This window comes from Pseudolactococcus laudensis (assembly GCF_013449735.1).
Classification (GTDB): Bacteria; Bacillota; Bacilli; order Lactobacillales; family Streptococcaceae; genus Pseudolactococcus; species Pseudolactococcus laudensis.
Window position 1 is genome coordinate 57,672 of sequence record NZ_JACBNY010000007.1, and the last position, 40,544, is coordinate 98,215.

At 38.0% G+C, this 40,544-nt stretch carries 38 protein-coding genes and 7 pseudogenes (1 of these 45 only partly in view); 14 read left to right on the top strand and 31 right to left on the bottom strand.

What is annotated here, in order from left to right; all coding sequences use genetic code 11:
- Nucleotides 1-57, bottom strand: partial view of an ATP-dependent Clp protease ATP-binding subunit ClpX gene (gene clpX, locus HZR21_RS05610; RefSeq protein ID WP_180746814.1) — the beginning only. Its footprint begins 1,161 nt before the window's first position; only the first 57 of its 1,218 coding nucleotides appear in the window; the start codon lies at nucleotides 55-57; its stop codon lies beyond the left edge, outside the window.
- A gap of 221 nt (nucleotides 58-278) precedes the next feature.
- Complete coding sequence (locus tag HZR21_RS05615) at nucleotides 279-791, bottom strand: dihydrofolate reductase (RefSeq protein ID WP_180746815.1); 513 nt, start codon at nucleotides 789-791, stop codon at nucleotides 279-281.
- Between the two features lie 217 nt (nucleotides 792-1,008).
- Between HZR21_RS05615 and HZR21_RS05620 the strand changes: the two are divergent.
- Nucleotides 1,009-1,289, top strand: a pseudogene (locus HZR21_RS05620) (glycosyltransferase); the annotation flags it as partial.
- 45 nt (nucleotides 1,290-1,334) lie between these two features.
- The gene (locus HZR21_RS05625) at nucleotides 1,335-1,766 is read left to right on the top strand and encodes a glycosyltransferase (RefSeq protein ID WP_483605851.1); all 432 of its coding nucleotides are present in this window, start codon (nucleotides 1,335-1,337) and stop codon (nucleotides 1,764-1,766) included.
- A 551-nt stretch (nucleotides 1,767-2,317) separates the two neighbouring features.
- Here HZR21_RS05625 and HZR21_RS05630 read toward each other — a convergent pair.
- The 6 genes from HZR21_RS05630 to HZR21_RS05655 all read right to left on the bottom strand — a co-directional run bounded on the left by HZR21_RS05630 (nucleotide 2,318) and on the right by HZR21_RS05655 (nucleotide 8,952).
- Complete coding sequence (locus HZR21_RS05630; protein WP_246307813.1) at nucleotides 2,318-3,046, bottom strand: carbonic anhydrase; 729 nt, start codon at nucleotides 3,044-3,046, stop codon at nucleotides 2,318-2,320.
- A 140-nt stretch (nucleotides 3,047-3,186) separates the two neighbouring features.
- Entirely contained in the window at nucleotides 3,187-4,689 is a 1,503-nt protein-coding gene (pyk, locus tag HZR21_RS05635; RefSeq protein ID WP_180746819.1) for a pyruvate kinase, read from the bottom strand.
- Between the two features lie 126 nt (nucleotides 4,690-4,815).
- Entirely contained in the window at nucleotides 4,816-5,823 is a 1,008-nt protein-coding gene (gene pfkA, locus HZR21_RS05640) for a 6-phosphofructokinase (protein ID WP_003137284.1), read from the bottom strand.
- Nucleotides 5,824-6,028: 205 nt separating this feature from the next.
- Nucleotides 6,029-7,186: an N-acetylglucosamine-6-phosphate deacetylase gene (gene nagA / locus HZR21_RS05645; RefSeq protein WP_180746820.1), complete on the bottom strand. Its 1,158-nt coding sequence runs from the start codon at nucleotides 7,184-7,186 to the stop codon at nucleotides 6,029-6,031.
- 112 nt (nucleotides 7,187-7,298) lie between these two features.
- A complete protein-coding gene (locus HZR21_RS05650) occupies nucleotides 7,299-8,447 on the bottom strand; it encodes a toxic anion resistance protein (RefSeq protein ID WP_003137281.1) in 1,149 nt (382 codons plus the stop codon).
- Entirely contained in the window at nucleotides 8,440-8,952 is a 513-nt protein-coding gene (locus HZR21_RS05655) for a 5-bromo-4-chloroindolyl phosphate hydrolysis family protein (RefSeq protein WP_180746821.1), read from the bottom strand. Before HZR21_RS05655 ends, HZR21_RS05650 begins: the two co-directional genes overlap by 8 nt.
- A 99-nt stretch (nucleotides 8,953-9,051) precedes the next feature.
- Between HZR21_RS05655 and HZR21_RS05660 the strand changes: the two genes are divergently transcribed.
- The 11 genes from HZR21_RS05660 to dltD all read left to right on the top strand — a co-directional run bounded on the left by HZR21_RS05660 (nucleotide 9,052) and on the right by dltD (nucleotide 18,602).
- On the top strand, nucleotides 9,052-10,089 hold the full coding sequence (locus HZR21_RS05660; RefSeq protein ID WP_180746822.1) for an NAD(P)H-dependent glycerol-3-phosphate dehydrogenase: 1,038 nt from the start codon (nucleotides 9,052-9,054) through the stop codon (nucleotides 10,087-10,089).
- A 1-nt stretch (nucleotide 10,090) separates the two neighbouring features.
- Entirely contained in the window at nucleotides 10,091-11,026 is a 936-nt protein-coding gene (gene galU, locus HZR21_RS05665) for a UTP--glucose-1-phosphate uridylyltransferase GalU (RefSeq protein ID WP_180746823.1), read from the top strand.
- Nucleotides 11,027-11,152: 126 nt separating this feature from the next.
- Nucleotides 11,153-11,584: a NusG domain II-containing protein gene (locus tag HZR21_RS05670; protein WP_003137273.1), complete on the top strand. Its 432-nt coding sequence runs from the start codon at nucleotides 11,153-11,155 to the stop codon at nucleotides 11,582-11,584.
- A complete protein-coding gene (locus tag HZR21_RS05675) occupies nucleotides 11,584-12,132 on the top strand; it encodes a Gx transporter family protein (RefSeq protein WP_180746824.1) in 549 nt (182 codons plus the stop codon). The genes HZR21_RS05670 and HZR21_RS05675 overlap by 1 nt, the downstream gene beginning before the upstream one ends.
- A complete protein-coding gene (locus HZR21_RS05680; protein ID WP_180746825.1) occupies nucleotides 12,129-13,073 on the top strand; it encodes a polyprenyl synthetase family protein in 945 nt (314 codons plus the stop codon). Before HZR21_RS05675 ends, HZR21_RS05680 begins: the two co-directional genes overlap by 4 nt.
- On the top strand, nucleotides 13,070-13,789 hold the full coding sequence (gene rsmG, locus HZR21_RS05685) for a 16S rRNA (guanine(527)-N(7))-methyltransferase RsmG (protein WP_180746826.1): 720 nt from the start codon (nucleotides 13,070-13,072) through the stop codon (nucleotides 13,787-13,789). Before HZR21_RS05680 ends, rsmG begins: the two co-directional genes overlap by 4 nt.
- 263 nt (nucleotides 13,790-14,052) lie before the next feature.
- Nucleotides 14,053-14,190, top strand: a complete 138-nt coding sequence (locus HZR21_RS12150) for a teichoic acid D-Ala incorporation-associated protein DltX (protein ID WP_040525429.1) — start codon at nucleotides 14,053-14,055, stop codon at nucleotides 14,188-14,190.
- 22 nt (nucleotides 14,191-14,212) lie between these two features.
- Nucleotides 14,213-15,751, top strand: a complete 1,539-nt coding sequence (gene dltA / locus HZR21_RS05695) for a D-alanine--poly(phosphoribitol) ligase subunit DltA (protein ID WP_180746827.1) — start codon at nucleotides 14,213-14,215, stop codon at nucleotides 15,749-15,751.
- Nucleotides 15,751-17,004: a D-alanyl-lipoteichoic acid biosynthesis protein DltB gene (dltB, locus tag HZR21_RS05700; RefSeq protein WP_180746828.1), complete on the top strand. Its 1,254-nt coding sequence runs from the start codon at nucleotides 15,751-15,753 to the stop codon at nucleotides 17,002-17,004. Before dltA ends, dltB begins: the two co-directional genes overlap by 1 nt.
- A 124-nt stretch (nucleotides 17,005-17,128) precedes the next feature.
- Nucleotides 17,129-17,368: a D-alanine--poly(phosphoribitol) ligase subunit DltC gene (dltC, locus tag HZR21_RS05705; protein ID WP_031365606.1), complete on the top strand. Its 240-nt coding sequence runs from the start codon at nucleotides 17,129-17,131 to the stop codon at nucleotides 17,366-17,368.
- Complete coding sequence (dltD, locus tag HZR21_RS05710; RefSeq protein WP_180746829.1) at nucleotides 17,361-18,602, top strand: D-alanyl-lipoteichoic acid biosynthesis protein DltD; 1,242 nt, start codon at nucleotides 17,361-17,363, stop codon at nucleotides 18,600-18,602. The genes dltC and dltD overlap by 8 nt, the downstream gene beginning before the upstream one ends.
- Before the next feature lie 85 nt (nucleotides 18,603-18,687).
- On the opposite strand, the gene HZR21_RS05715 is transcribed toward dltD, so the two are convergent.
- The 19 genes and pseudogenes from HZR21_RS05715 to HZR21_RS05800 all read right to left on the bottom strand — a co-directional run bounded on the left by HZR21_RS05715 (nucleotide 18,688) and on the right by HZR21_RS05800 (nucleotide 37,547).
- Complete coding sequence (locus tag HZR21_RS05715; protein WP_180746830.1) at nucleotides 18,688-19,203, bottom strand: MarR family winged helix-turn-helix transcriptional regulator; 516 nt, start codon at nucleotides 19,201-19,203, stop codon at nucleotides 18,688-18,690.
- A 37-nt stretch (nucleotides 19,204-19,240) separates the two neighbouring features.
- Nucleotides 19,241-20,029, bottom strand: a pseudogene (locus tag HZR21_RS11765) (ABC transporter permease).
- Between the two features lie 3 nt (nucleotides 20,030-20,032).
- A complete protein-coding gene (locus HZR21_RS05725; RefSeq protein WP_180746831.1) occupies nucleotides 20,033-20,977 on the bottom strand; it encodes an ATP-binding cassette domain-containing protein in 945 nt (314 codons plus the stop codon).
- 196 nt (nucleotides 20,978-21,173) lie between these two features.
- Entirely contained in the window at nucleotides 21,174-22,163 is a 990-nt protein-coding gene (gene galE, locus HZR21_RS05730) for a UDP-glucose 4-epimerase GalE (RefSeq protein WP_180746832.1), read from the bottom strand.
- An 85-nt stretch (nucleotides 22,164-22,248) separates the two neighbouring features.
- Nucleotides 22,249-23,694: a sucrose phosphorylase gene (gtfA, locus tag HZR21_RS05735; protein ID WP_180746833.1), complete on the bottom strand. Its 1,446-nt coding sequence runs from the start codon at nucleotides 23,692-23,694 to the stop codon at nucleotides 22,249-22,251.
- A gap of 170 nt (nucleotides 23,695-23,864) precedes the next feature.
- Nucleotides 23,865-25,409: a bifunctional phosphoribosylaminoimidazolecarboxamide formyltransferase/IMP cyclohydrolase gene (gene purH / locus HZR21_RS05740; RefSeq protein WP_180746834.1), complete on the bottom strand. Its 1,545-nt coding sequence runs from the start codon at nucleotides 25,407-25,409 to the stop codon at nucleotides 23,865-23,867.
- A 132-nt stretch (nucleotides 25,410-25,541) separates the two neighbouring features.
- Nucleotides 25,542-26,510: a transketolase family protein gene (locus HZR21_RS05745; RefSeq protein ID WP_180746835.1), complete on the bottom strand. Its 969-nt coding sequence runs from the start codon at nucleotides 26,508-26,510 to the stop codon at nucleotides 25,542-25,544.
- Entirely contained in the window at nucleotides 26,503-27,375 is an 873-nt protein-coding gene (locus HZR21_RS05750; protein WP_180746836.1) for a transketolase, read from the bottom strand. The genes HZR21_RS05745 and HZR21_RS05750 overlap by 8 nt, the downstream gene beginning before the upstream one ends.
- A gap of 25 nt (nucleotides 27,376-27,400) precedes the next feature.
- Nucleotides 27,401-28,768: pseudogene (gene ulaA, locus HZR21_RS05755) on the bottom strand (PTS ascorbate transporter subunit IIC).
- A gap of 36 nt (nucleotides 28,769-28,804) precedes the next feature.
- Nucleotides 28,805-29,089: a PTS sugar transporter subunit IIB gene (locus HZR21_RS05760; RefSeq protein WP_180746837.1), complete on the bottom strand. Its 285-nt coding sequence runs from the start codon at nucleotides 29,087-29,089 to the stop codon at nucleotides 28,805-28,807.
- Nucleotides 29,090-29,159: 70 nt separating this feature from the next.
- On the bottom strand, nucleotides 29,160-30,983 hold the full coding sequence (locus HZR21_RS05765; RefSeq protein ID WP_180746838.1) for a BglG family transcription antiterminator: 1,824 nt from the start codon (nucleotides 30,981-30,983) through the stop codon (nucleotides 29,160-29,162).
- 197 nt (nucleotides 30,984-31,180) lie between these two features.
- Nucleotides 31,181-31,681: pseudogene (locus HZR21_RS12155) on the bottom strand (fructose-bisphosphatase class III); the annotation flags it as partial.
- Between the two features lie 27 nt (nucleotides 31,682-31,708).
- Nucleotides 31,709-32,317, bottom strand: a pseudogene (locus HZR21_RS12160) (substrate-binding domain-containing protein); the annotation flags it as partial.
- Between the two features lie 80 nt (nucleotides 32,318-32,397).
- Nucleotides 32,398-32,831 (bottom strand): annotated as a pseudogene (locus HZR21_RS05775) (ABC transporter permease subunit).
- A 49-nt stretch (nucleotides 32,832-32,880) separates the two neighbouring features.
- A pseudogene (locus HZR21_RS05780) lies at nucleotides 32,881-33,981 on the bottom strand (sugar ABC transporter ATP-binding protein); the annotation flags it as partial.
- 16 nt (nucleotides 33,982-33,997) lie between these two features.
- A complete protein-coding gene (rbsD, locus tag HZR21_RS05785) occupies nucleotides 33,998-34,396 on the bottom strand; it encodes a D-ribose pyranase (protein ID WP_180746841.1) in 399 nt (132 codons plus the stop codon).
- Nucleotides 34,371-35,276: a ribokinase gene (rbsK, locus tag HZR21_RS05790; protein WP_180746842.1), complete on the bottom strand. Its 906-nt coding sequence runs from the start codon at nucleotides 35,274-35,276 to the stop codon at nucleotides 34,371-34,373. Before rbsK ends, rbsD begins: the two co-directional genes overlap by 26 nt.
- The gene (locus HZR21_RS05795) at nucleotides 35,277-36,254 is read right to left on the bottom strand and encodes a LacI family DNA-binding transcriptional regulator (RefSeq protein ID WP_180746843.1); all 978 of its coding nucleotides are present in this window, start codon (nucleotides 36,252-36,254) and stop codon (nucleotides 35,277-35,279) included.
- 261 nt (nucleotides 36,255-36,515) lie between these two features.
- A complete protein-coding gene (locus HZR21_RS05800) occupies nucleotides 36,516-37,547 on the bottom strand; it encodes an aldose epimerase family protein (protein ID WP_180746844.1) in 1,032 nt (343 codons plus the stop codon).
- Between the two features lie 255 nt (nucleotides 37,548-37,802).
- Here HZR21_RS05800 and HZR21_RS05805 point away from each other — a divergent pair, with 255 nt between their 5' ends.
- Entirely contained in the window at nucleotides 37,803-38,573 is a 771-nt protein-coding gene (locus HZR21_RS05805; protein ID WP_246307816.1) for a GNAT family N-acetyltransferase, read from the top strand.
- A gap of 93 nt (nucleotides 38,574-38,666) precedes the next feature.
- Here the strand turns inward: HZR21_RS05805 and HZR21_RS05810 are convergent, their stop codons facing one another.
- Genes HZR21_RS05810 through HZR21_RS05825 form a run of 4 tightly spaced genes read right to left on the bottom strand, consistent with a single transcriptional unit; the run spans nucleotide 38,667 to nucleotide 40,114 of the window.
- Nucleotides 38,667-38,975 (bottom strand): carboxymuconolactone decarboxylase family protein, encoded by a 309-nt coding sequence (locus HZR21_RS05810; RefSeq protein ID WP_246307817.1) that lies wholly within the window; start codon nucleotides 38,973-38,975, stop codon nucleotides 38,667-38,669.
- A 15-nt stretch (nucleotides 38,976-38,990) separates the two neighbouring features.
- Nucleotides 38,991-39,245, bottom strand: coding sequence for a TfoX/Sxy family protein (locus tag HZR21_RS05815; protein ID WP_180746851.1), 255 nt, complete (start codon nucleotides 39,243-39,245; stop codon nucleotides 38,991-38,993).
- Nucleotides 39,246-39,257: 12 nt separating this feature from the next.
- Nucleotides 39,258-39,503 carry a zinc ribbon domain-containing protein gene (locus HZR21_RS05820; RefSeq protein ID WP_180746845.1) on the bottom strand — a complete coding sequence of 82 codons (246 nt, stop codon included), beginning with the start codon at nucleotides 39,501-39,503 and terminating at the stop codon, nucleotides 39,258-39,260.
- 17 nt (nucleotides 39,504-39,520) lie between these two features.
- A complete protein-coding gene (locus HZR21_RS05825) occupies nucleotides 39,521-40,114 on the bottom strand; it encodes a TetR/AcrR family transcriptional regulator (protein WP_180746846.1) in 594 nt (197 codons plus the stop codon).
- Between the last annotated feature and the right edge of the window lie 430 nt (nucleotides 40,115-40,544).

Below are 40,544 nucleotides of genomic sequence, written 5' to 3' on the forward strand. Positions count from 1 at the left end.
AACTTCATCTTGTGATTTACCACAAAATGAACAAAAAATTTCATTATTCATTATCATTTTTTAGATTTTCCCTCTTCTAAACGTCAATAACTTGGCTAACTTGAGCCCTTAAAATAGCGTCTGATAAACAGCATGAATTGAATTCACAAGGTTAGTAAAGGCACACAGCAAAAAGAGAATGGCTAGACCAAACTTCTTTTTACGAAAACACTGTACTGTACAAATTAAACAAATCCAAGCTAAAACAGCCGTAAACACGCCAAATATTGTTTTTTCCATTATCTCTTAATCTCATATCGTTTGACTGTGAATGCATAGTCATTTTTTTCATCGGCAGGGTGGGTAACACTTGATACTTCTTTAAAATTAGTCATTTCTAATGCTTTTGGAAAATAAGTATCCCCTTCAAATTCGCCTGCAATAATCGTTCGGTAGAGTTGTTCAAATGAATCTTTGAAAGCAATAAACATTTCCGCACCACCAGTGATATACAAATCTTTTGCAGATTCTGGTTCTTGTCCTTGATACCAATTTAGGACAGCTTCAGGGTTATGAAATACAAGGACAGCTTCATCTGCAACTTTGTAAGTTTCATCTCGTGTCATAACAATCGTTGTCCGTCCAGGTAAAACACGTTTATGCATCCCTTCAAACGTCTTGCGTCCCATCAAAATGACTTGCCCCATAGTTGTTTGTTTAAAATGTTGAAGTTCACTCGGCAAAAACCATGGTAAAATACCATTTGAGCCAATTAAACCTTGCGCATCTTCTGCCCAAATTCCTGCAATCATACATCACCTCATCTTTTTTAACTCGCTTATACAATTATACCGTAAAATGCCTTATTTTACCATCATGCAACACAAGACATCTTAATACATGATATAGCTTTAAGCAAGCAAACATCTCCTTAATACAAACTCGATTGCCCATTTTAGAAACCTCAGATAGAATAAAAAATGTTAGAATAAAGACATGAATTATATGACCCATACAATTGAACCTTGGATGCCAGTCGGTGCTACCAAACCCAAAGATGACATTGCAAAAATTGCAAAAAAGCAAGGCTGGATGACTTTAGAAATTGACCGTGCAACGCAAAAAACAACTGCCAACAACCTAACAGCCCATCTGATATCGTCGTTCACCAATTCCCTAGTTATCTCCCTCTTGAATTCGAAGAAAACTTCCAAAATGCAGTCCAACAAACTGGCGCAAAATTCATCATCTTAATCCATGATTTTGAACCTCTACGCTTATCAGAACGTCAAAACAGCGAACGTGAATATGACCTATTAAAACGTGCTGACGGCCTAGTCGTCCACACTTCGGAAATGGCCGATGCCCTAGCCATACCCATACCGACTTTTATTTTAGTACTTTTTGACTACCCCACCGACTCCAAAATCCCAGATAGGAAACTCACCCAAGATCTCATTTTCGCTGGAACCTTAACTAAAGCCATCTGTCTAAAAAACTTTTCGTTGCCCATTAAAGTCTTCGGTAACCTTCCCAGAAAATGGTCATCTGATGAATTGGCACCCACCTTAAAACTTGAAGACGTTTTACCACAAGACACTGCACCTTATGAGTTACCTGACGGTATCGGACTAGTCTGGGATACAGATAGTTCTGAAAACACCCACTACTTTACCTATCAACAGCTCAATAGTCCACATAAATTGAGTCTCTATCTAGCTGCAGAACTTCCAGTTATCTTACCATCATTCTCACCATTTGCACATTTATCACGTCGCATCATTTAGGTACTACTTTAGACGACCTAACACAACTACCACTCACTTTTGATTACGACCGCATTCAAGGAAAAAAAGTAGGCCAATCTTTGAGAAGGGGTGAACACACAACCACCTTACTTCAAAAAATAGAAACATTTTATTCCTAAAATACCAAAAAGAGGATTGGACAAAAAGTCCTCAAAAAATTAGGCTATGAGCAATCTTCAATATTAATTGAAATTGCCGATAGACTATTTTTGTATAGCTTTTTATACATTGTCAAGCAACATAATCATGTTGTAATAAACAGTACGAAATTGGTGAAAAAATTGCTGATTATTTACCAAATCAGTATTCTTTTGCCAAAACAATGCGAAATCGGTAAATTATTTGCTAATTCTATATCAAATTGGTATTCCTTCTGCAAAACCATAAGAAAAAGAGAAAAGCAAACTGACAATTTTGACATCATTGCCTAGTTTGCTTTTCTCTTATAGTGACTGAGGATTTTTGTCCCAGCCTCCTTTTTTACTGTAAGGTAAAACCTCTAAAATATTGCACTCATAGTAAGAACATTCTCAATCATCGTGTGACAAAATCGTACGATGATTAGTCTCTTGAATCTTTCGATTATTATCATCATAATAATGACGAAAAGCTTTCAGCTGTTCAGAGCTTAATGTCACTGGATGTTTCATAACATACCACTCAACATTTTCGCTTAACGGTGGTGTTGTCAAAGACCCATTATAATGGTAATAATCTTGGTCAATCGGTAGCAAATCTGTTAAAGCCACTGCCCCTGATGTATCGGAATCAATATGGTCTAAAATAGATTGAAAAGTTGCATTTGCTTCACCCTCCTGAAACATAGCAGCAATCACTGCTAATCTACCATCTTGAGCTTGATTGACAAAATGTACTTCTAACGGAAAATGTTTACCATCAATTTCATGATCACTAGGCGCATGAAAGTGAAATTGTTTAAGCTTGTATTTTCGCCCGTTAATCTCCGCACTACCTTTGATTTCAGCCTCAATTGAATGACCATTGTCAACCACTTTTTCAAAATCAGTAGCATAATTCAAGGCGATAGTGCCATTATCGGTCATATTTTCAACCTTTGTCGTGTCAATGTTGATTGGTGATTGACTATCCCCACTCTCAAATTTCCAATCTTTTTGGTCATCATAATCCAGATTATGTTTTTTTCCAGACTTTGAATCGTTCGATTGACTCGTGACTGATTTTTTAGCAGTACGACTTGCACATGCTGTTAAACTCACAACAAGTGTGATAAAAGTCAAGCACAATACTACTTTTTTAAAATATCTCGTTTATTCCCATTCCCTTCATGGTGTCAGTAAGTTATGTGTTACTAGATATTTGTCACAAAAAAACACGTTAGCAAAAACGTGCTTTTTCTTGAATTTAAAATTAAATTCAATTATTTAACTGTACGGATACGCATTGTATTTGTACGGCCAGAACCAACTGGTACACCAGCAACGATAATGATGTTGTCACCAGATGATACAAGACCTGAATCAATTGCAGCTTTTTCAGCAACTTCAAACATGTCATCAGTTGATGCAGGTTTTTCAGTCAATGTTGGGATAACACCCCAGTTAATCATGAGTGATTTTTCGATTTTTTCGTCGAATGTTACTGCCAAAATGTCAGCATCAGGACGGTATTTAGAAATCAAACGTGCAGTTGAACCAGACTCAGTCAAAGCAACAATCAATTTGATGTCCATAGAGTTTGTCGCATCTTTAACTGCAGATGCAACAACTTCTGTAACGTTAGAACGGTCAAATTTGTCAGAAGACAAACGGCCATATTCTTTCAAAAGTGCTTGTGCATTTTTGTCAACAGTTGCCATTGTGCGAACTGATTCTACTGGATATTTACCGTTAGCAGATTCGCCTGAAAGCATTGTTGCATCAGTACCATCGATAACCGCGTTGAAAACGTCAGAGATTTCTGAACGTGTTGCACGTGGTTTGTCAGTCATTGTTTCAAGCATGTTAGTCGCTGTGATAACAGCTTTACCAGCAGCATTAACTTTTTGAATGATTTGTTTTTGGTAAACTGGTACCATTTCAAATGGTACTTCAATACCCATATCACCACGGGCAATCATGATACCTTCAGAGGCAGCAATAATTTCATCAATATTGTCGATACCTTGTTGGTTTTCGATTTTAGGGAAGAGTTGAACGTGTGTGTTACCAGTTTCTTCAAGAATCGCACGCACTTCGTTAACGTCTTTAGCTGAACGTACAAATGAAATCGCGATGAAGTTCAAACCTTGTTCCAAACCAAAACGGATGTCCGCGTTGTCGCGTTCAGCAAGCGCTGGGAAAGGAATTTTAGTGTTAGGGATGTTAACACCTTTTTGTTTAGCAATAACGCCATCATTTTGAACTTCAACTTCAAATTCGCGAGTTGCAGCGTCTTTACCAGCAAGTGTCAAACCAAGTTTACCATCATCGATAAGGATTGTTTGACCAATTTCAACGTTATCAAAGATGTCAAGACCACCAGCAACGTTCAAAGCAATCACATCTTTAGTAGATTTCAAGCCTTGTTTTGTCGCAACACGTAATTTATCACCTGTTTTATATTCGTATTCTTTAGCATCATCTTCGAACAATTCAGTACGGATTTCTGGACCTTTTGTATCGAGCAAAAAACCAACTTTTTGGTTAACGATTTCTTCTGCACGACGAACAACTTTCATACGATCGCCTTGCTCTTCATGGTCACCGTGTGAGAAATTAAAACGGAAAACATTTGCGCCTTCTTTGATGAGTTGAGCGATTTTTTGTGCTGACGCTTCAACATCAAGTTTTTCACCCCAGTAACCATCGTCACCGAATTTTTTACCACCACGGATTTCAATAGCTGGTCCAAGTGTTGCAACAATTTTTACGCGTTTGTTCATTATGATAGAACTCCTTCTATAATTAAGTGGTTTTCACCAATATTTATGAACATCTCAAACGAGAGATGTTCTGATACTGCTTACGCAGTGAAGTTAACAAGTGAAATAAAGAAAATCTGTCAATGATTAAGACGAAATCTCTTTGTTAAGTTTGTATAAATCAAGGTTCGCTTTATGAGGATTGTTGACAATGATTTTACCATTATCAAGACTGAATAACGCACCTTCTTCTGCTGTACCTAAAATTGGACTTTCGACCAACTTTTCGTTGTGAATACCAACAGCAAGGCCACCATGACCTTCTTTAAGTAATTCTACAGCGCGAGCACCCATCCATGATGCAAGAACACGGTCACGAGCAGTTGGTGTACCACCACGTTGAATATGTCCCAAAGTGCTGACACGTAAGTCACTATCATCACCAGCAGCTTTGATTTTCTCTGCCAGTTCTGCACCAGTCATTACACCCTCTGCAAGAACGATGATGTTATGGTTTTTACCATTTTTGTAGCCATTCTTGATTGATGCAACCAATTCGTTAACATCAAAATCTTGTTCAGGAATAAGAATTTCATCAGCACCTGCACCAATACCAGCCCAGAGTGCGATGTCACCAGCATGACGACCCATTACTTCAACGATAAACGTACGTTTATGAGAAGATGACGTGTCACGGATTTTGTCAATCGCTTCTAAAGCAGTTGTTACAGCTGTGTCAAAACCGATTGTATAATCAGTACCAACAATATCATTATCAATTGTGCCTGGTAAACCAATTGCTGGGAAACCATGCTCAGTTAAGCGCATTGCACCGTGGTATGAACCATCACCACCGATAACTACAACACCTTCGATACCATGTTTTTTAAGTTGTTCAATACCAGCAAGCTGACCTTCAAGCTCAGCAAATTCAGGAAAACGAGCAGAGTACAAGAAAGTGCCACCCTGTGAAATTTTTCCGCCAACACCTCTACTTGTTAAAGGGAATATGTCGCCAGCAACCATACCAGCATAACCATAGTTAATGCCGAATACTTCCATACCTTCGTAAATGGCTTTACGAACAACGGCACGAATAGCGGCATTCATACCAGGGGCGTCACCACCACTGGTTAAAACGGCAATACGTTTCATTTGAGTATTAATCCTCCAAAGTTTTTTATCTTAATCATTATACCACGTTTGTGTTTAATTTGTCAGTGCTAAATATAAGAAAACGTTTTCCTTGACAATAACTAAAAAAAGCGCCTTAACGCTTTCTCTAGTTAATATCTTTGCTCTGCTGCTGATAATAGGTCAACAACACAAACAATAACGTTTAATTTTTGTCTCTTGAAACTTATGCTGAATAAACCAATTTGCCATTCAAATAAGTGGCTGATAAGTCAAGATTATCTTCAAGAACGATGAAATCAGCTGCAAAACCTGGCTTAATTCGACCACATTTGTCATCAATACCAACTGATTTAGCAGGAATCAAAGATGCCATCATAACGGCTTCTTCTGGTGATGCAATTCCCCATTCAACGACGTTTTTAAGACCGTCTTTAAGTTTTAAAATAGACCCTGCTAAATTACCACCATCTTTCAAACGTGCCGTACCATTTTCCACAATAACTGGATACTCACCTAACATGTAATCACCATCTGGTTCACCACCAGCACGCATACAGTCAGTGATTAAAGCGACATGGTCATGTCCTTTTTGTTTCATTAAGATATCACAGGCTTTTGGATGAACATGATGACCATCACAGATTAACTCAGCATAAGTATGTGGAATTTCATAGATAGCACCAACCATACCAAGTTCACGGTGAGTTAAGCCACGCATACCATTGTAAGCATGAACCCAAATGCTAGCACCAGCTTCTGCACCACGAACAGCTTGCTCGTATGTCGCGTCAGAATGACCAAGTGCAACTCTTGTGCCGGTAGCTGTTACTTTTGAGATAAAATCTTCGACGCCATCTCGTTCAGGTGCAACAGCAATTTTAAGTAACATTCCTTTAGCAGCTGATTGCCATCCTTCGAATTCTTCGAAACTTGGATTACGCATGTAGTCTGCGTTTTGTGCCCCTTTATATTTTTCAGTAAAATAAGGTCCTTCAAAGAAAATACCTTGAATTTTAGCCCCTGATGCTTCTGTATGATGTTCACCAATTGTTTCACAAATATCACGTAATTGTTCATAACTTGCTGTCAAAGCAGTTGGTAAGAATGACGTCACACCAGTTGGCAAGAGAGCGTCACTCATTGTATGAACGATGCCATCTTTGTCATTATCCATAACATCAGCTCCTGCATAACCATGCACATGTGTGTCTACAAGTCCTGGTGCAATAAATTTACCGCTATAGTCTAAAATTTCAGCATTAGCCGGTGCTTGCATTGTATGTTTGCCAAATTTGCCATCTGCAGTGACTTCTAAATAGCCACCTACTTTAACTTCATAGGGATAGAAAAATTTGTCTGCCTTGATATAGTAAGTTGTCATTGAGTTTACCTCATTCTTTCTTTAAATACGCTTTACTTTATTTTACATCTTTTTCATCACTTTGTCAAAAATGGTATAGTCCAATTTTAAGTCACAAAAAAACGAGTAAAGGTTACTCGCTTTTTGTTTTATTGGATAATTCCAATAATTTTGATTTTATTTCTTCTTCAAGCTGTGCCAATTCAACTTCACCTTGACGGCGTTTGATTGCCCCTTCACGCTGAATATTCATTGTTTCTTGAATTGTTTCAATCAAATTAGCCTGAGTCGTTTTAAGTGTCTCAATATCAACCACACCACGTTCATTTTCGCGTGCAGCTTCAATAGAGGATTGCTTCAACATCTCAGAATTTTTGGTTAACAAATCATTAGTGGTACTTGATACAATACGTTGACTCGTTAAGGCATCTTTTTGTTTCAACAGTGTCAATGCAATTGCTACCTGATTTTTCCATAGAGGAATAGCTGTGTTGATTGATGTTTGAATCTTTTCAGCTAGTTCCTGATTGGTATTTTGAATCATTCTAATCTGAGGCGCTTGTTGAATTGTAATTTGACGCGCTAGTTTTAAATCATATTGGCGCTTATCCAGACGATTTTTATAGTTTTCAAGATCAGAAATCTTTTGAATAGCAATCGCATTATCTGGTGTATTTTCAGCTTCAATCTTTGCTTGTGGAATGATTGTTTCATCAAGTTCCTTAATTTTCAGCTCTGCGCCTGCGATATAGACATTGAGCGCATGAAAATAATCCAAGTTCTCAGCATAAAGTGTCTCTAAGGTTTTATTATCTTCCAATAAACCTTTATATTCGTGTGTTAATTTAATTGATATTTTATCAATACCAGCGCCCAATTTTTGATATTTTTGCGTCACTTCAAAAATTGATTTTTTCACTTTGCCAAACATTTTCTTAAAAAAGCCTGGATCTTCAGCCACGAGATCATTAGGATTAGATTCTTGCAGCTGATACATTAAATCAGTAAGTGCTGAACCCACTTCACCTAAATCTTTAGCTTGTACTTTATTTAAAACAGACTGTGAAAAATCACCAATCTTTTTCTGCGCAAGAGAGCCATATTCAATAACAGACTGGGAATTATTTTCATCCAGAGACTTAGACAACTCTTTTGCTTTGCCTAATTCTTCTTCTGACAATGTTGCAACAGCATTTCCAGATGTTGTGCTTTGTGTAAGTGGATTTTCTACTGTAACGGATTGTTCAGCAGTCATTAAATCATCCAGAATATCATTAGCCATTTTCTACCTCATTTTTAATTTTTTCAATATCATCAGACAACTCTAATTCATACGTTTTCGCAATTTTTTCAGATAATTTGCGAATTACCTTTTGACTTTCAATCTTTAAGTCCTGATCGAGTCTATCAACGCTTTTGACATTGTCATAAGTCTCAGTCAATTCAACCATAGTAGGTAATTGTTTGTAAAGAAAATCATGATTTGTCAAAGCCATTTTTGGATGTTTCACAATAAGTTGAAATAATTTTTTTGCACTCTTCAAACCACCGGTTACATTTTCAATGATTTGTAGCTCTGAATCATGCTTAACAGCTGACTCCCAAGTTTTTATTTGAGCCTTAGCATCCCGCATTGTTTGACGAAAAATGGTGATGTCTTGATCCGACAACCCTTTTTCATGATATGTTTCAATTAAATTTGGATTTTTTTTATCTTTTTTATAATCATGTATTAACCACAAAACAAGCACCACCGCTATTATTATCAATATTGTTATTAATTTCATAAATCTATTTTATCACATTTTCTCGTGCAATTCTCAGTCTAGAGTATGATTTTTTAATTAGAATGTGCTAAAATGATAAAGAATACAATTGGAGGTATTATGACTCAAAAGAAAATTGCCGTCTTAGGCCCTGGTTCTTGGGGAACTGCACTCTCACAAGTTCTCAATGATAACGGTCATGAAGTTCGAATTTGGGGAAATGTTCCTGAACAAATTGCTGAAATTAATGAAAACCATACCAACAAACGCTATTTTAGCGATGTTGTTTTAGACGATAAAATCACTGGTTACAATGACCTTTCTGCCGCACTTGCTGGTATTGATGCCATTTTGTTTGTTGTGCCAACTAAAGTAACCCGACTCGTTGCTAAACAAGTCGCTGAAGTTTTGGATCACAAAGTCGTGGTCATGCACGCTTCTAAAGGATTGGAGCAAGGCACACATGAGCGCATCTCAACAATTTTAGAAGAAGAAATCCCTGCTGACTTACGCTCTGAAGTTGTTGTTGTTTCAGGTCCTTCTCACGCAGAAGAAACAATCGTTCGTGATTTAACCCTGATTACTGCAGCCTCTAAAAATCTTGAAGATGCGAAATATGTTCAAGAACTTTTCAGCAACGACTACTTCAGACTTTACACAAATGATGATGTCATCGGTGTTGAGACTGCAGCTGCCTTAAAAAATGTTATTGCTGTGGGAGCTGGTGCCTTACATGGTCTTGGATTTGGCGATAATGCTAAAGCAGCCATCATTACACGTGGTCTTGCCGAAATTACGCGTCTCGGTGTGGCAATGGGTGCCAATCCTATGACCTACATTGGTTTATCAGGTGTTGGTGATTTGATTGTTACTGGTACTTCCATCCACTCACGAAACTGGCGCGCTGGTGATGCCTTAGGTCGAGGTGAAAAACTAGCAGATATTGAGGCTAACATGGGAATGGTCATCGAGGGTGTGTCAACAACAAAAGTTGCACATGAACTAGCAGAAATGTTATTTGTCGATATGCCAATCGTTGACACCATTTATAATGTGATTTATCAAAATGCGGATATTCGGGAAAGTATCATCAAATTGATGCGCCGTGAAGGTCGTCCCGAAAATGAATATATTATAGAGATTAAAGGATTGAACTAAAATGAATGATGATTGCTTAACTAAAAAAGTTCGTAAAGCTGTAATTCCTGCAGCAGGACTCGGCACACGTTTTTTACCAGCTACTAAAGCACTTGCTAAAGAAATGCTACCGATTGTGGATAAACCAACGATTCAATTTATCGTTGAGGAGGCTCTAAAATCTGGTATTGAAGATATTCTGATTGTTACTGGTAAAGCAAAACGGCCGATTGAAGATCATTTTGATTCAAATATTGAACTTGAAATGTCACTTAAAGAAAAAGGCAAGGAAGATTTACTAAAACTCGTTGAAGAAACGACAGATATTAACTTGCACTTCATTCGTCAAAGTCATCCTAAAGGGTTGGGACATGCTGTTCTTCAAGCTAAATCATTTATCGGCGAAGAACCATTTGTTGTTATGCTTGGTGATGATTTAATGGAATCAGACCTACCGTTGACAAAACAACTTATCAACGACTATGAAAAAACACACGCCTCTACAATTGCTGTCATGAAAGTGCCACATCAAGATGTTGATAAATATGGTGTGATTGCACCTGAGGGGGAAGTCGAAAAAGGTCTCTATAATGTCGCGAACTTTGTAGAAAAACCTGCAGTTGCTGATGCACCAAGCGATTTAGCGATCATCGGACGCTACCTTTTGACACCTGAGATTTTCAATATTTTGGAAAATCAAAAACCGGGTGCCGGTAATGAAATTCAATTGACTGATGCTATTGAAACACTTAATAAAACGCAACGTGTTTTTGCTCGTGAATTCACTGGCCGCCGTTATGATGTCGGGGATAAATTTGGTTTTGTTGAAACGACGATTGAATATGGTCTCGGGCATCCTCAAATCAAAAAAGACCTACACGATTTCATCATCAAAAAAGGAAAAGAGCTTGAAAAAGCTGACCAGGCTGCTGCTAAAACGTCAACAGCCAAAAAATAATCATAATTAAGAAAAAACGTTCTGACACTGGAACGTTTTTTTAATTTCAACAGTGATATCGATAATAAATAATCTTTTATTTCGTCAAGTTATGCAAAAATTCTTTAAAAATGATAAAATATGATAATGAAAACAACCAAAGGCAAGTTTCAACATATCTTGACTTCAATCAAAGCCTTGCAGATGAAACCGCTAGATTTTGTACTCGTCATTATTTTAATGATTGCAAGTTTTACGCCTTTTCTGCTATTAGGTGGCAAGCAAACCATCAGCCATCAAGCACAATTACGGGTGAATAGTCAGGTCATTAAGACATTTGATTTAACAAAAAATCAAACCTATACCTATCAAGATGGTGATGGCGATATTAATAAAATTGAGGTCCGAGACGGTCGTATTGCGATTGTCTATGCCAACTGTGGCGACCAAATCTGCGTTAGAAAAGGCTTTATTAATAAAACCGGACAGACCATTGTTTGTCTACCACATAAACTTGTCATTGAGGTTATACACTCTGGTAATGATGATGACAACGGAAATAGGATAATAGATTACTAATGAACACACAACATTTGCATCGACTTGTCTATATTGCTTTATTAACTGCAACGGCAACCATTATAGGAATTGTCGAGTCTATATTTCCTTCACCTTTTGCTTTTGCTCCAGGTGCTAAATTTGGTTTTGCCAATCTAGTCGTCCTAATGGCCATTTTTACATTAAAAAAGTCTGATGTCATTATCTTAATGGTGCTTAAACTATTACTAACTGCTCTTTTCACTGGCTTTTCAGTTTTTCTATACAGTATGGCTGGTGGTTTTCTATCATTATTGGCAATGTATCTCGTCAAATTGTTAGGACCGAGACTGATTAGTTTGATTGGTATATCCCTAGTCGGTGGTTTTTTTCATAATGTTGGCCAACTTTTAATGGCTACTTGGATTGCCCAGACACCTGCTATTCTGTTTTATTTACCTTGGTTAGCCTTTTTTGGCCTTTTAGCGGGCTTTTTCATCGGTGTAGCAGGTAATGCATTACTCTATAAAATTAAACCTATCAAAGCTTTATTGATAAAAGAAAATAAAAGTTGGATGACACACACATGACCTTTTGGACGCCCTATCCTAATCTTTCAAAACAACTTGAACAGGTACAGCAAATGATGACTGCTGCCATTCATGTCAAAAATCCTCAGACACAAGCTGCGATTTTAGATTTATTTGCATCTGGCGGTAAACGACTTCGTCCTGCCTATCTCTTGCTATTTTCTGAATTCACTAATTTGGAACCAGATAAAAGAATCGCATTGGCTAGTTCTATCGAAATGTTGCATACGGCTACCCTGATTCATGATGATGTGATTGACCAAGCTGAAACACGGCGCGGTGTCCCAACGGTTTCACATCTTTATGGTCCTGAAATAGCTGTTTATGCGGGTGATTATCTTTTTATTGCTGTTTTTAGATTGATGATTCAACATGCCCTAGACTTATCTAATTTATCTCAACGCGTTGATGCCATGGAAAAATTACTCAATGGCGAGCTTGGTCAAATGAATCTAAAATTTAATACTGAGCAGACGATTGATGATTATATTGATAATATTTCAGGTAAAACCGCTGAACTATTCGCGCAAGCTTGTGCTGTTGCACCGTTTGCTGACGGTGCCTATAAATTAGCACAATTAGCTTACGATATTGGCTTGAATATCGGGATAGCCTTTCAAATTATGGATGATTATCTTGATTATACAGCTGATAGCGACACACTTGGTAAGCCAGTTCTTGCAGATATGCAGCAAGGTATTTATTCTGCACCCGTTTTATTTGCCCTAGCAGCGGACAATCGAGTTGCTGACTTTTTAAGTCAAGAAAATTTTGATGCTGTTTTTCAGATTATCCAACACACAAATGCCCTACAAAAAACGCATGATTTGGCTCGCCAATACACTGCAAATGCGCTCAAACTTATCGAGAAATTACCCAATAAACCTGTCAAATCTGATATTCGTCAGATTACCAAAGACCTACTAGAAAGACAATTATGACACCAGAAGATTTTTATAGCTCGCTAGAAACCTTTAACATCCAATTATCAGACACTCAGAAAGCACAATTTAAGACTTATTTTGAGTTTCTAGTCAGTGAAAATGAAAAGATTAATCTAACAGCTATCACTGAAGAAAATGACGTTTATCTCAAACATTTTTATGATTCAATTGCACCTATTTTATACGGCGTGATTGATAATTCTCCGATTAAACTACTAGATATTGGAGCCGGGGCTGGCTTTCCAAGCTTTCCAATGAAAATCATCTATCCTGAATTACAGGTGACAATCATTGATTCTCTAAATAAACGGATTAAGTTTTTAGCATCACTATCAGATAAACTTGATTTTGATGCGACTTCTGTCACTTTATTACATGGTCGTGCTGAAGATTTTGGTCAAAACCCAATTTACAGAGGTCAGTTTGACTACGTTACTGCTCGCGCGGTAGCGCGCCTCAACGTTTTATCCGAGTTGACACTACCATTTTTAAGAAAAGACGGGAAACTTCTGTCGTTAAAGGCGAGTCAAATGCTGGATGAAATTTCAGAAGGTAAACATGCTATCGCAATTTTGGGTGGCAAGTTGGGCGATACGTTGGACTATGCGTTGCCAAATGGCGATGAGCGTCATCTGGTCATGATAGAGAAGAAAAAAGAGACACCTAAAAAATTCCCACGTAAGGCTGGTACGCCTAATAAGAAACCGCTTTAATTATTTAAATTTAATAACTGTAGAGCGTTTATAAGAACGTATCACATCGATTATGATACGTTTTTTCTATGTTCTCAACCTTTCAAAACTGTAAGTTTTAAGTCTATTTTGTAAGGTTGGGTTGATTTATTTTTGGTATAATCGACTTAACTTTATCTCATCCGCTCACAAAAATAGTAGCAATTTAGTAAAATACTTGTTAAAATGGTGAAGTGACACTTTAAAAACAGGAGAATTAAAAATTGATTAAATATATTCAGAGCTTGCCTCAACAAAAGGCATGGCCTGTCATCAAATTTATTTTGCAAAGTTTATTTTATTTCATGATTATCATCGCCTTGCTGTATCTCTTTAACTACTCAGGAGAAGGACAAGGTCACTTTATATATAATGAATTCTAATCACAAGGAAAGAAGATTACCTATGTTCGTTTCAGACTTTATCGCAACGCTTAATCATCATGCTAAACAAAATCCCAATTCACCGGTTTATGATTTATTGGCTCAAACATATTCTTACCAACAACTTAAACAAGACTCAGATACTATTGCGGCTTATATTGATAGTTTAAACTTACCTGAGAAAAGTCCTGTTATTGTTTTTGGTGGACAAGAATACGAGATGCTAGCTACTTTTGTTGGTTTAACAAAATCTGGCCATGCTTATATTCCTGTTGATGTCAATTCAGCTAATGAACGTCTGACAAACATTCTTGAAATTGCTGAACCTAGTGCTGTAATTGCAATTAATCCTTTGCCAATTGACATCTCAGAGATGCCTGTCATAACTGCTACTCAATTATCTGCTGTTCTTGCAGAACCTACTGAATATGAGTTGACACATCCTGTCACTGGCGATGAGACTTATTATATAATCTTTACCTCTGGTACAACTGGTAAGCCTAAAGGAGTTCAAATTTCACATGCGAATCTCTTATCCTTTGTCAATTGGACGCTAGAATCAAGTGAATTTGACCTACCCTCACAAGCTAAAATTTTAGCACAAGCGCCGTATTCTTTTGACTTATCAGTTATGTCTTGGGCGCCTGCTCTAGCTGCAGGTGGCTGTCTCTATGCGTTGCCTAAAGAGAAAACAGAAAACTTTAAAGACTTGTTTGCTGTGTTACCTACTTTATCGATTCAAGTTTGGGTATCAACACCTTCTTTTGCCGATATGGTCTTACTTTCTGAAGATTTTTCTGCTGAAAAGATGCCTAGTCTCACACACTTTTACTTCTGTGGTGAGGAGTTAACCGTTGGTACTGCTAGTAAATTACATCAGCGCTTTCCTAAAGCCAGAGTTGTGAATTCTTTTGGTCCTACTGAAAGCACCGTTGCATTCTCTGCTGTTACCATTACAGATGAAATGATTGATAAATCAGATCGTCTGCCAATTGGATATATTAAGGCTGATTCGCCGACTTTTATCCTCAATGAGGCGGGAGAGATTTTGAAGGCTGGCGAGCAAGGTGAAATCGTCGTGACTGGTCCTGCTGTTTCCAAAGGATACATCAATAATCCTGAAAAAACTGCGCAGTCTTTCTTTGAGCTTAATGGCCAAAAAGCTTATCATACTGGTGATTTAGGTTTACTTGATGCGTCAGGCATGTTACATTATCGTGGTCGCATGGATTTCCAAATTAAGCTCAATGGTTATCGAATTGAATTGGAAGAAGTGGCGCATGTCTTAAATCTTTCTCAATATGTTGCCTCTGCGGTTGCTGTGCCACGTTATAATGATCAACATAAGGTTCATCAGTTACTGGCTTATATTGTGCTTAAACCTGGCGCTAGAGACGAATTTGAACGTGACTTGCAATTAACCAAGGCTATCAAAACTGAACTCGAAAATGAGATGATGTCTTACATGATGCCATCCCGTTTCATTTATCGGGAATCACTACCAATTACGCCTAATGGCAAGATTGATATTAAAGCTTTGATTGCCGAGGTGAATGATTAATGAGCGAGCTGTTACAATCTCTGCCTAATTGGCAGCCTTATGGGACACCAAAGTATTTTGGTATTCTGATACTTGCTTTGCTACCGATTATCATTGCGCTGTTTTTCCGTCGGAGATTGCCAATTTATGAAAGTCTTGTTTCGGTAGCTTTTATCACCCTAATGTTTGGTGGGGCAAAATACCAACAGTTCTTTGCTTTACTTTTCTATCTTGTCTGGCAAGCGATTGTTGTCTTTGCTTACCAAACTTATCGACAAAAAGCGGATAATAAATGGGTTTTCTTTTTCAGTGTCCTCATATCACTTTTACCCTTAATTATCGTTAAGGTCATGCCTGCCGTACTAGGTGTCAATTCTCTACTCGGCTTTCTTGGTATTTCTTACTTAACTTTTAGATCTGTTACCATGATCATGGAAATGCGTGATGGCGAATTAAAGGCTGTTACTTTTTGGCCATTCTTTCGCTTTATGAATTTTATGCCTACGATTTCATCTGGGCCGATTGATCGTTTCCGTCGTTTCAACGAAGATTACCTTAATCCTCCTAGTCGGGACGTTTATTTATCCATGATTGAAAAAGCGGTTTGGTCACTGATGTTAGGGGCGTTTTACAAGTTTATCATGGCACATATCTTTGGCGATATACTTTTACCAAAGGCGCAACAATTTGCTTTACATGCTGGTGGACTCTTTAATTGGCAAACACTTTTAGTCATGTATGCCTATGGTTTCTATTTATTCTTTGACTTTGCAGGCTACTCTTTATTTGCGATTGGTATTTCTTATTTAATGGGGATTAAAACACCTACTAACTTTAATAAACCTTTTATTGCTAGAGATTTAAAGGATTTCTGGAATCGCTGGCACATGTCGTTGAGTTTCTGGTTCAGAGATTTCGTTTTCATGAGACTTGTTTATATCATGATGAAACGAAAAATCTTTAAAAATAGAAATACAACATCAAGTGTTGCCTATCTTTTGAATATGACACTCATGGGATTCTGGCACGGTGTGACTTGGTACTATATTGCTTATGGTGTCTTTCATGGTGTTGGTTTAATTATCAACGACTGGTGGGTTCGTCGTAAGAAAACAATCAATAAAACACGCAAAAAAAATGGACAACCACTCTTACCTGATAATAAATGGACACATGCGCTTGGTATCTTTATCACGTTTAATGTCGTGATGTTGAGTCTACTTCTCTTCTCAGGATTTTTAGACCAACTTTGGTTCCACCATTTTCCAAAATAATGGTATTATTGTTATAGATTGTCTGAGTTGTAAAGACTTGAATAATTTAAGCACTGCTCTATTGCCATATTTTTCATGCAATAACGTCATAACTTGACTTAATAACTTATAGGAGAATTTAAAAATGGATATTCAAACAACAGTAATCGAATTAATTGATAACTTATTTATGGAAGATATTTCTGACATGATGGACGAGGATTTATTTGATGCGGGCGTATTAGACTCAATGGGTACTGTCGAACTCGTTATTGAGCTAGAGAGTAAATTCAACATCAAAATTCCAGTCTCTGATATGGGGCGTGATGACTGGAATACTGGAAATAAAATTGTGCAAGGTGTAAAGGATTTACAGAATGCTTAAACGACTTTGGCTCATTTTTGGTCCACTTCTCGTTGCCTTTGTCGGTTTATTCGCCTTACTTCTACTTGCACCTGAAAGAAAATCACATCATTTATCTGATGAAAAGCGTGCAGCAACCGCTTTGACACCGATAGTTTTCAAAAATGCTGCTTTGAAAAAAGAGGCACTTTCTGATCCTAATCATCGGTTCGTTCCTTTTTTCGGTTCAAGTGAATGGCGCCGTCTGGATGAGATGCACCCTTCTATCTTATCAGAGGCTTATAAGCGAGACTATATACCATTTATACTCGGCTTAAAGGGTGCAGAATCATTGACCCACTACTTTGGATTACAACAAATTAAGCCACAATTGAATCGTAAACAAGCAGTTTTTGTCATTTCACCCCAATGGTTTGTTAAGGAAGGACAAGTCCCTGACGCCTTTAACTATTACTATGCTAGTGATCAAGGTTATAGTTTTTTAAAAAATGCAACGGGTTCTGCTGAAGATAAGTACGCAGCTAAACGTTTTCTAGCTTTGTCTCCTGAAAGTCCAATTAGTCGATTTATGAAAAAAATTGCTGATGGCAAACGTTTAACGACATTTGATAAATGGCAAATAAAATTAGCACAACGCTTGGCAAGTCGTGAAGACAATCTTTTTGCTGGTATGCAGTTTGGGGATAATTACCAAGATAAGGTGAAACCTCGTGCTGCCAAGCTACCACAACCTTATAATTTAGAATCTTTGCAAACAAAGGCGCAACGTCTTGGTGAGGAACATACGAGTAATAATGAATTCGGTATTCTGAATAGTTTCTATTCTCAACGTATTAAGCATAGACTTGATCAACTCAAGAATAGCCAAACTAGCTTTTCGTATCTACATTCGCCAGAATATAATGATTTTCAACTGATTTTAAGTGAATTTGCTAAAAATCAGACTGATGTGATGTTTATTATCCCTCCAGTCAATGAAAAATGGCAAGCCTATACAGGTTTAGGCCAAGAAATGTACGCTAAAACAGTTGATAAAATTCGTTATCAACTCAGCTCACAAGGTTTCAATCAAGTTACCGACTTGTCTAAACAAGGAAATGAGCCTTACTTTATGCAAGATACCATTCATTTAGGATGGAACGGCTGGTTAGCCTTTGATAAAGCAGTGAATCCTTTTCTCACAAACAAGCAACCAACGCCTAAATATCACTTAAACGACTACTTCTTTAGTCGTGAATGGGCTGAACAAGATTAAAGAAATGCAAAATAGTCATAAGATTATCAATAGACGATCTTATGACTATTTTTGATTATTTAAATTTCGCTGTCGAAATCAAATGTCATTTTTTATCTAGCAAATCACGTTTCATTTGCTCGCGTTTTATCATGGTTGTTATTAAGCCATTCTTACGGTTAGGCATATAGTTATCAAATTTATTATCAAATAGTTTCTTGACCAGTCTATTCAGCTCAACCTGCTCTGCATCAGTCAAAACATCAAAGAATTGCTGATAGTAATCCCCTTCACGCTTGGTAATATCGTTTATCATCTCACGACCTTCTTCTGTAAGGGTGACTAAGGTGACTCGTTTATCTTTGTCATCTTTTGTCTTGTTAACCCATGATTTTTTGGCGAGTTTACTGACGAGTTCTGAAGCAGACTGTTGCCGAATTTCTAATTTTTCGGCTATTTCACCTGTTGTTTTTGCTGTTTCTGATTGGTCTAAAAACTCTAGGACACGAATTTGTGCATTGTTTTCAGCTCCTCTTCTGCCGCCACCACCACCTGGTGGTTGACGAAAGAAGCGCAATAATTTCCCCAGATTATCATATAATTCCTTTGATACTTTTGTCATGCTTTACCTCTATTTCTGCTACCATTATACCAAAATATCAGATTGTTTTGCTATATTTGATGGTGGTCAATGGTGCAAAAATCACGACAATCGCAGCACTTAAAAGTAGGAGCAGCCAGAAATTATTATGGATTGCGCCAGTATTGAGCAAATCTCGGAGCGCTGTCACAAAGTGGCTAACCGGATTGAGATTAACAAAAGTTTGCAAAAATTTAGGGAGCGTGTTAACCGGAATGAAAGCATTTGAGAGAAAAGTCAGGAGCATCATAACGGTCATAGAAATGCCTGTAATCGCGGCCGAACTTTTGATAACTTACCCAATAAAAGCGAAAATCCAACTGATAGAACAACTAAAGAAGACAGCAAGCGCAATAGCAAGAATGACTGATAATGCGTTCCCACCAATATGCCAGCCTAGAACAAGACCAGTGCCCATGACAAATCCTGTACATAATAGATAACGTATAAAATCAGCAACCAGTGGTCCGGCAAGAGGTGCGATACGTACGATTGGTAGTGATTTGAAACGGTCGAACACACCTTTTTCAATGTCTTCCCGCATTTGTACGCCAGTCGCAGATGTCGCTGTTAAAAAGCTCTGAACGAGAATGCCCGGAATCAAAGTCGGCAAGTAGTTTTTCATGTCACCTACTATCGCACCGCCAAAAAGATAGGCAAACATTAACGTAAATAGAACTGGTATAAAAGTGACATCAAAAAGCTTTTCTGGATTATGATAGATTTTGAGTAGGCTGCGTTTTGCGAAGGTCAATGTATCGCGGCATGCTTTGGTTAGACGTTTAAGGGTATTTTTCATTTTTGTCATCCTTTATTTATTATCTTCAGTCAACTTGAAGAAAACATCATCAAGTGTTGGTTTTTGCATTGAAAATACGTTGATGTCGATTTTTCTTTGTCCTGCTTTGACAAAGAAATCAGAAATTTGTAGTGTACTTTCGACAGGTACCTGTATTTCGTTTCCGTTTATGGCAATCCCTGATGAATGGTCAAAAACTTCTTCGATTAAGGCAACGCCTGCATTTGTCGCATTGGTATCAAATGTAACAATAAATTTCAACTCACCAACCTCACGTTTGAGTTCGTCTGGCGTGCCCTCAATGACAAGTTTTCCTTTATCAATCAAGGCAATATGATCAGCTAACTGATCAGCTTCTTCTAAATATTGCGTCGTGAGTAAAACTGTTGTGCCTTTTGCGATCATCTGACGAATCACATCCCACATTTGTTCACGTGTTCGGGGGTCAAGTCCAGTTGTTGGTTCATCGAGAAAAACAAGCGGTGGATTGGCAATCAAACTCACTGCCAAATCTAGACGTCGATGCATCCCACCTGAAAAGTTTTTGATTTGCTTATCTTTAGCCTCTAATAAAGTAAAGTCTTCTAATAATTGTGTTGCTTTAGCCTTACTTTGTTTTTTATCTAAACCATTAAGTGCCGTGAAAATCATCAAATTTTCCCAAGCGGTCAAATCTTCATCCACTGAAGCATATTGGCCTGTCAAACCGATTAGTTTTCTGACTTTTGCTGCCTCTTTAACAGCATCATAACCAAATATCTTGATGTTACCACTATCAGCTTTCAATAAGGTTGACATCATTCGAACGACTGTTGTTTTACCTGCAACGTTTGGACCCAAAATTGCAAAGACTTCACCTTTTTTAATGGTTAAATCAATAGCGTCAACGGATTTTTTACCCTTAAAACTTTTGGTTAAACCTTTGACTTGGATTGCTATTTCGTCAGTAGTGTTCATGTTATTTCTCTTTTCTTTTTATTTCCTATTCAAATTAAACAGGTACCTTTACAAAAATAATTATACAGGTGCCTGTGTAATTTGTCAAGAGGAAAATATTATTTTTTAAAAGACTCATCAATTTATATCGAATTACCATTTATTGTATTTAGAAAATAAAAAGACACGCCAACTATGCATGTCTTTCTATCCATTATCAATCTTCATAACCTTGGGGATGTTTCTGATGCCATGTCCAGGCATTTTGGATGACATCTGCAAGTTTTTCTTTCGGTGTCCAAGCTAGTACTTCTTGTGCTTTACTGCTGTCTGCCACCAAGGCATCCGGGTCACCAATTCGACGTGGACCAATTTCAGCAGGGATAGCATGGCCAGTTACTTGTCGTGCTGTCTCTAGAACTTGTAGATTTGAATAACCTGTTTTTGTCCCTAAATTAAAGGCATCGGATTGACCACCTGCTTTCAGGTATTCAAGTGCCTTAATATGCGCATCTATTAAATCTGTCATACCAATGTAGTCACGGACACAAGTCCCGTCTTCTGTTTGGTAATCATCGCCATATATCATGATTTTGTCGCGTTGACCGAGGGCGACTTGCAAGATAATCGGAATCAAATGGGTTTCGTTTTTATGCGCTTCTCCAATAGAACCGTCATGTTTAGCGCCAGCAACATTGAAATATCGTAGGGCAACATAAGTCATATCTGTCGCGGCAGCTTGCCAAGCCATCATTTTTTCCATGATAAGCTTGCTTTCGCCATAAGGATTGATTGGTTTTTGAGGTGTTTTTTCCGTGATTGGCATCTCTTCTGGAATGCCAAATGTTGCTGCCGTACTTGAGAAAACGATATGTTTAACATCAAAGTCTTGCATCACTTCAAGTAGAGTCATCGCACCACCGACATTGTTCTCAAAATACATGAGCGGTTTTGTCATTGACTCACTAACTAAAGAATAGGCACAAAAGTGCATCACACCTTCGATATTTTTTTCCTGAGTGAAGACGTCTGTCAAAAACGCTTTGTCTCGAATGTCTCCTTGGTAAAAACGTGCCTTATCAGATACTGCTGCACGATGACCAGTTGACAAATTATCAACAACTGCAACATCGTAACCGCGCGCAAGAAATTCATCCGTTGCATGGCTACCGATATATCCCGCACCCCCTAAAATCAAAACTGTCATGTCATATCCTCTTTCCCACTTTGTTTTACATCAATTGGCATCTATCATGCAAGCGTTTTAATCGCTCGCTAACTTTTATATTATATCATAAAAGTGTCTTTTTTTCGCCATTTAGCGTGATTTCAAAAGTGTAGGATTTCGCATTAGCCGTTATAACAGCGACACTTTGCCTAGCTGCATCAAAACGAGTAATGACAATGTCAGTGTCACTTGGCGTATCAATTTCAATACCACCATCAAGCTCAAAAGCTTGTGCCGTATTTCGGAATGTCAGTAAATTCAGCAATTTTTTAACAACAGGGCGATTAAGTTCTGTTTTGATTTCATCTACTTCATAATAATGTCGGTTAATATTGCGGCCTTCCTTTGAAGACTCAAGCAAGTCAAGGTCGTTTTGCCCTGCTAATAGACCGACGTAGTACACTTGAGGGATACCTGGTGCAAAAACTTGGAAAGCACGCGCTAGCAAGTAAGCATCATCATTGTCACCTAAAGCCGAATAGTAAGTTGAATTAATTTGATAAATATCCAGGTTATTATAGGCTTCCGATGAGAATATTTTTTTGACGTTGGCACCAACCTTGTAAAGTTCCTCAGAAGTATATAAGGTCTCTTCATCTGTGAGAATATCCTTGGCATCAACAACACCAATCCCATCATGCGTATCAAGAGTTGTAAATTGTTTCATTGGCGACATCTTTAACCATTTAGCGAGTTGCTTGGTTTGACCAGAGTAGAGCGTATAAAGACTAACCATTGGCAAGGCAAAATCATAAATGTAAAAATCATGGTCAGCAATTTTATGTTGAATGCTATAATGTTCATGAATTTCTGGTAGAATTTCACACCCCTTTGCTATCGTGATGTCTCTGACATCGTTTAACAAGTCCCAAATTTCTGGCTCAACAAAGAAATCATTGGTATCTAATTTTTTAATCGCATAAGCAAAGGCATCTAGTCGAACGATATCACAACCATGGTCAATCAACTGCTCCAAGGTTTCCTTGATAAATTTTCGTGTCACATCTTGAGTAACATCAAGGTCAATTTGTTCTTCCCCAAAAGTATTCCATACTAACTCAGTCGTGCCATCTGCAAAGCTCACCTCTTGGAAAGGTGCCTTATCCTTACGTTTATAGATTAAGTCAATATCTGCCTGAGTTGGTCGATTTTCAGGCCAAAAATTTTGATTGCGTAAGAAGAGATTGGCAAATTCAGATGCCTCCTTCTTTTCTTTAAAATCAATAAATTCAGGACTCTGACGCGATAAATGATTAATCATAAAATCAAACATTAAATAATAATCTTCACCAATGGCTTCGACATCTTGCCAATCACCAAAAGCGCTATCGACTTGTCGGTAATCTTGGGGCGCAAACCCTCTGTCACCTGTAGAGGGAAAGAAAGGCAACAAGTGAACACCACCAATCGCACCTTTTAAATCTTCCGCAAGAATTTTTTGAAGGTCTTTTAGATTTTTCCCAAGACTATCAGCATAAGTAATCAACATGACTTTGTTTTGAATTGGCATATTTTCTCCTTTTGACTTTTGTCAATCGTTTGATATTTATAGTATAGCAGAACACTTTTAAGATGTAAACGTTTTCTATGTCATTTTTACGAATAAATAGATAGCAATTATATCAAAAAAATCAGAAACAATTACTGTTTCTGATTTTTGATTCAATTATAAAGTCTATCTTAATGGCGGAAATGACGTGCACCAGTAAATACCATGGCAATCCCATGCTTATCTGCTTCATCAATCGCATCTTGGTCACGGACTGACCCACCAGGTTGGATAATTGCTTTAATACCTGCTTTCGCGACTTCTTCAACGTTATCTGCAAAAGGAAAGAATGCATCAGATGCTAAGACTGCACCGTCAAGACGGTCTGCAGCTTGTTCAATTGCAATTTTAACAGAGGCAACGCGGTTAGTCTGACCAGGTCCAACGCCTAATGTCTGGTGATTGTTTGTAATGATGATACCGTTAGATTTAACATATTTGACTGAGCGCCAAGCAAACTCAAGTGCCTCAACTTCTACTGCTGTAGGTTGACGTTTGGTTACAATTTCCCAACTGTCTTGTAGTTCAACTGTCGTATCTTGGTCTTGAACAAGTAAACCGCCTAGAACACCAGTAACTTCTTTTTGACTTTCAGACACTTTTTGTTGCTCAAAATTCAAAGCTAGAATCCGCAAATTTTTCTTCTTATTAGTCAAGATAGCTAAGGCTGAATCAGAATAGCTAGGTGCGATAATAATTTCAAGGAAAATCGGATGCATTTTTTCAGCAGTTGCAGCATCAACTTCACGATTTAGGACAACAATCCCACCAAAAATTGAAATTGGGTCAGCTTCATAAGCGTAGTCCCAAGCTTTTTCAATCGTATCAGCAGTACCAATACCACAAGGGTTCATGTGTTTCAATGCGACAACAGTCGGTGATGTAAAGTCACGAATAATCCGAATCGCTGCATCGGCATCTCGGATATTATTAAATGAAAGTTCTTTACCGTTAAGTTGTTTAGCTTGTGAAATTGAATAGTCTGTCGGTAATGCTGATTCGTAAAAATCAGCATTTTGCTGTGGATTTTCGCCATAACGCATAGGCTGTTTAAGTTCATATGTCAGAGTGAGTTTCTCAGGCTTAACCTCATCCACTTGCGCTGTAAAATATTCAGCAATTAATGCATCATAAGCGGCTGTGTGACGGAAGACTTTCGCTGCTAATTTTTGACGCGTTTCATAAGTCGTATCACCATTTTCAGCAAACTCTGTCAGAACAACCTCATAGTCTGTCGGGTCAACAACGACAGTCACGCTAGCATGGTTTTTCGCAGCAGAGCGTAACATTGAGGGACCACCAATATCGATGTTTTCAACTGCATCAGCATAGGTCACATCCGGTTTAAGAATCGTCTCTTTAAAGGGATAGAGGTTGACGACAACGAGGTCAATCGGCGAGATGTCATGGTTTTTCATGGCTGAAACGTGTGTCTCAAGGTCACGGCGTGCCAAAAGCCCACCATGAATTTTAGGGTGCAATGTTTTCACGCGCCCATCCATCATTTCCGGGAAACCTGTTACATCATCAATGACAATGGTTGCAACACCTGCAGCATCTAGTGCTGTTTTAGTACCACCAGTTGAAATAATTTCCCAACCTAGTTCACGTAGTTTTTCGGCAAATGCCACAATACCTGTTTTATCACTTACGCTGATTAATGCTCGTTTTGTCAATGTCTCACTCCTTAAATATTAGTTGATAAGTTAATTTTAACGATTTTTAACGTTTTTTGATAGCAAAAAACGTATATCTTTACAAAATATACGTTTATCGTTCGGAAATTGATAATATTGTGAAAGATTTTTTTAAACTTTATTTATAAAGTCTAAAATCTTTGCTTGCATTTTGTCTTTTGATAGACCAAATTCATCTTGTAAGTAGTCAGGACAACCAACTTGACCAAACCTTTCGTTAACGCCAATTTTTAAAAGTTTAGCATTAATACCGGTTTCTGCTATAACATCAGCAATTGCACTTCCAAGACCGCCTGTGACTGAATGGTTTTCAATACTAATCATCAAGTCATGCGTTTTAGAAAGTTCAATCACTAAATTGCTATCAAGTGGTTTAATCGTAAACATATCTACGACCGTTACATCAATCCCTTTTAATGCTAATTCTTCTGCAATATCTAACGTTTCACTGACGAGTTGTCCTGCTGCAAATAAAACGATATGTCTCCCTTGTTTAAGGATATTACCTTTACCCAATTCAAACCTTGCATCTGTTTCATAAACCTCGCGAACAGCTTTACGATTGGCACGGATATAATGAATACCTGCTTTATCTGCCAATTCGCGAATTAGCCAAGCGAGCTGGATGCCATCTGCGGGGTCACAAACGATACTGTTTGGAATCATACGCATCAAGGTGACATCTTCCCATGATGTATGTGTGCCACCATTTGGTCCGACAGCAAATCCTGGGTCAGAGCCAAAAATATTAATTGTCGTCTGCGCATAGCCACCAGAAATGAATAGCTGGTCAAAGGCACGTCGTGTCGCAAAAGGTGCAAAGGTATGACAGAAAGGAATGTGCCCAGTTAAACTGAGACCACTCGCAACCCCCATCATATTTGCCTCAGAGATGCCGACATTAATGAGTTGTTGACTATGTTTTTGCGTCAGGTTTGCAAAACCACTCGCACTGCCAAGATCTGCCTCTAAAGTTATCACTTTTTGATTTTTAGTTATTAACTCGTCTAATGTTGCAACAAATACAGCGCGAAGTTCTTGACCCATTTTTGTTCTATCTTGTTTAACTTGACTAAGCATGACTTCCTCCCCCTTTAACAACTTGTTCTTCTAAGGTGGTGATAGCTTTATCCAACTCTTCTTGATAATTAGCAAGACCAAATTTAACAGAATGATTATCCTCAACTTTTTCGAAGAATGGTACACCTTGAGCTTTTACCGTATCTAGGACAATGGCAACAGCACTATCTTTTTGGTCTTTCAAGAAATTAATCGCATCATCGATAGCTTTCACGTCATCGCCTTTAACTTTTAACGTGATAAAACCAAAACTCTCCATTTTTTTCTGAATATCGAAAGGATTCAGAATATCGGCAGTGTAGCCATCAAGTTGTTTCTTATTATCATCAATAAAGACAATACAGCGGTTCAGTTTATTGTGTGCAATATATTGAAAGGCTTCCCAACACTGTCCTTCGTTTAATTCACCATCTCCGACAATGAGATAGGTATAGGCGTCACCTCCGGATAATTTCAAACCTGTCGCCATTCCAGCAGCAATAGATGTGCCTTGACCGAGAGAGCCTGTTGTGGCGTCCACACCTGGTATTTTCAAGCGGTCTGGATGACTGGGTAAATGCGTGCCACCTTCATTCAGTGTCAATAACCAGTCTTGAGGGAAAAATCCTTGTATGGCTAAGGTTGCGTACAAAGCAGGACCGGCATGACCTTTAGACAAGACAAGTCTATCTCGACCTTCCCAATTTGGATGATTCGGGTCTATCGCCATCTGCTTACCATAAAGGACAGCTAACAGCTCAACAATAGACATCGAGCCACCTAGGTGACCATAGCCCATGTGTCCTAGCATTTTAAGTGTCTCTAATCGAATTTTATCTCGTAAATTTTCTAAGTCACTTAATTCTGGTCTATCATCTTTTTTCATTTTTTCTCCTTGAATGACATCTGTCTTATGCTTCTGTTGATTTTTTAGCAACACGAACTGTTGTCACTTTGCTTGCAACTAAAACGAGTCCTAATACGACTAAAATACCAATCATCACAAGCATCTTGCCACCACCATTGGCCATGTTACCAAGTAAAAGACCGACAACACCATAGTCAGTATCAGAGAATGTAGAGCCAGCAAAACCTAAGTCACCCATAACAGGCATGAGGAAAATCGGCATGAAACTAATTAAAATACCTTGTAGGAATGAGCCAAGCACAGCCCCTCTCACACCACCAGTCGCATTACCATAGACACCTGCAGTTGCACCGCAGAAGAAATGCGGTACGACGCCTGGAATGATAATCGGTAAACCAGTCACAGCCATAATAATCAGTGAAAGAATACCGCCAACAAATGATGAGAAGAAACCAATTAATACAGCGTTTGGTGCATAAGGAAAAACAATCGGGCAATCTAGTGCTGGTTTGGCATTCGGTACTAGTTTTTCCGAGATACCTTTGAAGGCAGGTACAATTTCTGCCAAAATCAAGCGAACACCAGCTAGGATAATAAAGACACCCGCTGCAAAGCTACCTGCTTATTGCAAGGCATAGACGATATAGTTTGTGCCACCTGAGAGTTTTTCTGTCACATAAGCATTACCTGTAAAAATGGCAACAATCATATAGACAATACCCATTGTGATTGTAATCGAAACAGTTGAATCACGTAGGAAAGCTAGACCTTTAGGGAAATTAATATCTTCAGTTGATTTTTCTTTATTGCCGAAATATTTGCCAATAATGGCTGAAAAGGCATAGCCGAAATTACCCGTATGTGCTAAGGCAACCGAATCGTTTTTCGTCACTTGAACGGTAAAGGGTTGTAAAATTGCTGGGAAAACTGTATTTGCGATCCCTAGAGAGATGCCGCCAAAGAGGACAAGCAAGAAACCATCCAACCCAGAAACACTTAGAATGACAGCAATCATACAAGCCATATATAAGGTCGCATGTCCAGTCAGATAAATATATTTGTAGCGCGTGATCCGTGCAAATAAGATGTTAAAGAGCATCCCTGCTAACATAATTAATGCCGTATAAGTCCCAAATTTTTCTAAAGCAACGGCAACAATTGCTTCATTGTTTGGCACAACACCAGTCACATGGAAGGCTTTCTGGAACATAATCCCAAACGGTTCCAAAGAAGAGACAACAAAGTTTGCACCAGCCGTCACAATCAAGAAACCGACAAACGTCTTAATCCCACCTCGAATAATATCTGCAATCCCTTTTTTCTGCAGTAACAAACCGACAACTGCAATAAATGCGACTAAAATAGCGGGCGTACTCGCAATATCAATTAATACATCTAAAACATTTTTCATGTTGATTATTCTCCTAATCTAGTTTATCAGTCATCTCTAAGCAAGCAAACCAGCAGCTTTGACAACTGCTGTCACTTTTTCTCTTAATTCGTCCATGTCAATGATAGAGTCCAAGACCGTAACATTCCCTAAATGCGTTGTACTATCAGCTAAGTCACCACCCACAAAAAACATATCTGCTAATTCAGGTGCTGCACTCCCCACATCATAATGTTGTACGTCTATATCTTCTAAACCTAATTCTTTTAAAATCGTTTTGATGTTCATTTCTACCATAAAACTTGACCCTAGTCCTGAGCCACATACTGCTGCTAATTTCATATTTTATTCCCTTCTTTTCTGCAACTTTCACACATCGTGAAATATTGAACCTTGACTTGCATAGGCAAAATTATTCGCCCTCCTGAATTAATGTCACTATTTCTTCTGTCGTTTCAGCTTCTAAAAGCCGTTGTACTGCAGTTTTATCCGTCAATATCTTCGTTAAACTGCTTAGAGCACGCAGATGTGTTTCATTATCAACTGCCGCTAAGCAAATAAAGATACGGATTGGATGTTTTTCATCATCCAATAGATAAACAGGCTCCGAAAATTTCAATAGAGACATGGCTAAATCTTTGACACCATCCTCCGGCCTAGCATGCGGCAAAGCAATCCCAAAACCTAAATGAATAAACGGACCAAAATCAAGCACTTTTTGAACCATCGCATCTAAATACCGCGGCTCTATATCATCATTTTGGACAAGTGGCGCTCCAGCCATGTGAATCGCATCCTGCCAGTTCGGCATCGGCGTTTCATGGTTAAAGCGAATTTTATCAGGTGTTAATAATTCTGAAAGCATTGGGGATTCATCACCTTTCTTTTTTAACTGCTTCATCATTTTTTTAGTGACTAGTTTTTTTATTTTGTCCTGTGTCACCCCTTCTTTTAATGTCACATAAGGTAAAATAGTTTCTAGTATGTCAGTAACGGACGGTACGACCACGCTAGGTAATAACAACTCTCGCTGTACCTTTCGCAATAATTCAACCTTATCAATTGTGCTCAAAATAGGTGGCATCACATAAAGTGGTTTGTGCGTCTCCAACGCAACACTCGAAAAGATTAAATCGTAGTCATCCAAAGGCATCTGGTCTAATTCAAAGAAGGACCTCGCCTCTATAAAATCAATCATTGGAAAAAGCGTTGCTAACTCTGAACGCATAATCAAAGAACTACTCATTCCACTAGGACAAACGACTAAAGCTCTGTATCGCTTATCTTCCGGTCGTTCTGCCATATTGGCAATCTCGCCACCAAACAATATCGTAAAATACCCAACTTCACTATCTGGTAATCTCTCACCAAGTAACTCCTCTAAGGGTATCAAACTGTAGTGTGTGATTTGAAAGAGATGATTGTACTGTTTTTGAATTTGCTCAATCAAGACATTTTGAATGGTAAATTTTCCTAAGATACGAAAATAGGCTGGCACAAGATGTGCATAAATATGGTCAACGACATTAGTAAATGCTTTAAATTCAATACCAGTCGAGTGCTCAACTTTACGACAAATCTCGTAAGAACAGTCGTAGAGAAATTCAGTCCCATATTCCCGAACTTTGGCTTGAATCATACCCATCAAAACCATTGCCCAGTAATTTGTTTCGGCATCCTGATTAACAACGCTAGGAAAATACTGGACTAACTCAACCACTTTTTTCTTGATGATTAAGTGATTTAGGACACTATTTTCTTTGTCAGTCAATACAATTGCGTGTGTACTGGAACGAATAATCACAAAGGCTAAGAAATAGATTGTTTCTTCTATCCTGCTCGGTACAACAGTCAGACGATGATTTTTTAAGAACTGTCGAATGTCTGTCATCACGCGCAAATGAAAGTCATCCGAAAATTGATTTAAAAGTTTCACCATCAATTCTTTAGTGGTAGGTTGATAAAGTAAGGCAAGAATACTTTTTTGAATGAGTTGCCGAACCAGTCTCTCATCACCATAAAAACGGTAACCAGATTGTCGACTATATTTAAGGACAACACCATTTTCTTGGGCATATTTCTGTATTTTCTTAATGTCTGTTAAAACAGTTCCTCGAGAAACTAACAGCGCATCTTGTAAATGGTAAACAGAAATTTCTTCTAATTCAGCTGAAATCATAAGAATTGCCAGAGCTTGTCTGTCATTTTCAGTCAAATTGATTGCTTGCCTTATCATCTTTATCTCCTTCTCACACTTTAATTGTAAATGACAACGCTTTCAAAGTAAAGAAACGTTGAGTTCAAATTGCTTGTCTATATTTTTGATTGACTGTACTGAATGATTAAAAACCTTAATTATCACCTTTCATCACTGTATTTTAACGATAAAATCAAATACAAAAAAGCAAGCTTTTAACTTACTTCTCTACTGTTTTACGTCATATAATCCATTAAATCTGTCAAATCGACAATATCAGCTCGTAATTTATCACCAATGGTTGTGTCTTTAATCAAGCGACGTTTGGGCTTTTCTTCTAAGAAATATTTTAAGGATTCGTTGCCTTTACCCTTAGCCAAAATTTCTTCAATAGAGGTGAAAGGCGCGTGTGTCACGATTTTAAAACCATAGGAGTCATTTAAAAGCGAATAGCCTGCGATACCTGTCGTTTTCTGATAGGCTTTACTCATACCGCCATCTATCACCATGAGTTTCCCATTGGCTTTGATTGGACTTTCGCCACTTGCGACTTTGACTGGTGTATACCCGTTAATCACAACTGATTGTGGGTCATTCAAGCCAAATTCTGCCAAGATCATGTCCATGATTTCTGGTTTTTCTCTATAGGCAAAGTAGGGATTTTCGCCTTCCTTATGCGTGCGCTTATCTGCTATAAAATAGCGCTCAAATGTCGTCATGGACGAGCGACCAAATAATACTTCTGCTCTATCAAAATTTGCTGATTGGCTGTCAATAAGTGTTAATTTTTCTTTTGCAATTTTTTCAAATCCTTTACCACGTTCTCGAGTAGTTGATGCCCCTGGTGTCCCCTGTAATTGAAGTACTTTTGCTTTTTCGCCAAGGAGTTCTACAATGTAGTTTGCAGCCATTTCTCCACCAGAAACGTTATTAGAAGCGACTGTCGATAAGATTTTACCGCCATCACTGCCACGGTCAATGGCAATGACTGGTATGCCTGCTTTATTTGCAGATTCTACTGCGGGAACAATCGCTGATGAATCGACTGGATTAACCAAAATCACATCAACACCCTGCTGAATTAAATCTTCAATATCATTACTTTGTTTAGCAGTATCGTCTTGTGCATCCAAAATCTTAATTGTAGACCCTTTTTCATCTGCTAGTTCTTTAACCCCATTTTGAATATCAACAAAGAATGGGTTATTAAGTGTTGAAAGCGACACACCAATTTTCAAATCCTTGGCTTTTTTCTCCGTTTTTGTTGTCCCATTATTTGATCCGTTATCAAGTCCTGTTTTACCACAACCAACTAGAAAACCAATACTCAATGCCATACCAACTGCTACTGTTATTACTTTTTTTAGTTTCATTTTTCTTTCTCCTTCAAATCTAAATGACGTTTACCTTCCGTTTTTTTCGTTTTACTTTATATTATTCATCCTTTCTATTTTTAATTCTTTTTACGACGATCCATCAAAACCGCTATTAGAATGACTACCCCTTTTACAATTTGTTGATAAAAACTTGATACACCAAGTAGATTCAAACCATTATTAAGCGTACCGATGATTAAGGCACCGAACAATGTACCCAAAATTCGACCACGACCACCTGACAAACTTGTGCCACCAAGAACAACTGCAGCAATAGCATCCATCTCATAACTTTGTCCTGCTGTTGGTGAGCGGAATTTAATCTTGATGTGATAATTAGGCCGCTAATAGAAGCCATCATACCTGAAATCGTGTAGATCAAAATTTTAACCTTATCAATTTTAACACCCGCAATATGTGCCGCTTTCTCATTTCCACCAATGGCATATGTTTCCTTACCAAAGGCTTTTTTATGTAACAAGACATAAAGAATGGCAAAGACAACAAACATCAAAACGACAGGAAATGGTATACCAAATAAATAACCACGACCAATCTTCCGTTTTCTTATCAACAAAACCTTTTCTAACAAAACTTTTCAGGCTTGGTAATACTATATTCTCACCAATACTAAAATCTAAAACTAAGCCTTCTTCTTTCCGATTTTCAGTTAGAAAACCAAGTCCATTCGCAATCGCATTTACCGGTGTCAACTCCTTTAAGGTGATACCATCAATGTTAATTTCGCCTGACGTTATACGATCCAGTCCAAAGATACCACGCATGATTTCTGTGCGCCCAGCTCCCATCAGCCCTGAAAATCCAACAATTTCTCCACGTCTAACGGTGAAATTGATATTTTTAAATCCTTTACCGGTCAAATCTTTGACTTGGAAAATATCATTTAAAATTTCTGAAGTTTTCTCAGGATAATAGTCCGTAATATCTCGCCCAACCATCTTCTTGACAAGTTCGTCCTTAGTCGTTTCAGATGTTTTTGTCGTATCAATTGATAGTCCATCACGCATTACAGTTATCTCATCTGTTATTCGGAAAATTTCTTCCATTCTATGAGAGATATAGACAATTGCAATCCCTTCAGCTTTTAACTTTTTGATGACCTCAAATAAGATTTCTATTTCTTTTTCTGTCAATGCTGCAGTCGGTTCATCCATAATTAGAAAACTTAAGTCATACAGCATACTTTTCGCAATTTCTATCATTTGTTGTTCACCGACAGATAAGGTGCCAATAACTTGATTCAAGTCAATTTCAATTCCTAATTTCTCAAAGACTGTAATTGCTTTTCTTGTCATCTCTTTTTGGCTTAAAAATCCGAATTTATTTTTAATTTCTTTTCCCAAAAATAGATTCTCTAACACAGTCATCTCTGTAAACGTATTCATTTCTTGATGAATGAAACTAATCCCTGCCATTTCAGCTTCTCGTGGATTAGCAAAATACTTTTCTACACCATCAACTTTAATTGTCCCACCATCTTTTAGGTAAAGGCCAGTTAAAATATTCATAAGTGTCGATTTTCCAGCACCATTTTCACCCATCAACGCATGGATTGTGCCATGTTTGATCAAAATACTCACATCGTTCAGTACTTGGTTACTACCAAATGCTTTGACAATATGGTTCATTTCAATATCCATTGTCTCAATTCCTTTCTTAAAAAATGACACCCGATACTAAAATGATATTGGCATAAGGTGTTGCTTCTCCTGTCCGAATAACTGCTTTCGTTTCATTTGTTTTTTCCTTAAATAGACGATGAGAGATATATTCTATTTCTACTTGCTCAGGCAAAAAACGTTTAATTTCAGTCAACATAGTTTCATTTTGCGTCTTTATTTCTTCTGCCAAAATGACTTTTTCTACTTCAACATGCTGCAAATAATCTGTCAACACCGTTAAAAATTTGGGTTCACCCATCTTAACTGCCAAATCTATTTTGGGTACTGTTGCTGGTACTGGCAGTCCCATATCACCAATGGTTACCATATCCATATGTCCTAAATCATCTACGACTTTAGCAATCTGGCTATTCAAAATGCCATGTTTTTTCATAAAACTCACTCTCTTTCATCTTTTCAAGCGTCGGCATCCCACCTTGTGCCCCAAAGCCTTGCACAGAAATAGATGCTGCTAAATTCCCAAATTTAATCGCATTTTTAAGGTCTAAGTGTTTCAGGATGGCATAAGCAAAAGCGCCATTAAACGTATCTCCAGCTCCTGTGGTATCAGTTGGTTTAACCTTAAAAGCAGGGACTAAAATTTCGTGTTTCCCATCATGGAAATACACACCTTTTGATCCCAAGGTAACAACTAATTTTTGCGGATATTTTGCTAATGCAGCTTCCCGCGTCAAATGAGGAAATAGGATTGATAATTCGTGTTCATTTGGTGTTAGATAAGTGATTTTTTCGATCAACTCTTCACTTATTTTTCTTGCTGGAGCAGGATTTAATAAGACATTGACATGATGTTCGTAGCAATAATTGATAATCGCTTCATTTGTTACTTGTGGAATTTCATTTTGTAAGATCACAAGCTCACTGTCTTTTAATAAAGACCAAAAATCATCCTTAAGATTGTCTAGTGTTACCTCATTGTTAGCACTTGGTACAACGATGATGCGATTATCATCATCATATAAGATAATATGGGCTGTTCCTGTTGCTTGTGGAACCGTTCCCACAAAATCGAGATTAATTTGATTCTTTTTAAGATTTTCAATGATCGCTTTACCATTGCTATCATTGCCAACCGCACCTACCATAAATGGTCTTGCTCCAAGCCGGCCTAAGGCAACTGTTTGATTGGCGCCTTTGCCACCAAAAGCTGTATCAAATGATGTCCCAAATACAGTTTCACCTGAATTAGGTATGACACCCGTACTAATGATATTATCTATGGCTAGACTGCCAACCACTGTTACATTTTTCATTTATTTTCTCCTTGTCGTTTCTCTTTCGATATAGGTTACTGGCAACATAATTTTTTTTTCAGTCACAGGTCGTTTATCAATTAAAGCATGCAGCAATTTTGCAGCTTCCATTCCAATTTTATAGGCTGGTTGCCTAATTGTTGATAGAGCTGGGTATAAAAATTTACTCATTGGAATATCATCATAACCGATAATTTGAATATCTTCCGGAACACTAAAATTTCGTTTTAAAGCTTCATGAAGTAACGCAATTGCATGAATATCACTTGGACAAATCATGCTATCAGTTTCTTTAAATTGTTCAAAAATAATCTTTGCATCCTGTTCTACTTCACCAAAATCAAAGGAATGACTTTGATAAACATCAAACGCTATCTTACCTTCAAGTACTTGCACCATACCATTAAAGCGTTCTTCAAGACTATTCAAGCCTTTAGGACCTTTAACCACTAAAATTTTCTTAGGATGAGTTTTTAAAATTTCTTGTGCTGAAAGTTTACCTCCCATAAAATCATCGGATACGACACCATATTCTGACTCTTTATATGCTCTATCCGTCATCACAACAGGATTATTGAAAGTTTTCAGCTTACTATTTTCATTTTCACTATTAGCTGTGATAATGCCCGCCACATTTTGCATAGAAAATGACTCAATGTAGCTTTCTTCTATTTCATTATTACTTTTTACATTTCCTAAAATGACCTGGTAACCAACTTCATAAAAGTATTCTTCCACTCCCTTAGCAAGCATGGGAAAATAAGGATTTGAAATATCAGGTAAAAGCAAACCGATTAACTTTGATTTCTTTTGTGTAAGAGAACGCGCCACCTCATTTGGGACATAGGCTAATTCCTCAATAGCCTTCTCGATTTTTTTTTGCACATCTTTAGCAACATATCCCTTACCGCTTATAAAACGTGAGACTGTTGATTTTGAAACACCTGCAGATTTTGCGACATCAACGATCGTTGCCATCTGTTTCCCCTTTTCTAAAATATGGTACCGTTCCCACATCTTCTGTTAAAAACCCTTAATTTAATTAAAGTATAGCGCTTACATTACGAGATGTCAAGCCTTTTTAAAATAAAAAATAAAATTTTTGAAGTGTTCATTAATTTGGGAAGTAGAGCTTAACAACAATAAATACGCCTATCCCAACAAAGAACTGGCAGGATAAGAGTATTCAAGATCTAGCAAATATTTATTCACTTAAAACGTGGCATAACTTCTCTCCACTCAAAATTTAAGAAGATAGGTTGTTTTAGCATGATAGACTTGATCAGGGCGCAACACAATCTCACCAAAGTCCTCAAACTCAATCGCACCTGGTGCTGCCTGCGTTTCAAATGTGATGCCACCATGATGCCCCAATGTTTTCCCGCGCATGTTCATCTTATCCTGTCCAAAATTTGCCGTGAAGATGACGATCGTCTCTTGATCCGTCTCCACTTCAACCGAAACTTTCCCATCAGGGCTTTGCAAAATGGCATCAGCACCCTTTTCATGCGACAGGAAAAAGGGATGGTCAATACCGGAAAACAAATCTTTTTGCGCATCGTTTGCCAACTCAAAACAGTCTTTTAATGACTTTGCTGTTCTGAAATCAAAGGCTGTGCCGTTCACACCTCGTTTTTCACCCGTCACAGTTCCGTCAGAATTTAAAACAGCAAACTGATCTGCCACCACAGTCAACTCATGCCCATCAATCGGTGTCTCAACATCTCCAGTTAAGTTAAAATAGACATGATTGGTCGGATTGTAAAGCGTTGTTTGATCTGTTTGGGCTTGGTAAACGAGTGTCCATTCATTTTGATTGTTGAGCGAATAGGTGACAGAAGTTGTCAGATTACCTGGAAAACCATTTTCACCATCTGGACTTGTCAATGTGAAGATAACACTAACTTCGTCTTCTGTCCTGATGATCTGACTTTGCCAGATTTTGCCTTCAAAGCTTGGTGCGCCACCATGTAAGGTGTGTCCTGCTTCAGTATTTGTTTGGACTTGATATGTCTTGCCATCAAGTTTAAATCGACCCGAATTGATTCGCCCTGCGACACGACCAATCGTCGCACCTATATAACTATCCTGTGTCGTATAGTCTTCAGATGATTCAAAACCCAGGACGATATTTCTCTCCCCTGTATCAGTTGGCACTACTAAGTTAACAATCCTTGCACCAAAATCAGAGACATCAAGCCTGACTCCCTTATCATTCACCATTGAAAATAAGTTAGTCCCATTACCAAGATAACTTTTTCTGACTTCCATCACATACCTCTATCTTTTAAAAATGTTTTTTCAAAACCCAACATCTGAAATACTTCTCTCGTGCTCATATTTTTCCCCTGAAAATATATTTTATTAACTTATTTAGTGTAAACGATTTCAAAATGCTTGTCAACATAATCAAACAACCTAAAACTAAATTTTTATTTTATTGTTTGGTACGCTTGTTTTTGTTTATTTAATATTACAATACAAAATATAGAGGTAAGTGATATCTAGAAAAAGGATGAAATTTAAATGATGGATAATAAAACTATACTGCAAATCGTGATGCTTCAATCGGCTATTGATTTATGTTGTCAGCCGGATGATTTTCGCTCGCTACAAAATAAAGTTGTGATATCATCTGAAAACGCAGAGGCACGGAAATATTTGACATTGCCGTTTTTCTGCCATTTGGTTTCCTACGGTAATAATATCGTGGCTTCAGTAGACACTTCGGTTGTTGATATCGTAGACTCATACATCAATAAGTTTGAAGTCGGACATTGTTTTGAAACGCCAAATTTATACGTCCTAAACCAAGCACTTGTAAAGCATGGGATGCAAGTCTGTTTTATGGCAGAATATTTTCTACCTGACCTTGAACAGTTGACACTTCTACCGTGTGACTATGACCTTAAAATTCTAAAGCCTGACGATTTGACTGATTTATATATCACTGAGTGGGAAAATGCCTTGTGTGAGGACCGCAAGCACTTAGATGTTTTAGCTGTTGGTGCTTATGATCAGGGGAAGTTAATCGGTTTGGCAGGCTGTTCAGCGGATTGTGAGAGCATGTGGCAGATCGGTGTTGATGTCCTGCCTGACTATCGAAAGCAAGGTATCGCCGCTGCTTTGACAAGCGCTTTGGCTCTGGAAATTATCGAGTTAGGTAAAGTGCCGTTTTACTGTTGTGCTTGGTCAAATCTTCGCTCAGTAAGAAATGCAATCAAAAGTGGCTTCAGGCCAGCATGGGTTGAACTGACAACGAAAAGCAAAGCCTTCGTTAATCAGCTCAATCAATAAGATAATAACAAAAAGAGCTAGCTGATGATGCCTATCAGTTAGCTCTTTAATCTTGTCAAATCGTCGTTTTACTTGAAGTTGTCTACCTCAGCGCTATTCGTCCAATGCTTCAAGTGCTATCGGTAGTGCTTGAAGCACACCATTTCCTGCTGCTGGTAGACCAATTAATAGACTGCTGATGATTTCTTCACGTGTTGCACCATTTGCTTGCGCCATTTTGACATGAAAAGGAATCCCGCTTTCAAGACGCATGACTGCCAATACCGCAAGATAGACGAGTGCCTCCGTTTTCTTGTCAAGGGCACTTGCTTGATCCAGTTTCTGTACGGCTTCCAGCCATGCCGTTTGATGTTCCGGTGCTTCTTTTGCAAAAGTTTCAAATGCCTTGCTGACTTTCATCATCTCCTAGCCATCCTTTCATAGAGTTTTATAAAATAAACGCAGGCGCTCTTTTATTTGGTCAGATAAAAATTTGTCCGGTATGCCTTCAATAGCACCTTGAATGCCATAGAGCATATGCAAACACGCACCAGAATCTACTGTCATACGAATCCGAAAAAAGGCTTCTTCCGCACCTATCTGTCGCAATTGTTCCGGCGTTTCAATGTTAATTTTTCTAAGGTTGTCTTCTAGAACTTTGCCGACATTCGGCAAATCAGATAATGCGCTCATCATCATACCTCCTTATCCCAAGTCATCTGGCCATGCCGGCAGCTTTTTCATCATGGCTTCCGCAACTTCCTGCGCAGCTGTTCGATCAAACCCCTGCGTTCGGACGATAAAGTCTATCAGACTTAAACGCTTTTCTTCGAACGACTGCATCGAGCCGTCTTGTCGCGCACAATGCACGCAATAGTCTTTGCTGGTATCACCCATTGCAAACTCAGACGGCGTATTCATAGGCATACCACAAGCGATACATTTTTTCATAAGCGACTCCTCCAATGCTACTTTTTAATCAAGTCAATATAACTGTTTAACAGGTCATCTTTATATCGTGCGATCACAGATTCGCCACTTGGTGAGAAAAACTCGCTATTCTGCAAATAATAGTGAATCAAGCCAAGCCAAGTATTATAGGTCATGTGAGTTGATAATTGTTTAAGTGTTCCATTCTCAATGCCACGTTGCAAAGCGATGAAAAAATGATGTGAAGCGATAGAATTTAAGGAAATGAAAAGATTCCTTGCTTCCAAAGATAAATTAGGCAGCTCATGTATGAGATATTTGTAAAATACCTCATTTTCGCCAATAATTTCAAGATGTGCTTTAAGAAGTATTTCTATGTCACTATTGGCAGCGGAAAGTCCATGCAACTTGTTCCCGATGTCATCAGAAAATCTCTCCAAGGCTTGAAACAATAGTGCTTCTCTTGTCGGGAAGTGAACAAAGATAGTGCCATGTGCCACACCTGCTTTCTGTGCAATCGTATGGGTTGGAACAGAAAATCCCTGAGCGATATAAACAGACATAGCCGTTTCGATAATATGTTCACGCGTAGCTATTTTTTGAAGTTGACGCTTTCCTTGTACTTTTTCCATATAATAATAGACTCCACATTAATTGATTTCGAACTCACTGAGTATACACTCATTATAAATCTTTTATAAGAAAAAATCAACAGAGAGCTTGAAACTTCGTCATTTATAAATGATAAACAATAATAATTCTCTATTTGAAAGCCTCAAAAAAACAGCTTGCCACAATAGACAAACTGTTTCGAGGGGGGCTAAGTTAGGGTGAGCACAGACTGATTGCTCAGTGCAGCTTAGCACTTTCGGTTCGCTTCGATTTTAATATTTTAGTAAAGGGCACCTCTAATAACTACCAATTAATTCACCTCAAAATGAAATTAGAAAAAAACACAGAAAACTAAGCATAGTCTACTGTGTTTTTCTTTATGTTACAGACGCCACTTGACTGTTTATTCTTATTTTAGACAGATTACCGCCATGTTTTGAGATTTAAACG

What these genes read in the sequence shown, in the direction of transcription:
- HZR21_RS05615 (WP_180746815.1), bottom strand. Translation starts at nt 791, where the DNA reads ATGATTGCAGGAATTTGGGCAGAAGATGCGCAAGGTTTAATTGGCTCA.
- HZR21_RS05625 (WP_483605851.1), top strand. Translation starts at nt 1,335, where the DNA reads ATGGCCGATGCCCTAGCCATACCCATACCGACTTTTATTTTAGTACTT.
- pyk (WP_180746819.1), bottom strand. Translation starts at nt 4,689, where the DNA reads ATGAACAAACGCGTAAAAATTGTTGCAACACTTGGACCAGCTATTGAA.
- pfkA (WP_003137284.1), bottom strand. Translation starts at nt 5,823, where the DNA reads ATGAAACGTATTGCCGTTTTAACCAGTGGTGGTGACGCCCCTGGTATG.
- nagA (WP_180746820.1), bottom strand. Translation starts at nt 7,186, where the DNA reads ATGACAACTTACTATATCAAGGCAGACAAATTTTTCTATCCCTATGAA.
- HZR21_RS05650 (WP_003137281.1), bottom strand. Translation starts at nt 8,447, where the DNA reads ATGGCTAATGATATTCTGGATGATTTAATGACTGCTGAACAATCCGTT.
- HZR21_RS05655 (WP_180746821.1), bottom strand. Translation starts at nt 8,952, where the DNA reads ATGAAATTAATAACAATATTGATAATAATAGCGGTGGTGCTTGTTTTG.
- HZR21_RS05660 (WP_180746822.1), top strand. Translation starts at nt 9,052, where the DNA reads ATGACTCAAAAGAAAATTGCCGTCTTAGGCCCTGGTTCTTGGGGAACT.
- galU (WP_180746823.1), top strand. Translation starts at nt 10,091, where the DNA reads ATGAATGATGATTGCTTAACTAAAAAAGTTCGTAAAGCTGTAATTCCT.
- HZR21_RS05670 (WP_003137273.1), top strand. Translation starts at nt 11,153, where the DNA reads ATGAAAACAACCAAAGGCAAGTTTCAACATATCTTGACTTCAATCAAA.
- HZR21_RS05675 (WP_180746824.1), top strand. Translation starts at nt 11,584, where the DNA reads ATGAACACACAACATTTGCATCGACTTGTCTATATTGCTTTATTAACT.
- HZR21_RS05680 (WP_180746825.1), top strand. Translation starts at nt 12,129, where the DNA reads ATGACCTTTTGGACGCCCTATCCTAATCTTTCAAAACAACTTGAACAG.
- rsmG (WP_180746826.1), top strand. Translation starts at nt 13,070, where the DNA reads ATGACACCAGAAGATTTTTATAGCTCGCTAGAAACCTTTAACATCCAA.
- dltA (WP_180746827.1), top strand. Translation starts at nt 14,213, where the DNA reads ATGTTCGTTTCAGACTTTATCGCAACGCTTAATCATCATGCTAAACAA.
- dltB (WP_180746828.1), top strand. Translation starts at nt 15,751, where the DNA reads ATGAGCGAGCTGTTACAATCTCTGCCTAATTGGCAGCCTTATGGGACA.
- dltC (WP_031365606.1), top strand. Translation starts at nt 17,129, where the DNA reads ATGGATATTCAAACAACAGTAATCGAATTAATTGATAACTTATTTATG.
- dltD (WP_180746829.1), top strand. Translation starts at nt 17,361, where the DNA reads ATGCTTAAACGACTTTGGCTCATTTTTGGTCCACTTCTCGTTGCCTTT.
- HZR21_RS05715 (WP_180746830.1), bottom strand. Translation starts at nt 19,203, where the DNA reads ATGACAAAAGTATCAAAGGAATTATATGATAATCTGGGGAAATTATTG.
- HZR21_RS05725 (WP_180746831.1), bottom strand. Translation starts at nt 20,977, where the DNA reads ATGAACACTACTGACGAAATAGCAATCCAAGTCAAAGGTTTAACCAAA.
- galE (WP_180746832.1), bottom strand. Translation starts at nt 22,163, where the DNA reads ATGACAGTTTTGATTTTAGGGGGTGCGGGATATATCGGTAGCCATGCA.
- gtfA (WP_180746833.1), bottom strand. Translation starts at nt 23,694, where the DNA reads ATGCCAATTCAAAACAAAGTCATGTTGATTACTTATGCTGATAGTCTT.
- HZR21_RS05745 (WP_180746835.1), bottom strand. Translation starts at nt 26,510, where the DNA reads ATGCTTAGTCAAGTTAAACAAGATAGAACAAAAATGGGTCAAGAACTT.
- HZR21_RS05750 (WP_180746836.1), bottom strand. Translation starts at nt 27,375, where the DNA reads ATGAAAAAAGATGATAGACCAGAATTAAGTGACTTAGAAAATTTACGA.
- HZR21_RS05760 (WP_180746837.1), bottom strand. Translation starts at nt 29,089, where the DNA reads ATGAAATTAGCAGCAGTATGTGGCTCAGGACTAGGGTCAAGTTTTATG.
- HZR21_RS05765 (WP_180746838.1), bottom strand. Translation starts at nt 30,983, where the DNA reads ATGATAAGGCAAGCAATCAATTTGACTGAAAATGACAGACAAGCTCTG.
- rbsD (WP_180746841.1), bottom strand. Translation starts at nt 34,396, where the DNA reads ATGAAAAAACATGGCATTTTGAATAGCCAGATTGCTAAAGTCGTAGAT.
- rbsK (WP_180746842.1), bottom strand. Translation starts at nt 35,276, where the DNA reads ATGAAAAATGTAACAGTGGTTGGCAGTCTAGCCATAGATAATATCATT.
- HZR21_RS05795 (WP_180746843.1), bottom strand. Translation starts at nt 36,254, where the DNA reads ATGGCAACGATCGTTGATGTCGCAAAATCTGCAGGTGTTTCAAAATCA.
- HZR21_RS05800 (WP_180746844.1), bottom strand. Translation starts at nt 37,547, where the DNA reads ATGGAAGTCAGAAAAAGTTATCTTGGTAATGGGACTAACTTATTTTCA.
- HZR21_RS05805 (WP_246307816.1), top strand. Translation starts at nt 37,803, where the DNA reads ATGATGGATAATAAAACTATACTGCAAATCGTGATGCTTCAATCGGCT.
- HZR21_RS05810 (WP_246307817.1), bottom strand. Translation starts at nt 38,975, where the DNA reads ATGATGAAAGTCAGCAAGGCATTTGAAACTTTTGCAAAAGAAGCACCG.
- HZR21_RS05815 (WP_180746851.1), bottom strand. Translation starts at nt 39,245, where the DNA reads ATGAGCGCATTATCTGATTTGCCGAATGTCGGCAAAGTTCTAGAAGAC.
- HZR21_RS05820 (WP_180746845.1), bottom strand. Translation starts at nt 39,503, where the DNA reads ATGAAAAAATGTATCGCTTGTGGTATGCCTATGAATACGCCGTCTGAG.
- HZR21_RS05825 (WP_180746846.1), bottom strand. Translation starts at nt 40,114, where the DNA reads ATGGAAAAAGTACAAGGAAAGCGTCAACTTCAAAAAATAGCTACGCGT.